Source organism: Oerskovia enterophila (assembly GCF_044748475.1).
In the GTDB taxonomy this organism is placed as follows: Bacteria; Actinomycetota; Actinomycetes; order Actinomycetales; family Cellulomonadaceae; genus Oerskovia; species Oerskovia enterophila.
Genome location: NZ_JBIVFZ010000004.1, coordinates 57672 through 99296, shown reverse-complemented (window position 1 = coordinate 99296; position 41625 = coordinate 57672). Strand labels below are relative to the sequence as shown.

General features: G+C 71.8%; 42 protein-coding genes and 1 tRNA gene (1 of these 43 cut by a window edge). 22 read left to right on the top strand and 21 right to left on the bottom strand.

Going from position 1 to position 41625, the window contains the following annotated elements:
- Positions 1-136: 136 nt before the first annotated feature.
- The 4 genes from ACIPWA_RS13485 to ACIPWA_RS13470 all read right to left on the bottom strand — a co-directional run bounded on the left by ACIPWA_RS13485 (position 137) and on the right by ACIPWA_RS13470 (position 4259).
- Positions 137-874 (bottom strand): glycerophosphodiester phosphodiesterase, encoded by a 738-nt coding sequence (locus ACIPWA_RS13485; protein ID WP_400290901.1) that lies wholly within the window; start codon positions 872-874, stop codon positions 137-139.
- A complete protein-coding gene (locus ACIPWA_RS13480) occupies positions 871-2238 on the bottom strand; it encodes an ABC transporter substrate-binding protein (protein WP_400290899.1) in 1368 nt (455 codons plus the stop codon). The genes ACIPWA_RS13485 and ACIPWA_RS13480 overlap by 4 nt, the downstream gene beginning before the upstream one ends.
- Positions 2239-2304: 66 nt before the next feature.
- Positions 2305-3300 (bottom strand): carbohydrate ABC transporter permease, encoded by a 996-nt coding sequence (locus ACIPWA_RS13475; RefSeq protein ID WP_400290897.1) that lies wholly within the window; start codon positions 3298-3300, stop codon positions 2305-2307.
- Entirely contained in the window at positions 3297-4259 is a 963-nt protein-coding gene (locus tag ACIPWA_RS13470; RefSeq protein ID WP_400290895.1) for a carbohydrate ABC transporter permease, read from the bottom strand. Before ACIPWA_RS13470 ends, ACIPWA_RS13475 begins: the two co-directional genes overlap by 4 nt.
- Positions 4260-4855: 596 nt before the next feature.
- Here ACIPWA_RS13470 and ACIPWA_RS13465 point away from each other — a divergent pair.
- Entirely contained in the window at positions 4856-5620 is a 765-nt protein-coding gene (locus ACIPWA_RS13465; RefSeq protein ID WP_400290893.1) for a hypothetical protein, read from the top strand.
- A 153-nt stretch (positions 5621-5773) separates the two neighbouring features.
- Positions 5774-7147, top strand: coding sequence for an FAD-dependent oxidoreductase (locus ACIPWA_RS13460; protein ID WP_400290891.1), 1374 nt, complete (start codon positions 5774-5776; stop codon positions 7145-7147).
- A 7-nt stretch (positions 7148-7154) separates the two neighbouring features.
- On the opposite strand, the gene ACIPWA_RS13455 is transcribed toward ACIPWA_RS13460, so the two are convergent.
- Together ACIPWA_RS13455 and ACIPWA_RS13450 are read right to left on the bottom strand one after the other, a co-directional pair.
- On the bottom strand, positions 7155-7742 hold the full coding sequence (locus tag ACIPWA_RS13455; protein ID WP_068627225.1) for a TIGR03086 family metal-binding protein: 588 nt from the start codon (positions 7740-7742) through the stop codon (positions 7155-7157).
- Positions 7739-8173: a VOC family protein gene (locus tag ACIPWA_RS13450; RefSeq protein WP_322788309.1), complete on the bottom strand. Its 435-nt coding sequence runs from the start codon at positions 8171-8173 to the stop codon at positions 7739-7741. The genes ACIPWA_RS13455 and ACIPWA_RS13450 overlap by 4 nt, the downstream gene beginning before the upstream one ends.
- A 101-nt stretch (positions 8174-8274) precedes the next feature.
- Between ACIPWA_RS13450 and ACIPWA_RS13445 the strand changes: the two genes are divergently transcribed.
- The 3 genes from ACIPWA_RS13445 to ACIPWA_RS13435 all read left to right on the top strand — a co-directional run bounded on the left by ACIPWA_RS13445 (position 8275) and on the right by ACIPWA_RS13435 (position 13033).
- On the top strand, positions 8275-9870 hold the full coding sequence (locus tag ACIPWA_RS13445) for a class I SAM-dependent methyltransferase (RefSeq protein WP_400290888.1): 1596 nt from the start codon (positions 8275-8277) through the stop codon (positions 9868-9870).
- A 62-nt stretch (positions 9871-9932) separates the two neighbouring features.
- On the top strand, positions 9933-11219 hold the full coding sequence (locus ACIPWA_RS13440; RefSeq protein ID WP_400291602.1) for an MFS transporter: 1287 nt from the start codon (positions 9933-9935) through the stop codon (positions 11217-11219).
- The gene (locus tag ACIPWA_RS13435) at positions 11216-13033 is read left to right on the top strand and encodes a glycoside hydrolase family 2 protein (RefSeq protein ID WP_400290886.1); all 1818 of its coding nucleotides are present in this window, start codon (positions 11216-11218) and stop codon (positions 13031-13033) included. Before ACIPWA_RS13440 ends, ACIPWA_RS13435 begins: the two co-directional genes overlap by 4 nt.
- A gap of 104 nt (positions 13034-13137) precedes the next feature.
- Here ACIPWA_RS13435 and ACIPWA_RS13430 read toward each other — a convergent pair whose 3' ends face one another.
- Complete coding sequence (locus ACIPWA_RS13430) at positions 13138-13836, bottom strand: M15 family metallopeptidase (RefSeq protein WP_400290883.1); 699 nt, start codon at positions 13834-13836, stop codon at positions 13138-13140.
- 135 nt (positions 13837-13971) lie between these two features.
- Between ACIPWA_RS13430 and ACIPWA_RS13425 the strand changes: the two genes are divergently transcribed.
- From ACIPWA_RS13425 to ACIPWA_RS13410, 4 genes are all read left to right on the top strand, one after another.
- Entirely contained in the window at positions 13972-14646 is a 675-nt protein-coding gene (locus tag ACIPWA_RS13425; protein WP_400290880.1) for a response regulator transcription factor, read from the top strand.
- Positions 14643-15791 (top strand): sensor histidine kinase, encoded by a 1149-nt coding sequence (locus ACIPWA_RS13420; protein WP_400290878.1) that lies wholly within the window; start codon positions 14643-14645, stop codon positions 15789-15791. Before ACIPWA_RS13425 ends, ACIPWA_RS13420 begins: the two co-directional genes overlap by 4 nt.
- 68 nt (positions 15792-15859) lie before the next feature.
- Entirely contained in the window at positions 15860-16444 is a 585-nt protein-coding gene (locus ACIPWA_RS13415; protein ID WP_400290876.1) for an ASCH domain-containing protein, read from the top strand.
- A gap of 151 nt (positions 16445-16595) precedes the next feature.
- Positions 16596-17213 carry an NAD(P)-dependent oxidoreductase gene (locus ACIPWA_RS13410; protein WP_400290874.1) on the top strand — a complete coding sequence of 206 codons (618 nt, stop codon included), beginning with the start codon at positions 16596-16598 and terminating at the stop codon, positions 17211-17213.
- 50 nt (positions 17214-17263) lie between these two features.
- On the opposite strand, the gene ACIPWA_RS13405 is transcribed toward ACIPWA_RS13410, so the two are convergent.
- Both ACIPWA_RS13405 and ACIPWA_RS13400 read right to left on the bottom strand, forming a co-directional pair.
- Positions 17264-17830, bottom strand: a complete 567-nt coding sequence (locus ACIPWA_RS13405; RefSeq protein WP_400290872.1) for a pyridoxamine 5'-phosphate oxidase family protein — start codon at positions 17828-17830, stop codon at positions 17264-17266.
- Between the two features lie 73 nt (positions 17831-17903).
- Entirely contained in the window at positions 17904-18887 is a 984-nt protein-coding gene (locus ACIPWA_RS13400; RefSeq protein WP_400290870.1) for a DUF2804 domain-containing protein, read from the bottom strand.
- Between the two features lie 157 nt (positions 18888-19044).
- Between ACIPWA_RS13400 and ACIPWA_RS13395 the strand changes: the two genes are divergently transcribed.
- Positions 19045-19278: a hypothetical protein gene (locus ACIPWA_RS13395; RefSeq protein ID WP_056649136.1), complete on the top strand. Its 234-nt coding sequence runs from the start codon at positions 19045-19047 to the stop codon at positions 19276-19278.
- 112 nt (positions 19279-19390) lie between these two features.
- Here ACIPWA_RS13395 and ACIPWA_RS13390 read toward each other — a convergent pair whose 3' ends face one another.
- Together ACIPWA_RS13390 and ACIPWA_RS13385 are read right to left on the bottom strand one after the other, a co-directional pair.
- Positions 19391-20152: a class I SAM-dependent methyltransferase gene (locus ACIPWA_RS13390; protein ID WP_400290868.1), complete on the bottom strand. Its 762-nt coding sequence runs from the start codon at positions 20150-20152 to the stop codon at positions 19391-19393.
- Between the two features lie 41 nt (positions 20153-20193).
- Positions 20194-20394, bottom strand: a complete 201-nt coding sequence (locus tag ACIPWA_RS13385; protein ID WP_400290865.1) for a hypothetical protein — start codon at positions 20392-20394, stop codon at positions 20194-20196.
- Between the two features lie 595 nt (positions 20395-20989).
- Between ACIPWA_RS13385 and ACIPWA_RS13380 the strand changes: the two genes are divergently transcribed.
- Entirely contained in the window at positions 20990-21667 is a 678-nt protein-coding gene (locus ACIPWA_RS13380) for a PAS and ANTAR domain-containing protein (RefSeq protein WP_400290863.1), read from the top strand.
- A gap of 10 nt (positions 21668-21677) precedes the next feature.
- On the opposite strand, the gene ACIPWA_RS13375 is transcribed toward ACIPWA_RS13380, so the two are convergent.
- Both ACIPWA_RS13375 and ACIPWA_RS13370 read right to left on the bottom strand, forming a co-directional pair.
- Positions 21678-21749, bottom strand: a tRNA-Lys gene (locus ACIPWA_RS13375).
- Positions 21750-21892: 143 nt separating this feature from the next.
- Positions 21893-22498 (bottom strand): class I SAM-dependent methyltransferase, encoded by a 606-nt coding sequence (locus ACIPWA_RS13370; protein ID WP_400290861.1) that lies wholly within the window; start codon positions 22496-22498, stop codon positions 21893-21895.
- A gap of 300 nt (positions 22499-22798) precedes the next feature.
- Between ACIPWA_RS13370 and ACIPWA_RS13365 the strand changes: the two genes are divergently transcribed.
- From ACIPWA_RS13365 to ACIPWA_RS13340, 6 genes are all read left to right on the top strand, one after another.
- Positions 22799-23083: a Fe-S cluster assembly protein HesB gene (locus tag ACIPWA_RS13365; protein WP_056649148.1), complete on the top strand. Its 285-nt coding sequence runs from the start codon at positions 22799-22801 to the stop codon at positions 23081-23083.
- A 288-nt stretch (positions 23084-23371) separates the two neighbouring features.
- Entirely contained in the window at positions 23372-24253 is an 882-nt protein-coding gene (locus ACIPWA_RS13360) for a hypothetical protein (protein WP_400290858.1), read from the top strand.
- Positions 24254-24301: 48 nt separating this feature from the next.
- On the top strand, positions 24302-25504 hold the full coding sequence (locus ACIPWA_RS13355) for a peptidoglycan-binding protein (RefSeq protein WP_400290856.1): 1203 nt from the start codon (positions 24302-24304) through the stop codon (positions 25502-25504).
- 4 nt (positions 25505-25508) lie between these two features.
- Positions 25509-27446 (top strand): ABC transporter ATP-binding protein/permease, encoded by a 1938-nt coding sequence (locus ACIPWA_RS13350; RefSeq protein ID WP_400290854.1) that lies wholly within the window; start codon positions 25509-25511, stop codon positions 27444-27446.
- A gap of 1 nt (position 27447) precedes the next feature.
- On the top strand, positions 27448-28071 hold the full coding sequence (locus ACIPWA_RS13345; protein WP_400290852.1) for an RNA polymerase sigma factor: 624 nt from the start codon (positions 27448-27450) through the stop codon (positions 28069-28071).
- Entirely contained in the window at positions 28068-29036 is a 969-nt protein-coding gene (locus ACIPWA_RS13340; protein WP_400290849.1) for a CU044_5270 family protein, read from the top strand. The genes ACIPWA_RS13345 and ACIPWA_RS13340 overlap by 4 nt, the downstream gene beginning before the upstream one ends.
- Before the next feature lie 31 nt (positions 29037-29067).
- Here the strand turns inward: ACIPWA_RS13340 and ACIPWA_RS13335 are convergent, their stop codons facing one another.
- On the bottom strand, positions 29068-29814 hold the full coding sequence (locus ACIPWA_RS13335) for a M50 family metallopeptidase (RefSeq protein ID WP_056649170.1): 747 nt from the start codon (positions 29812-29814) through the stop codon (positions 29068-29070).
- Between the two features lie 538 nt (positions 29815-30352).
- Here ACIPWA_RS13335 and ACIPWA_RS13330 point away from each other — a divergent pair.
- Together ACIPWA_RS13330 and msrB are read left to right on the top strand one after the other, a co-directional pair.
- Positions 30353-31789: a DEAD/DEAH box helicase gene (locus ACIPWA_RS13330; protein WP_400291601.1), complete on the top strand. Its 1437-nt coding sequence runs from the start codon at positions 30353-30355 to the stop codon at positions 31787-31789.
- 240 nt (positions 31790-32029) lie between these two features.
- The gene (msrB, locus tag ACIPWA_RS13325; protein WP_068627186.1) at positions 32030-32479 is read left to right on the top strand and encodes a peptide-methionine (R)-S-oxide reductase MsrB; all 450 of its coding nucleotides are present in this window, start codon (positions 32030-32032) and stop codon (positions 32477-32479) included.
- Positions 32480-32499: 20 nt separating this feature from the next.
- On the opposite strand, the gene ACIPWA_RS13320 is transcribed toward msrB, so the two are convergent.
- The 4 genes from ACIPWA_RS13320 to ACIPWA_RS13305 all read right to left on the bottom strand — a co-directional run bounded on the left by ACIPWA_RS13320 (position 32500) and on the right by ACIPWA_RS13305 (position 35815).
- Entirely contained in the window at positions 32500-32958 is a 459-nt protein-coding gene (locus ACIPWA_RS13320; RefSeq protein WP_056649175.1) for a DUF2809 domain-containing protein, read from the bottom strand.
- Position 32959: 1 nt separating this feature from the next.
- On the bottom strand, positions 32960-33436 hold the full coding sequence (locus ACIPWA_RS13315) for a MarR family winged helix-turn-helix transcriptional regulator (RefSeq protein WP_056649879.1): 477 nt from the start codon (positions 33434-33436) through the stop codon (positions 32960-32962).
- A gap of 119 nt (positions 33437-33555) precedes the next feature.
- Positions 33556-35208 (bottom strand): MDR family MFS transporter, encoded by a 1653-nt coding sequence (locus ACIPWA_RS13310; protein WP_082608759.1) that lies wholly within the window; start codon positions 35206-35208, stop codon positions 33556-33558.
- Between the two features lie 100 nt (positions 35209-35308).
- Entirely contained in the window at positions 35309-35815 is a 507-nt protein-coding gene (locus tag ACIPWA_RS13305; protein ID WP_056649178.1) for a MarR family winged helix-turn-helix transcriptional regulator, read from the bottom strand.
- 205 nt (positions 35816-36020) lie between these two features.
- Between ACIPWA_RS13305 and ACIPWA_RS13300 the strand changes: the two genes are divergently transcribed.
- From ACIPWA_RS13300 to ACIPWA_RS13290, 3 genes are all read left to right on the top strand, one after another.
- Positions 36021-36620, top strand: a complete 600-nt coding sequence (locus ACIPWA_RS13300) for a hypothetical protein (protein ID WP_056649184.1) — start codon at positions 36021-36023, stop codon at positions 36618-36620.
- A gap of 521 nt (positions 36621-37141) precedes the next feature.
- Positions 37142-37762 (top strand): DUF47 domain-containing protein, encoded by a 621-nt coding sequence (locus tag ACIPWA_RS13295; RefSeq protein WP_056649187.1) that lies wholly within the window; start codon positions 37142-37144, stop codon positions 37760-37762.
- A gap of 5 nt (positions 37763-37767) precedes the next feature.
- Positions 37768-38772, top strand: coding sequence for an inorganic phosphate transporter (locus ACIPWA_RS13290; RefSeq protein WP_056649191.1), 1005 nt, complete (start codon positions 37768-37770; stop codon positions 38770-38772).
- 210 nt (positions 38773-38982) lie between these two features.
- On the opposite strand, the gene ACIPWA_RS13285 is transcribed toward ACIPWA_RS13290, so the two are convergent.
- From ACIPWA_RS13285 to ACIPWA_RS13275, 3 genes are all read right to left on the bottom strand, one after another.
- Complete coding sequence (locus tag ACIPWA_RS13285; protein ID WP_400290845.1) at positions 38983-39936, bottom strand: hypothetical protein; 954 nt, start codon at positions 39934-39936, stop codon at positions 38983-38985.
- Positions 39937-40416: 480 nt separating this feature from the next.
- Positions 40417-41442 carry an NUDIX hydrolase gene (locus ACIPWA_RS13280; RefSeq protein ID WP_082618328.1) on the bottom strand — a complete coding sequence of 342 codons (1026 nt, stop codon included), beginning with the start codon at positions 41440-41442 and terminating at the stop codon, positions 40417-40419.
- Positions 41439-41625, bottom strand: partial view of an RNA degradosome polyphosphate kinase gene (locus tag ACIPWA_RS13275; RefSeq protein WP_400290842.1) — the 3' portion only. Its footprint extends 2147 nt past the window's final position; the window shows 187 of its 2334 coding nt (coding positions 2148-2334); its start codon lies beyond the right edge, outside the window; its stop codon occupies positions 41439-41441. Before ACIPWA_RS13275 ends, ACIPWA_RS13280 begins: the two co-directional genes overlap by 4 nt.

Below are 41625 nucleotides of genomic sequence, written 5' to 3'. Positions count from 1 at the left end.
GCGGGGGGGTGCGTTTTCCCCCCCCCCCAAAAACTTGCCCGCGTTTTTGTCCGCACTGCCCCCCATTCCGCTGATCCAGGGGCATCTGCTCACTTCTCGGCGGGGCCCCGGCGCAGCGCGTCGGAGCGGCAGCTCGTCAATTCCCGGAGAGCCACCCGCGGAGCCGGTCGGGGCGGTCGGTGATGACCGCGTCGACGCCGACCTCGAGGGCCAGCGCCCACTGCTCGGGCTCGTTCAGGGTCCAGACCATGACCTCGAGCCCCGCGTCGTGCAGCGCGGCGACGAGCCCGGGTTGCTCGAGCAGCACCGTGCCCGCGGGGTTGCAGGTCATGACGCCCAGCTCGGCGCACGTCGCGAGCAGGTCGTCGGAGGATCGCTCGACCAGCAGTCCCCGGCGCAGGTCCGGGGCCACCTTCTGCAGAGAGGCGACGGTCGAGGGCCAGAAGCTCTGACCGATCACGCGGTCGGCGAGACCGGCGCGCAGGAGGGGCTCGGTGACCTTGCGGACGTCGTCGGGCCCCCAGTCGCCCTTGACCTCCAGGAGGAGGTCGATGCCCGGGTGCGTCACGAGGAAGTCCACGACCTCCGCGAAGGTCGGGACCCGCTGCCCCGCGTACGCCGGGGCGAACCACGAGCCCGCGTCGACCGCCCGGACGTCCGCGAGCGGCAGCCCGTCGACGCGCCCGCTCCCGTCGGTCGTGGCGTCGAGCGTGTCGTCGTGGATCACGACGACCTCGCCGTCGGCGGTGAGCTGCACGTCGAGCTCGATGCTGTCGGCTCCCGCACGCCATGCGGCCTCGAACGCCGCGAGCGTGTTCTGCGGGGCGACCGACGAGTTCCCCCGGTGCGCGACGACCTGGAACGCGCCCGTCACAGGTAGGGCTCCACGTTCTCCTGGTACGCCTTCTCGAGGCGCGGCGTGATCGACGCGAACGCCTCGGCCGCGGGCGTGCCCTTGAGCACGATCTGCTCGATCCCGTCCGTGAGGATCTGGTCGCCCGAGGGCACGAACACCCGGACCCAGTCCTGCGAGCGCGACTTCTCGGCGAGCTGGTCGACCGCCGTGCGGAACTGCGGCGTGGCCGCGTAGATGCTGCTCATGGTCTCTCCCTCGACCGCGGACGTGCGCACCGGCATGTACCCGGTGTTCTGGGAGAAGTATGCGGTGTTCTCCGGGTCGGTGAGGAAGGCCAGGAACATCGCTGCGGCCAGCTGCTGCTCGGGTGAGCGGGAGGCCGGGATGGCCAGACCCGTGCCGCCTGTGGGCGTCCCGGAGCCGTTCGGGCCGTCGGGCAGGTAGGCCGTGCCGAGCTCGAACGGCGCGGCCTCGAGGAGGCCCGTGAGGCTGCCCGTGGACCCGATGGTCGACGCGAAGATGCCCGCGGCGAAGTCGGCCCCGGCGTCGGTCCCGACGCCCGCGACCTTCGAGCCGTGGAACAGGTCGTGCAGGAAGTCGCCCGCGGCCAGTGCCTGCGGGGTGTCGAGCGCGACGGTGAACTTGTCGCTGTACTGGCCGCCCTGGCCCCACAGCATGTTCTCGAACCACCACGCGGCCCACGACGTGCCGGTCGCGAGGCCCAGCGGGGCGCCGTCGGCCGGGACCTGGCCGCGCAGGGCGGGGGCCCACTCGGCGAGCTCGGCCCAGGTCTCGGGGCCGCGGTCGGGCAGGCCGGCCTGGGCCCACATGGCCTTGTTGTAGTAGAAGAGCGGGGTCGAGCGCGCGTAGGGCACGGCCCAGTGCGACGACCCGTACTCGTAGTCGCCGTACAGCGTCGGGTTGTAGTCGGCGACGTCGACGTCGAGGTGGGCGAACACGTCGTCGAGCGGCATGACCTGCCCGTTGAGGTAGTAGCGGAACCACCACACGTCGCTCGCGATGACGAGGTCGGGCAGGTTGTTCGACGACGACGCGGCCTGGAAGCGCTGTGCGACCTCGTCGTACCCGGCGCCCGCGGTCACGAGCTTGACCGCGATGTCGGGGTGCTTGGCGTTGAAGCGGCGGATGAGCTCCTCCTCGATCGCCTTGGAGGCGCCGGGGTGGTTGCTCCACCACGTGATCTGCGAGGCGGGCTTGATCTTGGACCAGTCGGTGCCCGCCGAGGCGGACGGTGCGGACGAGCCGCCACCGACGGTCGGTCCCGCGCACGCGGCGAGGGAGAGGGCGAGGGCTCCGAGGCCGCCGAGGCGCAGCACGTCGCGACGCGACGGGGTCCACAGGGCGGGCAGGGGCTGGTTCACGGTGATGCTCCTTGGGGTGGGGAACAGCGACCCGGCAGGTGCCGGGGGGACAGGGGGACCGGCGCGTCAGCCGGTCACGGCTCCGGCGGTGAGCCCGGCGACGAGCCGGCGCTGGAGGAAGAGGAAGACGACCAGGACCGGCAGCGTCACGAGCACGGTCGCGGCCATGAGGACGCCCCAGTTGTTCATGCCGTCGACGCTCTGCAGGAGCGTGAGGCCCACGGGGAGCGTCATCTTCTCGGCGTCGTCGGTCACGAGGAACGGCCAGAGGTAGTCGTTCCACTCCGCGACCACGGACACGAGCGCGACGGCCGCGATCGTGGGGTAGGACAGCGGCACGACGAAGCGCCACAGCTTGCGCCAGTGGCCCGCGCCGTCGAGCTCGGCGGCCTCGAGGATCGAGATCGGCAGCGACAGGAAGTGCTGACGGAACAGGAAGGTCCCGAACGCGCTCGCCAGGCCCGGCACGAGGATGCCCTGGTAGGTGTTGAGCCACCCGAGCTGGGCGACGAGCGTGTAGTTGGGGATGATCGTGATCTGCTGCGGGATGAGCAGCGTGAACAGGACCAGGACGAACACCGCGCGCTTGAACGGGAAGTCCAGGAATACGAGCGCGTACGCGCAGCACAGGCCCAGCAGCAGCTTGAGGGTCGAGCCCACGACCGTCAGGCCCACGCTGTTGAGGAAGAGCTGCCCGACGGGGATGCTCTGCGTCGTCTGGACGTAGTTGGCGAGGTCGAGGTTCTGCGGGAGCCACTGGAGCGGGATCGAGTACAGCTCGTCGGGGCGCTTGAAGCTCGCGAGCACCATCCACACGAGCGGCAGGGCCATGACGACGGTCGCGACCAGGAGGGTCGCGTACGCGCCCAGGTGCAGGGGCCGACGACGGCGCGTGCGCTGCGGAGGTCGGCCTCCGCCTGGGCGGTGGCCCGCACCGACGGGGGCCGGTGGTGCGTCGACGGGGGACCCGGGGGGCTGCGCGCTGGACGCGCCCGAGGCTGCGGTCGAGTGCTGGGCGGGCGCGGGGGCCGGGGACTCTCGCACGGGGTTCTGGACGCTCATGCGTAGTGCACCTTCTTCTCGACGAAGCGCAGCTGGACGACCGTGACGACCAGCAGCAGGAGGAAGAGGATCGTGGCGACGGCCGACGCGTAGCCGGCCCGGCCGGTCACGAAGCCCTCCTCGTAGATCTGGTACATGAGGGTCGTGGTCGAGCCGAGCGGCCCGCCCTTCGTCATGGCCTGGATGATGTCGAACGACTGCAGCGAGCTGAGCAGCGTCGTGACCGTGAGGAAGAAGGTCGTGGGAGCCAGGAGAGGCAGCACGATCGAGCGGAACGTCCTGGCAGAGGACGCGCCGTCGAGGGCCGCGGCCTGCTTGAGCTCGAGCGGGACGGCCTGGAGACCGGCCAGGTAGATGAGGGCGACGTACCCGACGTTCTTCCACAGGTAGACGACGATGATCATGACCAGGGCCCACGGCGAGGTCGTGTACCAGTCGGGGGACTCGAGGCCGATCACTCGCAGCCCGGCCGACAGCAGGCCGTAGCGCGGGTCGAAGATGAACAGCCACAGCATGCCGACCGCGACGCCCGACAGGACGTAGGGAGCGAACGCCACGGTCCGGGCGAACCCGCGCCCCTTGAGGCGCCGGTTCAGCAGGAGGGCGAGGCCCAGGCCCAGGACGAGCGAACCGCCCACGGTCGCGACCGTGAAGACGCCCGTCGTGACCATGACGTCGGCCGTCGTCGGGTCCTGGAACCACTCGACGTAGTTGCCGAGGCCGACCGAGCGGGCCGTCGGGGAGCCCATGTTCCACTGCAGGGTCGAGTAGTAGAAGCTCTGCAGGAGCGGGCGGTAGACGAACACGAGCAGCAGGGCCACGTTGGGCCCCGCGAGCAGCAGGAACGCGAGCCAGGTGCGGACGGCCCGCGGGGTCGGGCGGGAAGGTCGGCGCCGTCCGGGGATCGACGGACGGCGGTCCGGTGGCGCGAGGCGCGCAGGGGCTGACACGGAGGTCATGGGGTGGGGCTCCAGTCACGAGCGGGTGAACGCCCGTCACCCTAGGAGGGCGAAGTGTCCGAGAAGTGGCCTCAGCGGCTCCGTTCCCCGAACGTTCCCGAGGCGTTCATCGACGCCTCGACGCGAGGTCATCGAGGATGCCGTGCGGCCATCTGCGAGCCGTCCGAGGGCGGGTCTCGTGGCTCGTGACCCGTGGCCTGTGGCTCGTGCGCTGCGCGAGGACGCTCCCGCGCGGCCGGACGGGGAACTCTTGTCGGAGTGTGTTCGCTGAGCGGGAACTGGTCCCGTTTGGCGAACGTGGATCCCGCTCAGCCGAGCCTGCTCCGCAGCTGTACCTGTTCCCGCAGCCGACCTGCTCCCCACCGGCACGGCGTCGACATGCCGCACGCCACCGCACCTCGGTGGGAGAGCGCGCCGAGCGCGCTGCGGCCACCTAGCATGGGCGGTCCGACGGGACTGGCGGGCCCAGCAGTACCGGCAGGAACAGCAGTACTGGCAGGACCGGCAGGAACAGCAGGACCGGCAGGAACAGCAGGACCGGCAAGAACAGCAGGACCGGCACGGACAGACAAGCCGGCCCGACGACGAGGTGAGCGATGACCCACGAAACACAGGACCTGCGGAACATCAGCGTGACGCGCGGTATCGGCTTCACGGTCGCGCTGTTCGTCCGTGACCGTCTCGCGCTCCCTGTCGCGGACGACGTCCCGGCCCTCGTTCCCCGCGTCACGGTCGAGGCCTTGCCGCGCGACGAGGCCGCGGCGCTCGCGGCCGAGTGGCGCGGATGGTGGGAGCGGCTGGCCGAAGCGCCCACGGGCCGTGCCGTCCGTCCGGCCTCGGAGCGGCTGGCCATGGTGTTCGACGCCGTCGTGGACGAGGCACGGGCGTGGGAGGAGCAGATGGCGCGACCGAGCTTCTTCCTCTCGGAGGCCGATCTTCCCCCTGGCTACGTCCCGGAGCCGATCGGCGACCCGGACGTCCCGGTGGTCTACGACGTCGAGCTCGTTCCCGTGGGTGGTGCGTGGCACCGGGACCTCGGCCCGCACCGGCTGCTCGTGAGCGTCGGCACTTGGGAGGACCCAGCGGCGATGGACGCGCTCCTGAGACCGCGGATCGAGCGACTGCAGAGCCGGGCGCTCCCGATCCCCCACGTGGCGCCACAGACCTGGCACATGACGGTCGACGGGCAGGTGTTCACGGTCGAGGACCGACCCCACGAGCCCGGGAGGTACGACTTCCACTGGGAGAACGGGCCGATCGAGGGCTACGGGTTCTCGATCGGGACCTCGACGCGCGAGCCGCTGAGCGAGGACGCCCTGCGCCGAGAGATCCAGGGCTTCGTCGAGGACTACGAACCCTGACGGTCCGCCGTCGCGCCCACCCGAGACCTCCCCGCCGCCTCCACCGTGCACCTTGACCTCAACCCTGGTTGAGGACGTACCGTCGAACGGTGCGGCCGCCGACCCCGGCGCGGACCGCCCCTCTCCCTCCTCGATCGGAAGGCGTTCTTTCCTGTGAGCAGCTCCCGTCCTTTGCGCGTCGCTATCGTCGGCGCTGGTCCTGCTGGTATCTATGCGGCGGACATTCTGTCGAAGACGGATGTCGAGGTGAGTATCGATCTGTTCGAGCGTCTGCCCGTGCCTTTTGGGTTGGTGCGGTATGGGGTGGCTCCGGATCATCCGCGGATCAAGCAGATCATCGTGGCGTTGCACAAGGTGTTGGCGCGTGGTGATGTGCGGTTGTTGGCGAACGTGGATTATGGGGTGGATCTGAAGCTGGACGATCTGCGGCAGTTCTACGACGCGGTGATCTTCTCGACGGGGTCGATCCGGGATGCGGCGTTGCCTATCGAGGGGATCGATCTGCCGGGGTCGTTCGGTGCTGCTGATTTCGTGTCGTGGTACGACGGGCATCCGGACGTGCCGCGGACGTGGCCGTTGGAGGCGCGTGAGGTCGCGGTGCTGGGGGCGGGGAACGTGGCGTTGGACGTGGCGCGGATCTTGGCCAAGCATGCGGATGATCTGCTGCCCACGGAGATCCCGGACAACGTGTATGCGGGGTTGAAGGCGTCGCCGGTCACGGATGTGCACGTGTTCGCGCGTCGTGGTCCGGCGCAGGCGAAGTTCTCGCCGTTGGAGCTGCGTGAGCTGGGTCATGTGCCGGACGTGGACGTGATCGTGTATCCGGAGGACTTCGAGTTCGACGAGGGGTCGATGGCGGCGATCAATTCGTCGAACCAGACGAAGCAGGTCGTCAAGACGTTGACGGACTGGACGCTGAAGGACCCGAGCGGGTTCACGGCCTCGCGCCGGTTGCACCTGCACTTCTTGAAGGCGCCGGTCGCGGTGCTGGGGCAGGAGCGGGTCGAGGGGTTGCGCACCGAGCGCACGGTGCTCAACGGTGACGGGACGGTCAGTGGGACGGGGGAGTTCCAGGACTGGCCGGTGCAGGCGGTCTATCGTGCGGTGGGGTATTTCGGGTCGCCGTTGCCCGAGGTGCCGTTCGACGAGCTCAAGGGTGTCATTCCCAACCGTGAGGGTCGGGTGATCGACATCGATGGTGAGCAGGTCCCGGGGGTCTATGCCACGGGCTGGATCAAGCGCGGCCCGGTCGGGTTGATCGGGCACACCAAGTCCGACGCCTCGGAGACCGTCCGCCACCTCGTCGAGGACCTCGCCGACTCGCGCACGGCCACCCAGCCGGACCCGGACGCGGTCGTCGAGTTCCTGACCGAGCGGGGCGTGCACCTGGTCCAGTGGTCCGACTGGGAGGTCCTGGACGCCTACGAGCGCGCGCAGGGCGAGCCGCACGGCCGTGAGCGCATCAAGGTCGTGCCGCGCGAGGACATGATCCGCATCGCACGCCGCGAGGACGACGCCACGGCCTGAGGCCGGCTCAGCCCCGGCGACCCGCGAGTGCGAGCAGCCTCGTGAGCTCGGGCGCGTCGTCGGGCACGGGGACGGGGCCCGCGAACAGGCGGCTCGCCGCGAACATGCCCTTGCGGCGCTGGGCGTAGCCCAGCACGAACGACACGAGCTGGGGGCCCAGGTCCGCGTCGACGCCCAGTCCCTGGGCCAGGTCCCATGCGTGGACCGTGAGGTCGAACGTCATCTGGTGCGCGTACTCGGTCGCCGGGGCGTCGCCGTACGACAGGTGCACCACGCGGTCCAGGGCGCCGGGGGCGAGGAACGCCTCGCGCGACTGCGTCGAGGCGTCGATCCACGCGTCGATCGGGTCGTCGCCCAGGACGTCGCCGTCGAAGACCGGGCCCACGTCCGCGACCGTCCGGCCCGCGAGCAGCTCGGGCGCCCAGAGCTGCTCCGAGACCAGGTGGTTGACGAGGTCGCGGACGGTCCAGTCGTCGTCGGGCGTGGGCAGCTCCCACTGGTCGTCCTGGACCCGCCGGACCAGGTGGTCGAACGCCCCGATCGCGTCGCCGTGCGCCGCCAGGAGGTGCTCGTGCGACGCCACCGCGGTGCTCACGGGTTGCTCAGGATCGCCAGGACGTTGCGCGCCGGGTCCTTGAACCAGGCGATCGCCGGGCCCTCCGGACCACGCGCGATGCCCTTGGCGTCCTGGTCGAACCCCACGTAGCGCTCGAACTCCACGCCCTTGGCGACGAGCTCGTCGACCGCGGCGTCGACGTCGTCGACCCCGAAGTTCAGGACCGTGAACGACGCCGCGACGTGGTTCGTCTTGGGATAGACGAACACGTGCCCGCCCGAGCCCAGGTGCAGGTCCAGGCCCATGGGCGTCTGGTCGACCTCGACCCCCACGACGTCCGCGTAGAACGCCCGCGCGGCGTCCAGGTCGTTCACCGAGAAGCTGCTGAATGCGTTCGTCGTCGAGACCATCGGGTGCTCCTTGTCCAGGTCGTGCGCAGCGGGGGAGGCGTCGTCGGCGCCTCTTTCCACGATGGCACGGAACGGGGACGCTGACGAGGGGAGCGGGTGGTCGGGTCCGGCGGGGCACGCTCCGCTTGCCCCGCACCCCCCTCTCGCGCGAAGGTACCCGGGTGCCCCACGACCAGCTGATCCGTCATGTCCTGTTCCCGGGGCGCCACCACCTCGTGACCCGCTTCCAGGTGGACTACCTCCGGGCGTTGCGGGCGGGTCTCGTCAGCGACCTCGACGGCGAGCGCGTCCGGTGCTCGCCCGACGCCGTGGTCGTGTGGGCCGTGACGTCCGCGAACCACGCGGGCACGCGCCGCAACCCGGTGCCGGGTCACCGGCGTGAGGCGCTCATCGAGCACGTCACGGCGGTCGAGCACCTGCCGAGCCTCGTCGTGCCGGTCCCGGACGTGGCCCCGCACGCGCGCTTCGCGCACCTCGTCACGACCACGGTCCAGACCGCGACGGGGCACACCGTGACGCTCGACCCTCGCGAGACGGTCGTGGCCTGCTCGACCCCCGCGGTCATCGCGGCCTACCAGGAGCTCGGCTACCGGGTCGTGGGCGTCGAGCTCGACGCGACCGACGCGCTGGGTGACGTGCCTGCCCGCCCGTGGGACGCCGTCGGGCGCCTCGCCGCGGGTGACCCGACGTGGACCGACGTCGCCCACCCGGCCGTGCCGGGCTTCTTCCGGCGCTACGGCCTCGAGGCGCAGATCGTCCAGGTCTTCGCCGACCCCGTCGTCTCGGGCGACGGCGACCTGACCGCGACCCGCGACTACCGGACGTACGCCGCGGCGTTCGAGGACGCCTCGCGCCGCAAGTGGGAGCAGGTGCGCCCGTACGTGCTCCCGGGGCGGATCGTCGACATCGGGTGCGCGACGGGCGGCCTGCTCGAGCTGGTCGCGGCCGAGCCGCGCCTGCACGAGTCGGACCTGTTCGGCGTCGACGTCGCGCGCCACCTCGTGGCCGAGGCCGAGCACAAGAAGACGCAGGGCGTGTTCGCGAACCCGAACGTGTGGTTCGTGCAGGCCAACATCCTGCGCGGTGAGGTCATGCCCGAGCGCAGCGTCGACACGACCGTCACGATCGCGCTCACGCACGAGATCTCCTCGTACGGCGACGGCGTGCCCGACGTCGAGCGGTTCGCTCGCCGCGTGCTTGCCCACACCCGCCCGGGCGGGGTGTGGATCAACAGCGACGTGTGCGGTCCCGCGGACGGCGACCGCCCGGTGCACCTCACGCTCCGCGACGACGACGGCACGCGCCCGGGCGTCGTGACGGACCTCGACGCGTGGGCGCGGCCCGACGTCGCCGCGCACGTCCGCGGGCTGTCGACGGCCTCGCGGATGCGCCAGTTCGCGCACGACTTCCCCCGCCTGTCGGGTGCGTCGTTCACGGTCGAGGAGGTCCTGCCCGGGACGTTCCGCCTCACGCTGCGCGACGCCATGGAGTTCCTCACGACCAAGGACTACGCCGACAACTGGCTGTCCGAGTGCCACGAGCGGTTCTGCGACCTGGACGGCGACGCGTGGACCGGGCTGCTGACGGGCGCGGGCTTCGAGCTGGGGCCCGAGAGCGGGGCGTGGCGCAACGAGTGGCTCGTCGAGCACTCGTTCGCGCCCGTGGCGTCGTTGACCGACGCCACGACGGGCGAGCACGTCGAGTGGCCCGACACTCACGTGCTGACGGTCGCGCGCCGACCGGTGCTCGGGGCGTAGGGACGCTCGACCCGTCGATCGGCATGCGGCCCCGCGAGGAGGACTACGATCCGTGCGTGGCAATGACGCGCACCGGGGCCCTGGGGGCCCGCACCTGGACGTCCCTCGTCCTCCTCGGCTTCGTCGGGCAGCTCGCCTGGACCGTCGAGAACATGTACCTCAACGTGTTCGTCTACGACACCATCACGGACGACCCGAACGTCATCGCGACCATGGTCGCCGTGAGTGCGGTCGCCGCGACCCTCGCGACGCTCCTGGTCGGCGCGCTCTCCGACAGGGTCGGACGCCGCCGCGTGTTCATCGCGGCCGGATACGTCCTGTGGGGCATCACGACGGCCGCGTTCGGGTTCCTGAGCCCCGACACGGTCTCGGGGCTGGTCCCGGCGGCGAACGCCGTGGTCGTGGCGGCGGTCGCGGTCGTCGCGCTCGACGCGGTCATGTCGTTGTTCGGCTCGGGGGCCAACGACGCGGCGTTCCAGGCCTGGGTGACCGACTCGACCGAGCCGGCGAACCGGGGCCGAGTCGAGTCGGTGCTCGCGGTCATGCCGCTGCTGTCGATGCTCGTAGTGTTCGGGGCGTTCGACGGCATGACGCGAGCCGGGCAGTGGCGAGGGTTCTTCGTCCTCGTGGGGGCGATCATCGTGGTCGTGGGGGTCGTGTCGTGGTTCCTCGTCCGGGACCGCGAGCTCACGGTCCGCCAGGAGGACGGGTACCTGCGCTCGGTGGTCCACGGCCTGCGGCCCTCGGCGGTCCGCGAGAACCCGGGCCTGTACCTCGCGCTGTCGGCGTGGACGATCTGGGGGATCTCGACCCAGGTGTTCCTGCCGTACCTGATCATCTACCTCCAGCGGTACCTGCGGATCGACGGGTACGCGATCGTCCTGGCCGTGGTGCTGCTCGGCGCCTCGGTCGTGAGCGTGATCGGCGGGCGGATCGTCGACCGGGTCGGCAAGGTCCGCTTCCTCCTGCCTGCGGTCGCGGTCTACGGGACGGGACTGGTCCTCATGGCGTTCGCGCGAGGCATGGTGCCCGCGATCCTGGCCGGGCTCGTCATGATGTCGGGGTTCATGCTCGTCCTCACCCCGGTCGGGGCGCTGGTCCGCGACTACTCGCCCCCGGACCGGGCGGGCCACGTCCAGGGGCTGCGCATGGTCTTCGCGATCCTCGTCCCCATGCTGGTCGGGCCCTTCATCGGAGCGGCCGTGATCCGAGGGGCCGCCGAGACCTACTCCGAGCTCGGGGTCGTCAAGCAGGTCCCGAGCCCCCTGATCTTCGTCGCGGCCGCCGTCGTGCTACTCCTGATCCTCGTCCCCGTCACGCTTCTCCGTCGCAAGGAACCCGCTGCATGAGCATCCTCCGGCCCACTCGGTGGGCCGCCGCCCTCGATCGGCACGCCCCCCTGCCCGAGTACCCCCGTCCTCAGCTCGTGCGCGACAGCTACCTCAACCTCAACGGGGTGTGGGACTACGCGTTCACCGGGCAGGCGGCCGGCCCCGAGGGGTCGCTGGGCGGTGCGGCCCCCCAGGTGTTCGACGGCGAGATCGTCGTGCCGTTCTCGCCCGAGTCGGTGCTGTCGGGCGTGGGGCGCCAGCTCCAGCCGTACGAGGCGCTCTGGTACCGGCGCACGGTCGCGCTCCCCGAGGGCTTCGTCCCGTGCGACGGGCGGGTCCTCCTGCACTTCGGGGCGGTCGACCAGTCGTGCCGCGTCCTGGTCGACGGCGTCGAGGTGGGCCGTCACACGGGCGGGTTCCTGCCGTTCGCGTGCGACGTCACGGAGGCGTTCGCCGGATCCCTCGGCGAGCCGCACGAGCTGCTCGTCGAGGTCACCGACGTGAGCGACATGGGCTACCACGCGCGCGGCAAGCAGAAGCTCGACCGCGGCGGCATCTGGTACACCGCGCAGTCGGGCATCTGGCAGACCGTTTGGGTCGAGGCCGTCCCGGCGCTGCACGTCGACCGGCTCGTGCTCGTCCCGGACCTCCCGGGCGGCTGCCTCGAGGTGACCGTGCACGCGGGCGGGATGCCCGCGGGGGCGAGCGGCGCCGTCGGGCCGGACGCGCCCGTGGCGCGCATCCAGGTGCACGACGGCGGAGCGCTCGTCGCGCAGGTCGACGCACCCGTGGGGACCCTCGCCCGCGTGCCGATCCCGGACGCCCGCCCGTGGACCCCCGAGGACCCGCACCTGTACGACGTGCGCGTGACGCTCGGCGACGACCAGGTGCGCAGCTACGCCGGCATGCGGTCGTTCGGAGTCGGGCGGGACGAGCGGGCCGTGCCGCGCCTGCTGCTCAACGGCGAGCCCTACTTCCACGCGGGCGTCCTGGACCAGGGGTACTGGTCGGACGGGCTGCTCACGGCACCGTCGGACGAGGCCATGGTCCACGACATCGCGACCATGAAGGACCTCGGGTTCACGATGCTGCGCAAGCACATCAAGATCGAGCCGCTGCGCTGGTACTACCACTGCGACCGGCTCGGGATCCTCGTGTGGCAGGACATGGTCAACGGGGGCGAGCGGTACCGGTCGACGGTCATCACGGCGCCGGTGGCCGTGCCTCTCCGGATCAGCGACCGGTTCTACGGTCTGTTCGGACGGGCCGACGTGGAGGGGCGCGGGGAGTTCCTCCGCGAGGTCGACGCGACGGTCGAGCACCTGCGCAGCGTCGTGAGCCTGGCGGTCTGGGTGCCGTTCAACGAGGGCTGGGGACAGTTCGACGCCGCACGCGTCGCTGCCCGCGTCCGTGCGCTCGACCCGACACGGACGGTCGACCACGCGAGCGGCTGGCACGACCAGCGTGCCGGCGACCTCCGGAGCCTCCACGTGTACTTCAAGCCGTTCCGGGTCCCGCGGCGGCGTGACCGGCGGGTGCTCGTGCTCTCGGAGTACGGGGGCTACAACCTGCGCCTCGAGGGCCGCGACTTCAGCGAGAAGGACTTCGGCTACAAGAAGCTCGACGACGCCGCGGCGCTCGGGGAGGCGTTCGAGGCGCTGCACCGCGACCAGATCGTGCCCGCGATCTCGCGAGGGCTCTCCGCGACGGTCTACACCCAGCTCTCGGACGTCGAGGACGAGCTCAACGGGTTGCTGACCTACGACCGCGAGGTCGCGAAGCTCCCGGCCGACCTGGTGCGGTCGGTCAACGCCGAGCTGCGGCTGGGCTGAACCCGGTCAGCCGAGCCACACGACGACGGCGTAGCCCGTCGGCGGCCGCGTAGGGCACGGTGGGTCGCCGTGCGCGCACGTCCCGGGGCGAGCACTGCTGACGGTCAGCCGGCGGCATCCGGGAGCGGCTGCGTGCAGGTGCCGCCCGGCGTCGTGGCCAGCTCGAAGTGCCACATCTCGTTGGCGTACGTCTGGCACAGCCCGTACCGCGCGCCCTTGCGGATCGTCCAGTCCGCGCCGTCGGTCGGTCCGATGTCGACCGCCCGTCCCTGCACGTGCTCGGACGCCTCAGGGGTACTGACGAACTTGCGGGCCTCGGCGAGCGAGCCGTACCGGTCGACCGCACGGTCGAGGAGACTCTGCTGGTAGGCGGTGCTGCGCCACCCGGACGTGACCCAGAAGTCGACGCCCGCCGCCTGCGCGTCGCGTGCCGCGGACTGGAGTGCCGCGCGCAGGTCGTCGTCGAGTCCCGCGATCGCGGGGTGCTGGTCGTCGAACGGGTCGATCGTGTCGTCCTCCTGGCGCGGGTCGTCCTCGGCGGGGAGGTCCGGCGCGACGCCTGCCCCGGGGCCGGCGTCCTCGGTGCCGAGCGTGTCGGCGACGAGCGAGCGCAGGCCGCGGTCGGCGTCGGGCAGGGAGGCCCACGCGAGCGCCGCCACCACGGCGAGGACCGCGACGGCCGTGGCGAGGACGGCGGTGCGGCGCCTGCGGGCGCTCGGGCGGGGAGGTCGGCGCGGACCGTCCGGTGCCGGCGCGGGGGCGGGCACCGGGGCGAACGAGGGCGGTGGGGTACGCGTGTCCATGACCACCACTGCACCCGTCGGCATGTTGTCCCGGCGTCTCGCTTTTCGCAGACGTTCTCGATACACCCCGCTTCCTAGACTGGCGGGGGAGGCCCGCCGTCGGAGGGGTCGGGCCGACGAGCGGGTGGAGGATCGATGCGGGTGCTGGTCGTCGAGGACGAGCCGTTCCTGGCCGAGGCCGTGCAGACCGGGCTGCGGCGCGAGGCCGTCGCTGCCGACGTCGCGCTCGACGGGGAGGTGGCCCTCGAGAGGCTCAGCCACACCGCGTACGACGTCGTGGTGCTCGACCGTGACCTGCCTGGGGTGCACGGCGACGACGTCTGCCGGTCGATCGTGGCCCGAGGCCTGGCGCCCCGGGTCCTCATGCTCACCGCGGCGGGCACGCTCGACGACAAGACCCGAGGCTTCGGGATCGGCGCCGACGACTACCTGACCAAGCCGTTCCTGCTGCCCGAGCTGATCCTGCGCGTACGGGCCCTGGGACGCCGCCCGGCCCCGCTCCCACCCGTGCTGGAGGCCGCCGGGGTGCGGCTCGACCCGTTCCGCCGGGAGGTCTACCGGGACGGCGAGCACGTGCGCCTGAGCCGCAAGCAGTTCGCGGTGCTGGAGGTCCTGCTGGCAGCCGACGGCGGCGTGGTGAGCGCCGAGGACCTGCTCGAACGTGCGTGGGACGCGAACGCCGACCCGTTCACCAACGCCGTCCGGGTGACCGTCTCGACGCTCCGCAAGCGCCTGGGCGATCCCTGGGTCGTGCACACGGTGCCGGGCGTGGGCTACCGCGTCGGTGCGCCGAGCGGCGAGGCGTCGTGAGGGTCCTGCGCCAGACGGCCCGGCTCCGCCTGACGCTGAGCTATGTGGCCTTCCTGCTCGCCGCGGGGCTCGTGATGTCCGTCATCGTCTACGCCGTCATGCGGTTCGTCCCGAACTACCCGCTCACGGCGGCGAACCCGTCGGACGCCCACCTCTTCATCGCGTCGCGGGGCCAGATCCTCGACTCGCTGATCCAGGCCTGCGCCGTGGCCATGGGCGTGCTCGCCGTCGTCGGGACGGTGGGTGGGTGGCTCGTGGCCGGGCGGGTGCTGCGTCCGCTCGCGGACCTCAACACCGCCGCGCGGGCCGCGGCGTCGGGCGACCTGTCGCACCGCATCTCGGCCCGGGACACCCGGCGCGGACGGGACGAGTTCACGGACCTGGCCGACACGTTCGACACCATGCTCGAACGCCTCGAACGGTCCTTCGCCGCGCAGCAGCGGTTCGCGGCCAACGCGTCGCACGAGCTGCGGACACCGCTCGCGGTGACCCAGACCATGCTCGACGTCGCGCGCAAGGAGCCTGACGCCGTCGACCTGCCGCGCCTGCTCGAACGCCTCGACGTGACCAACCGACGAGCCACGGACCTCGTCGCGGCCCTCTTGCAGCTCGCGGCCCTCGACAGGTCGCCGATCGTCCGAGCGCCGTTCGACCTCGACGTCGTCGTCGAGGACGCGGTCGACGACGTCGCGCGCGAGGCCACCGAGCGGGGCGTGCGCGTCGAGGTGGACGTCTCGCCCGCCGTCGTGCCGGGCGACGAGATCCTCCTCGCTCGCGTGGTCGACAACCTGCTGCGCAACGCGGTCCGGCACAACCTGCCCCAGGACGGGTGGGCCCGCATCACGCTCGTCGACGCGGGGCTCGTCGTCCTGACCGTCGAGAACAGCGGCCGCGTCCTGACCGACGACGACCTCAGGATCGCCCTGGAGCCGTTCGCCCGCCAGGTCGGTTCCGTCGCGAGGACCCGCGACGACGTGGTGACCGACCGCAGCAGCAACGGCCTGGGGCTCGCGATCATCTCCCGCATCGTCGAGCTGCACGGCGGGAGCCTGAGCCTGACGCCTCGTCCCGGCGGGGGAGTCAGCGCGCGGGTCGTGATCCCTCGCGGGACGCGGCCGGTCGCCGCGGTCCGCACCGCCTCCTGAGGCGGCATACGGGCGGCCCGGTGGACCTGTGCCCTGCACGCCGCGGCCCGTCTTCGTACCCTGGAGGCATGCTGCTGACCCGGCAGACGCTCAGCGGGCTCGAGGACGGCACGGTGTCCCTCGCGTACCGCCGCTGGCTCGCGCCGCGCGTGCGCGCGGGCGGGCGGATGAGGACGCGGATCGGGGTCGTGGAGGTCACGTCGATCGACCGGGTCCCGGAGGTGGGCGGGATCCCCGTCCTGCCCGACGACGACGCGCGCGCCGCCGGGTTCCGCTCGGCCGAGGCGGCGCTCGCCTGGGTCGCCGCGAAGGGCGAGGGCGACCTGTACCGGATCGGTCTGCGGCGCGTGGGGGAGGACCCGCGCATCGCGCTGCGCCAGGAGGCCGACCTGTCGGCCGAGGAGGTCGAGGGGCTGCGCACACGGCTCGCGCGCATGGACCGTGCGGCGCCCGAGCCGTGGACCCGGTCCTACCTGGAGCTGATCGTCGCGCAGCCCGAGGTCGTGGCGCGCGAGCTCGCGGCGTCGATCGGCGTCGAGCGCGACTACTTCAAGGTCCGGGTCCGGCGCCTCAAGGAGCTCGGGCTCACCGAGAGCCTGCCCGTGGGGTACCGCATCTCGCCGCGCGGGCGGGCGTACCTCGACGCGACGTGACGGTGCGCCCCGATGCTCTCGTCCCTGCGGGGCGCGTCCACCGGGCGGTCGCACCAGGCCGGGACGAGTGCCCGAGCACCCGCCGGGCTCCACCTGCACGGAGATACACTTCCGCGGACAGCAGGGTGCACCGCGACGAGATGAGAAGTCCATGAAGATCGTCATCGTCGGTGGATCGAGGGGCACGGGGGCCCGCCTGGCTTTGCTCGCACAGGGAGAAGGACACGAGGTCACGGTCCTGTCGCGGAGCGGCAGCACCGTTGCCTCGGGGGTCGAGACCCTGACGGGGGACGCCACCGATCCAGAGGTGGCAGCCCGAGCGGTCGCCGGGGCGGACGCCGTCGTGGTGACCGTGGGCGGCGCCAAGGGGACCTCTCGTCAACGGTCTGCGGTCACGCGGGTCGTCGTGGCGGCGATGCAGGAAGCGGGAGTGCGCCGGCTCGTCGTGCAGTCCTCCTTGGGGGCAGGTGGCTCGGCAGCGCAGATGCCCGCACTCGTCCGGGTCCTGACGCGGGTCGTCCTTGCCTCGGCGCTGGCCGACCACGACGAGCAGGAGTCGGTCGTCGTGCGTTCGGATCTCGACTGGACGATCGTCAGACCGGCCGGCCTGACGAACGGCCGGACAACCGGTGACTGGACGGCGCGGGAGCTGACCGAGGGCGCCAAGGGATTCGGGTCCATCCCCCGCGGCGACCTCGCCGCCTGCCTGCTCCGCGTCCTGGAGGACGACTCGACCGTCGGCAGGGCGCTCGGGGTCAGCAACCGCTGAACCCTGGACCCGGGGACGTGCGTCACCGGGCGCTCCAGCGTCCGGTGTGCTCAGGACACGGGCGAGATGTCCACCCCGGGCAGCCCGTCGATGCTCGTCGCGTTCTTCTTGTGCCAGTACGCGTCGAAGTACTCCGGGTCTCGCCGGTCGTGGGCGCGGTCCAGGAGGTCGCGGTCGCCGACGAAGTCCATGAACGGCACCGAGTACCCGCACGAGTCCGAGACCCGGTCCACCTCGACCACGACGATGCCGCGCTGCCCGGACTCGCGCTCCTTGGCGAACAGCGGGCGCAGCTCGTCGAACTCGGGCGTCCGGGCGAGGACGTAGCGGCCCCGCCCGTGGAAGCGCACGATGTTCGGCGGTCCCTCGAACGCGCAGAACATGACGACGATGCGTCCGTTCTCCTGCAGGTGCGCCGCGGCCTCGGCGCCCGAGCCCGTGTAGTCGAGGTATGCGACCCGGTGCGGGTCGAGCACCACGAACGTGCCCCCCATGCCCTTGGGCGAGACGTTGACGTGCCCGTCACCCGCAAGAGGGGCCGTGCCCACGAAGAACACGGGCTGGGACAGCACGAAGCGGGAGAGCCGGGGAGTGATCTCGTCGTGGACGGTCGCCATGACGAGAGTCTGGCACCCGGGTGCGCGACGCCCGGGTGACGTCCACGCCTCGAGGTGAGCGGCGCCGTCGGGCCTACCAGCGCTGCTGGGCCTCCTCCGCCCAGCCGACCAGACCCCCCAGGTCCACCCACACGCCCTCGTCGGTGCGCGCGTGGCCCGACCACGTACCGAAGCACTGGTGCGTCTCGGTGCCCACGACGACCATCTCCGTGCGCGCGACCTTCTCGTGGAAGGGGGTGAACACGGCCTCGACCCCGTCGCCCGAGATGTGCCACGGGGCGAGCCAGTCCTCGCGGTCGTACTGCCAGTCGAGCTTCTGGCCGATCTTGTGGAGCCGACCGTCCACGAGCAGGGCGTTCTCGGTCGAGCCCGTGCCGTCCGTCCACTTGTCGCCGAGCTGGATGCCGCGTCCGTGCGCGCTGCCGGCTGCCCAGTTCCAGGTCATCGCGTAGGGCCAGCGGCCGCGGCCGTGGTCGAGCACCGCGAACGAGTCGTCGGCACTGACCTCGTGCCGGGTGCCGTGGACCGTGAGCGAGCCGGAGACGGGCCGGGCCACGTCCTTGACCGTGTACTGGAACAGGCGGTCGCTCCACGGGACGACGACCCCCAACGACTCGTGCCCCGGCGGGAGCGGGATCGACAGGTCGAGGCTCACGTCGTGGGACGCGGCACGGATCCGCGTGCCGCCCGGATCCTGGTCGATCACGATCGCGAGCCTCTTCGCGCGGGCCTCGGCGCGGCCCGCGCCGCTGGTCTCCGGCATCACGACGCCACGGGCCAGGGGCACGACGACGTCCGTCGCGGTCTCCTGGCCCGTCGCCCGGTCGAGGACGTACAGGCCGTGGACCCCCGCGTAGTCGATCGACGACGCGACGACGCCGATCACGTGCGTGGGCGTCACGACGCCCCAGTACTCCCACCGCTTGGTCCGTCCCCAGCCGCGCAGGTTCGCGCGGTGCAGCGGGGTGCGCGTCCACCCGACCGCGTCGGGGTTCAGGCGCCCGTCCGGCAGGCACAGGTCGACCGGGGCGGTGATCTCGCGCTCGTGCGTCGTCATGTCAGGAGGCTACTGGTCGGTAGGGGGTCGGTGTGCCGCGGGTTCCTGCGGACGACACTGCAACGTTCGGTGTTCGCAACACGGACGAAACGAGGGAGTCCGAGCATAGGGGAGCAAGGCCCCGGCGACGGGGCTGCGACGACTGGAGGACGAACCCGTGACCACACAACGCCCCTACTTCCTCGCCCCGACCAGCCCGCACCGGAGCAACCGCGCGACGCGCTCGGCCGGAGCCAACGGACGGATGCCCCGCGTCGTCGAGTCAGCGGAGGCCGGCGGGAAGCCCGTCCGTCGCGCCAACCCCGGTGACGAGCGCACGATCGACCCTGCGGACCGCAAGCGGCGTGCACGTGCTGCGCTCGGCGACCTGACGCGCGGCCTGGGGATCTGACCTCGCCCAGCTGGTGACGGCAGGTGTCAACGGGGACACCGCTGCGCGTCCGGGCTCCTGCTCGGTGCGCGGTGTGTTGAGACTGCGGTGGGTCTGGTGGCCCGGCCCGGCCTCAGGCGGGCTTGCGGGCCTCGATGAGGAACCGCGTCGTCGTCGCGACGAACGGCCCCTCGGCCTGGATCTGCTCGTGCAGGGCCTCGAGCCGGGGACGGTACTGCTCGACCGTGAACCCCGGGACCATCCAGATCACCTTGCGCAGGAAGTAGACGACCGCACCGACGTCGAAGAACTCGGTCCGCAGCTCCTCGAAGCGCAGGTCCACGACCTCCAGACCTGCCGCCCGGGCGGCTGCGCGACCGTCGTCGGGGTGGCGACCGTTGCGGACCTCCTCGGGCTGCGGGCCCAGGAAGAGCTCCACGAGCTCGAACACGCTGTACGGGCCGACGTGCTGCGCGAAGTACGTCCCGCCTGGCGCGAGCACCCGGGCGATCTCGTCCCACCAGGGCCGGACCGGGTGCCGGCTCACGACGAGGTCGAACGCCTCGTCCGCGAACGGGAGGGGCGGTTCGTCGGCGTCCGCGACGACCGCGACCCCCAACGGGTGCAGGAGGCGGGTCGCTCTCGCGACGTTGGGCGGCCATCCCTCGGTCGCGACGGTCAGCCGGGGAAGGTGCGGGACGCTCGCGAGGACCTCACCGCCGCCCGTCTGCAGGTCGAGCGCGGCGCTCGCGGTGCGCATGCGCTCGCCCATCGAGCGGGCGTAACCCCACGACGGGCGCTGCTCGGTCGCCCGTCCGTCGAGCCAGGAGAAGTCCCATCCGTCGACCGGGACGGATGCCGCCTCGGAGACGAGGTCGTCGAAGGTGCGGGTCATGTGGCGAGTCTGGCAGGCGGGCGGCGGGGGCGTCAGTCTTTTCACGCCCGGTCAGCGAGCAGGGCGATGATCGCGACGACGGATCCCCAGAAGGCCAGGCCCGCGCCCAGCGCGATCCCCATGCCGTGCGCGCCGTTGCTCGCGCGCCCGCGCTGCTCACCCGAGCGGACGGACCACGCGGCGCGCGCGGCGAGCGAGACGCCGAGCACCACGAGGACCAGCCCGACAGAAACCCATACCATCGCACCACTCTGCACACAGGTCAGGGGTGCCCGCAATCGGGAGAAGAATCCGATATCGAGGGATTTGTGACAGGTCTATGAGGCCCCGCACGAACCTTAACCGGGGGGGCGAGAACCGTGCGGGCGGTGGCCACGGGGCGGGACGCCGCTCGGTCGATGGCGAGACCGGCGGGCCGGGTGGGGAGCGCGCTCGGCGCGGCCGATCGGTCGCGCGAGACGGTGGCGCCGAGACGTCGAGCGAGGTCGCGCAGGGTGTGCGGACTGGTTGAAATCGGAAGGACTGTCTCCCTTCGCCCGCCAGGCGAGAGGGATTCGTCAACCCCCGCAGGGAGGGGGTAATGTCTTCCTCGGTGGCGCGAAGTACCCCCTGCATCGCGCCACCACCTAACGTTCCATGAAGCCCCCGCTCGGCCCCTGGCCGGCGGGGGCTTCGTCGTGCGTGGGGTCCTGCGGCACGGATCGGCACGTCGAGGCGCCGGTGTGCTGACCGAGCACCTTGAGCGACCGTCCTCGCAGGTGAGAGGTCGGAACCGGGCTAGGATCACCGAGGAGTCTGGAAGTAGGCCCGCTCCTTTCCCATGCCTTGGGGGCCTACTTGACCACTTCGTACAACCCGGCTCGACGATTCGATCCCACGCTCGCCGAGGCACTGCTGCGCGGCGCACCACAGCCCGTCGGCCAGTTCGTCCTCGACCTGTCGGACCAGTCCTGGTGGTGGTCGGACGAGCTGTACGCGATGCACGGCTTCCGCCCTGGCGACGTCATGCCCACCACGGCCCTGATGCTCGCGCACAAGCACCCAGAGGATCGCGCACGTGTCGAGGAGGTGCTGCTCGTCGCCGCGGCGACCGGCGAGCCCTTCAGCTCCGTGCACCGCATCGTCGACGCGCACGGGCGGACGCGGACCCTCGGCGTGGTCGGGCGCGGGCGGGTCGACCGCCGGACGGGCGAGACGACGCACGTCTCGGGCTACTTCCTCGACCTCACGACGACGCAGCGCGAGCTCGCCCAGCGTGACGCGACGGCCGCGATCCGGGCGTCGTCCGCGAGCCGCTCGACGATCGAGCAGGCCAAGGGGGCGGTCATGGCGATCTACGGGCTCCCGGCCGACGAGGCGTTCGACCTCATGTGCCACCACTCGAGCGTCACGAACGAGCCGTTGCGCGAGATGTCGCGGCGGCTCGTCGTCGAGCTGACGGCCGGGGGGAGCGAGGGAGTGCTGCGGCGCGAGGACCTGGACCGGTTCTTCGAGGGGAAGCGGCCGGTGCGGTAGCGCGAGACGGTGGGCCCCGTGGGACTCGAACCCACAACCTACGGATTAAAAGTCCGCAGCTCTGCCATTGAGCTAGAGGCCCGGGCACCGTGCGTCGCCTCGCAGGAGGCGGCGCCAAGGCCCGCGGAGAGTCTACGCGCCGAGCCCCCGCACGCGGTGACGTGCCCGCGTGCGGTGAGCGGCGCCGTCGGGCACCCCGGGCGGTTGGTCACCCGGCGCACGAGGTCAGCGCGGCGCGCGGGCGATCACGTCGAAGACGTGCCAGTGCTTGGGGCCGCTGAACGACGGGCCGTCCTCGTCCTCCTCGCGGAAGGCGAGGACGTCGAGCCCGTCGAGGAGAGCCTCGGCCTCCTCGCGCGTCAGGAACGTCCCCTCGATCGTCCCCGCGAACGAGTCGTTCACGCCGAACAGGTTCACGGCCAACCACGCGCCCGGCCGCAGGGAGCGGCGGATCGCGGCCCAGACGCGCGGGAAGTCCCCCGGCGACGCGTAGGGGAGCGCGTACCCGGAGTAGAGGAGGTCGGCGGGCGGCAGGTCGGGCAGCTCCGCGAAAGGCACGACGGCGACGCTCAGCCCCGCTCCTTCCTCGCCTCCCGTGGTGGTGCGGACGAGGTGCGGAGCGGTCGGTTCGCCGTCGAGCGCGTGGACGCGCCACCCGGCGCCCAGCAGTGCGGCGGTCTCGACGCCCGCGCCGCAGCCCAGGTCGACCGCCGACCGGCCCGCGCCCGGCCCCGCGAGGGACACGACCTCCTGGCAGAGCTCACGCGCGGCGCGGCCTGGCTGGGCAGCGTTGTAGACGGCCCAGTGGTCGGGGGAGTGGAGAGCGGTCACGGGGCCATGCTCCCACCGACGCCACCGCTGAGTGCGGAGCAGTTGTCGCGAGACGACGCGATCCACGACAACTGCTCCGCACTCAGCAGAAGCCCACTCACGCCCCTGCGTGCGCGGACCCTACGTGCCTCGCGTGCGCCTGTCGCGCCCGATCCCACTGGGTGAGAGACACGCCGTGGATCGGCCTGCGACCTTGCGATCGCGGCCGATCCTTGTTTGGTTGGAGGCAACCGAAAGGCGCACGCCGAGGGATCGCCGCAAGGCGTCCCGTGCGTCCCCAGGCAACCGAGAGGAACTCTCATGCTCACCCTGACCGACAACGCCCGCGATGCAGTCCAGGACCTCACCACGCGGGCCGGAGTGCCCGACGGTGGCGGCCTCCGGATCGCCGAGTCGGCGCCGCAGTCCGGCGACTTCGAGCTGGCCCTCGTCCCGAGCCCGCTGCCCGACGACACGGTCGTCGAGAGCGGTGACGCACGCGTCTTCGTCGAGCCGACCACCTCGATCGCGCTCGCGAACCTCACCCTGGACACCGACCCTCGTGCGACCGAGGGGCCCGGGTTCGTCCTCACGCCGCAGGCCTGACCGGCCCGGCACCACCTGCGGGGCCTGACCGCCCGCACCAGCACTCGACCGGCTGCGCGGCCCGCCCGTCCCGGGAGCCGACCCTCCTCCTCCTCGGAAGGTTCCCGGCCCGGCAGGGCTACGCACCCGATCACCTCGACGGGCCGTCCGCACGCAGCGGGCGGCCCGTCGTCGTGCGCCCGCCCGGGCCTCCCGGCGTCCCGTCACCCGTCGCGGCCGACCGCCCCGTCCGGCTCGTCCAGAAAACCCGGGTGTTGCACCTCGCGCCCCGCGAGCCATGAGCAGGGTATGAGAACCACTGCTCGCCTCGTGCGACCTCGTGCACTGATCGCCGGGCTCCTCGTGACCGCTGCCCTCGCGGGCTGTTCCGCTGCCGGCGCGGCCGACGGGCCGGGGCCGGGAGGGGACACCTCGCGCTACGGCTACGACGAGTCGACGGCGACGCTCACCCCCGTGTACGAGCTGGTCCCCCAGTTCAACGACCCGCGGGACGGGTACGCCCGCGACCTCCTCGCCCAGGAGTGCCTGCAGGGCGTCGTCGAGTACCGCCCGGCGGAACCCGGGGGCGAGCCCACCCTGTTCGACGCGCGCACGGGCCAGGCGCGCTTCGACGAGCAGATCGCCCAGCAGTGGGGGTACCCGCACCTGCGGTCCGAGCCGGCACGGGGCAGCGGGGTGCCGGACGGCGTCGAGGTCACCTCCGCGATGCAGGACGCGATGATCGCGTGCGGGCAGAGGACCGACGAACGGCTGGGGGCCGTCCCGGCCCGCTACCTGAGCACGGTCGAGGCAGCGGGCTGGGAGGCGGTCGACGGGGACGCGCGGGTCCAGGAGGCGATCCAGGCGTGGCGCACGTGCATGGAACCGGCAGGGGTCGTCGACCTGCCGGAGCGCCCGGTCGAGATGCCGTCGGAGTCGGTGACCGGTCCGATCGGCAACGCCGACGGGATGGTCGTGGACACGGAGGTCCCGTTGTCGGACCGTGAGCGCGAGGTGGCCGTCATCGATGCGCGCTGCCGGGCGGAGGGGTACGACAAGGCGGTGTTCCACGCCCGGGTCGAGGGCGAGCTCGCCGCGATCGGACGAGACGTCGAGGGGTTCGAGGCGACCCGGGACGACTACCTCGAGTACCAGAAGCGCATCGACGCCGTCATCAACGAGCTGGGCTGATCGGGCGATGGGACAGACGGTGCCCTCGGGCAGAACGGTGAGAGAAGCATGAAGCGTCTCGTGCTCGCCGTCGCGGCGATCGTCGTCGTCGGGGTCGGGGCGTGGCTGCTCGCGGTCAGGATGGAGTCGCCTCAGCAGGCGGCGGCCCGCGCCGAGCCCCCGGCCCCCGAGCCCGTGGTCGTCGCGCTGGACCGTGGGTACCTGAACGGTCCGGTGTCGATGACCGTCGAGGCCCAGAACCAGCAGAGTGTCGTGGTGACGCCTCCGGCTGCGCTGACCGGCGTGGTGACGTCCGTCGACCGGTCTGCCGGCGACACGCTGTCGCCGGGGTCGGTCCCGTTCCGCGTGAACGGGCGACCGGTCTTCGTCCTCGAAGGGGCTTTCGCGCTCTACCGCGACATTCGCCCCGGGGACGAGGGCGACGACGTCCTGGCCCTGCAGAAGGGGCTGCTGGCCGCAGGGTATGCATTAGGCCGGCCCGACGGGAAGTACGGCCCGCGGACCCAGGCGGCCGTGCGGTCGATGTACCGGGCGGCCGGCTACGCGGCGCCCGAGGTCGCCGTCGGGGCGCCCGATGCCGCCGCTGCGCCCTCGCCCGGAGCGAGCGCTCCGGAGACGACGGCCACGGGCGCGGGTGCCGCGGCGCCGTCGGACGGGACAGCGGTCCCGGCAGCCGGCGGGGGTGCTGCGGCCACCGTGAAGGGACCTGGTGTCCTGCAGTCCGAGGTGCTGACGGTGCCTCGGCTGCCCGCCGCCGTCGAGGGGATCACGACGGTCGGCACCGGCATCGCCGCTGACACGGGCCTCCTCACCCTCGGGACGGGGCAGGTCGTGCTCACGTCGACGCTGCCCCAGGGATCGGTCGGAGCGCTCACGGTGGACGCCGCCGCTCGGTTCACGGACGACTCGGGCACGGAGGCCACGGCACGCGTGACGGCGCTGGCGCCGACGGAGACGGGTGAGGTCACGGTCAGCCTGCTCACCGAGGGCGCCGTCCGCGCAGGCTCCTCGTACGTCCTGACGATCGACAACCCGGCAGCGGAGGACGGGGAGAGGCTGCTCGCGCCCGTGGCGGCGGTCGTGACCCGTGCCGGGCGGACGTACGTGTACGTGCGGGAGGGGACGGCGTTTCGCGAGGTGGCGGTCGAGGTCGAGGCGACCGTGGGCGGGGTCGCGGCGATCGTCGCGGCCGACGGCGATGCCGGTGACGGTGTCACGCTGGGTGAGGGGACGGAGGTGCGGGTTGGTTGACGTCGTGCTCGAGAAGGATCTGCTCGGTCCGACCGAATCGGTGGGGCGCCCGCTGATCGAGCTGAGGGGGATCACCCGCAGGTATGCGAACGGGACCATTGCGCTGGCCGGTGTCGACCTCGTCATCGGCCCCGGGGAGCGCGTGGCCGTCGTCGGACGCTCCGGCAGCGGGAAGAGCACGTTGCTGAACGTGCTGGGGCTGCTCGACGGCCCCGACGAGGGTGAGGTGCTCATCGACGGGCACCCCGTCGAGTCCGCGCAGGACCGGGTGCGGGCGGAGTGGCGTTCCTCGGAGCTGGGGTTCGTCTTCCAGCGGTCGCACCTGATCCCCGCCCTGAGCGTGCGCGAGAACGTCCTGCTCGGTCTGCGCTACTCGACCGCGTCGCTCGACGACGCCGACCAGGTCGTCACCGACTCGCTGCGCGCGGTGGGGCTCGAGCACAAGGAGCAGGCGCGGGCACGGACACTGTCGGGCGGGGAGATGCAGAGGGTCGCGATCGCACGGACCCTCGCCCGACCGGCTCGCCTGTGGCTGGCCGACGAGCCGACCGGGAACCTCGACTCGGCCCAGTCGCTCGAGATCATCGAGGAGCTCAAGCGTCGCGCCGCGGAGCGTGGAGCGGCGCTCGTCGTGGTCACGCACGAGCCCGACGTCGCTGCGCGGCTCGACCGCGTCGTCACCCTGCGCGACGGCCTCGTCGTGGCCGACAGCGCGGACGTCACGACCTCGCCCCACGGGCCGGACGAGGACCGGGGAGACCTGCCGATGCGTGGTCGCGGGCCGCGGACCCGGCTCACCGCGCGCCTGGCGCGCACCCTGCGGTTCGTGGCGCAGGGCATCACGTCCAACGCCGGGCGGACCGCGAGCGGCACCCTCGCGTCCGCGGTCGCGGTCGCCCTGGCCGTGACGGCGCTGGGGCTCGCGCAGAGCGCGTCAGGACAGGTGACCGAGCTCTTCGACGCACAACGGGCGACGCAGGTCACCGCGGCGCTGGCCGCGGACGGGACCTCGGACACTCGATGGCCCGTCCGGGTCGACGCCGTCGCCGAGTTCCCCGGCGTGACCGGAGTCGAGCACTGGCGGTACCGCACGGGGATCCCCGTCGCGAACGGGGCGCTCGCGGCCCTGACGGTCGACCTCGTCGAGGTCGACGAGGCCCCGGGGCCGATCACCGACACCGTCGTGACGTGGGCTCCCGGCGACGACCGCGTCCTCGCCGAGGGCGAGGTGCTGCTGGGTGCGGACCTCGCCCGACGGCTCGGTGTCGCACAGCTGGACGTGAGCCCCGAGATCACGGTCCAGGGCGACCCGTTCCGGGTCGTCGGACTGGTCACCGCGTCGAGGTCCGGCACGGCGACCGGATCGGCCTTCGTCGGCCCGGGGGCGACCGGCGACCTGGCGGCGTCGCTCTCGAGCGAGCTGTTCGTCGAGACGGTCCCGGGTGCCGCGCGGAACGTCGCGGACCGCCTCCACGACCTTGCCGACCCGTTCCAGACCACCCGGATGACCATCCACCCGGTGCTCGAGCCGAACGCGTTCCGCGGAGAGCTCCAGGACAGCGTCTCGGCCTCCCTGCAGGTGCTCGCCGTCGTGGCCGCGCTCGCGGGGCTGGTCGGTGTCGTCTTCGTCAACCTCCTGAGCGTGAGCTCCCGCACGGCCGAGCTCGGCGTGCGACGGGCGTTCGGCGCACGACGGAGCGAGCTCGTCACGCTCGTCGTGGGGGAGTGCACCGCGCTCGCCGTCCTCGGCGCGGTCGTCGGTCTCGCAGTCGGTTTCGTGGCGATCATGGTGGTGACCGCGGCCGCCCGGTGGCAGCCGATGTTCGACGAGCGCCTCCTGCTCGTCCCCCTCGCCGGCGCGCTCGTCTTCGGGCTCCTCGGCGGGCTCCCACCCGCGATCGCCGCCGGCAGGATCGAGCCCGCCGATGCCGTACGGTCGTGACGTGAGCCGCGACAGCGCCGTCGAAGCGGCCTTCGCCGGCATGTACCGAGAGACCTACCCGCACGTCCTGGCCTACCTCCGCCGGCGGGTCGACGACGACGCGGAGGACCTCGCGTCGGAGGTCTACGCCGTGGCGTGGCGCAGCTGGGGCCGCGTCCCGGCCGAGGAGATGCGGCCGTGGCTGTTCGGGGTGGCCCGCAACATCCTGGCGAACGGTCACCGTGCCAGGGACCGGCGACGGCGCCTCGAGCTCCGGGTGAGCGGAGAACGTGGGCCGGTGGCCGACGACGGGGCGCTCGCGGACATGTCGATCGACCTCCGCCGCGCCTGGGCGCTCCTCGACGACACGGACCGGGAGGTGCTCTCGCTCGTCTCCTGGGACGGGCTCACCTCGGCCGAGGCCGCTCGGGTCCTGGGTTGCTCGCGCGCCGCCTTTTCGATGCGCCTCACCCGAGCACGCCGACGCCTGCGACGGTCGCTCGACGCGGTCGAGCACGAGCCCGCCTCGAGCGCGCGGTCCGTCCCCGAGCCTCGGCCGGACCCGGGCGCACGCTCGGGCCCCCCGCCGCAGCCCCGCCCGGACGACCGCTCGACGCCCACGCTCACCGAAGGGAGACCGTCATGAAAGACCCCTTGGACGACCCGGTCCTGCAGCGGCTCGCGGCCGCGAACCCGGTCCACGTCGTCCCCCTGACCCCGGAGGAGTCGGCTCGGTCGGAAGCGGCCCTGCACAGGATCGTCACGACCCCGCTCCAGGACCGGCGACGCCGGCCCGCGTCGATGCTGCGCCGATGGGCGACCGTCGTCGCGGCGCTGCTCACGTCCGTCGCGGTGGCCCTGGTCGCCACGACACCGGCCTCTGCGGAACAGGTGCTGCTGCAGGCGGCGGAGAACGCCGCCAAGCAGCCACCCCCCAGCGGGGAGTACCTGTACGTCCGCTCCCAGGCCGAGGACCCGTACTCGTTCCCCTACGAACGCGAGATCTGGTCGTCGAGGGACGACGCGGTGCTGCGTGACGAGGGGGGCGTCTCCTTCATGGCCTTCTCCGACGGCAAGGACACCTTCGACCCGAGCCTCGCGCGGGTCATGGACCTCAACGAGGACGGCGAGACGTCCACGTTCGGGAACGGTGAGTCGATCACGTGGGACGAGCTGGCCGAGCTGCCCACCGAGCCCCGGGCGCTCGAGCGGCGCCTCTCCGAGGGGCTTGCGCCCTCGGGGCACGGAGACGAGTGGGACCTGTGGAAGCAGGTGGTGGGACTCCTGCTGGAGAGCCCGGCCTCTCCTGATCTCCGCCGCGCGCTCTGGCAGGTCCTCGCTGCCGCCCCGGGCACCGAGCTGCTCGGGGCGATGACGGACTCCGCCGGTCGTCCGGCGACGGGCATCGAAGCGGACTTCACGCAGGAGGTCGGAGAGCGGGAGGTGCTGCTCCTCGACCCGAGCGACGGCACGCTCCTGGAATCACGGACATACGCCGACGGCACGCTCGCCCACCGCATGACCGTGCTCGAGAGCGGCTACCGGGACGTCGCCCCGGACGTCGAGCCCTACCACTGCGGGCCCGGTGCGGTCCCGTACGTCTCGTGCTGACGACGGCCTGGGGCGGTGCTTGCCCGACCGATCACGCCCCCACGGGCGACACGATCCAGTAGCCGCCCAGCGCCGCTGCGCCGACCGTCACGAGCAGGAACACGCCGACCCACACGATCCCCGGGATACCCGTGAGGCGCGCGAGCATGTCGGCGTCGGACTGGCGGGCCTTGCCGCGGCTGCGCGAGACCTGCAGCTCGAGGACGGGGCGCACGGCCCCCAGCAGCAGGAACCACGTGACGGCGTACGCGACCGCGCTCTGCACGGGCGGGGTCGCGGCCCAGGACACGAGCACGAGCGCGACGCCGCTCACGAGCACGGACCACAGCCCGAACCAGTTGCGGATCTGCAGGAGCATGAGGGTCAGCAGCAGCACGAGGAGCCACAGCAGCCCGACGGCGTAGCCCGCCCTGAGCAGCGCGGCCGCCCCGAGGCCCACGAGGCCCGGGCCGACGTACCCCATGAAGGCCGTGAGGACCATGCCGAACCCGCGCGGCTTGCCGTACGAGACCGTGAGGCCCGACGTGTCGGAGTGCAGGCGGATGCCGCTCAGGCGCCGGCCCGTGAGGAGTGCCGCCAGGGCGTGCGCACCCTCGTGCGCGATCGTCACGACGTGCCGCGCGACGCGCCACACGGGCGTGAAGACCACGACGATCAGGGCCGCGAGCGACATCGAGAGCACGATCGCGGAGGCCGGCGCGGGCACCGGCGTGGTGGCGGCCGACCAGATCTGACCGATGACGTCGCCCACTGAGCTCATGAAGTCCACGGGCGACATTCCACCACGGTCACGTGTGCGACGGGTGAGAGGTTCGGACGGGCATCGGGGGAGGTGAGAGTCCGGTGAGGGATGTGGAGACGTCGATCACCATCGATGCACGGACGCTCCAGTCATGAGAGAGTGGGGACCGTGGCTGCGCATCTCTGCGCGCCCAGCGTCGTGGAGTTCCCTGGATTTCTTGCGGCGAACCCCGACCCTACGCCCGAGAGGCAAACCCTTGAACAACCCCATTCGTGCTGCCGTGCGCCCGAACGCCGCAGCCCCCCGCACCAACCAGTCGCAGGGACAGCAGTCCCGCGACACCAACCGCCCGGCTCGCGACGACCGGGCCCGCCCGGCCCGCGACGAGCGTGACAGCCGTGACTCTCGTCCCGCCAAGGTGACCCGCGACGGTCGCCCCGTCCGTGAGCGCGACTCGCGCGACGGCCGCGGCGCCGGCCAGGGCCGCCCCGCCGGCGGCAACCGGGAGCAGCGCGCTCCTCGTGAGCAGCGCGAGCAGCGTCCCGCCCCCGTCCGCTCGTCGGTCCCGACCGTCGTGCCCGAGGGCCTGACGTTCGCCGACTTCGCGATCCCCACCACGGTGATCCGCGAGCTCAGCAGCCAGGGCATCGAGTCGCCGTTCCCCATCCAGGTCGCCTCGCTCCCGGACACGCTCAAGGGCCGCGACGTCCTGGGCCGTGGCCGCACGGGCTCGGGCAAGACCCTCGCGTTCTCGCTGCCGGTCGTCACGCGCCTGTCCCAGTCGGACACGCGCCGCGCAGCCCGTCGCCCCCGCGCCCTGGTCCTGTGCCCGACGCGTGAGCTCGCGAACCAGATCAACGCCACGATGGAGCCGCTCGCGAAGGCCCTGGGCCTGAACACGACGACCATCTTCGGTGGCGTCGCGCAGAGCCGCCAGGTCAGTGCGCTCAACGCGGGCGTCGACATCGTCATCGCCTGCCCGGGGCGCCTCGAGGACCTGCTCAACCAGCGCGTCCTGTCGCTCGACGGCATCGAGATCACGGTCCTCGACGAGGCCGACCACATGGCCGACCTGGGCTTCCTGCCCGGCGTCAAGCGCATCATGGACAAGACCCCGACGCGCGGCCAGCGCCTGCTGTTCTCCGCGACGCTCGACAACGGCGTGGACCAGCTCGTCAAGCGGTACCTGAGCAACCCGGTGAGCCACTCGGTGGACTCGGCCGAGTCGCCCGTCTCCAACATGACGCACCACATCTTCGCGGTTCGTGATGCGGACGCGAAGAAGGACGTCGTGCAGCAGCTCGCGTCGGGCACGGGCCGTCGTGTCCTGTTCACGCGTACCAAGCACCAGGCCAAGAAGCTCGCGAAGCAGCTCACGGCCCAGGGCATCCCGTCGGTCGACCTGCACGGCAACCTGGGTCAGGGCGCGCGCGAGCGCAACCTCGAGGCGTTCTCGAACGGTTCGGTCCGCGTGCTCGTCGCGACCGACATCGCGGCGCGCGGCATCCACGTCGACGAGATCGAGCTGGTCGTGCACGTCGACCCGCCGGCCGAGCACAAGGCGTACCTCCACCGCTCGGGCCGTACGGCTCGTGCCGGTTCCGAGGGCGTCGTCGTGACCGTCATGCTCCCCGAGCAGCGCAGCGACGTGAAGGACCTGACCCGCAAGGCGAAGATCACGGCGCAGCCGCAGTCGGTGGCCCCGGGTGACGCGGCGATCACGTCGCTCGTCGGCGACGTCGCCGAGTACGTGCGCCCCGCGGACATCACGCCGCCGCAGACGCAGGCCCGTCGTGGCACGCCGTCGCGCAACGGTGGGACGCGTGCGACGCGGACGTCGGCCCCGGCCAAGTCCGCGGGCCCGACGGCGCAGCGCGCCCAGGGTGGTCGCGGCCAGTCGGCTCAGGGCGGCGAGGGCGGCGCCGGTGCGCAGGCTCGTCGTCGTGGCGGCCGCGGTCGCGCGCAGCGCGGTGGCGGCTCGGCGACGGTGTACTCGTCGTCGTCGTACTGACCCTTCGCTGAACGGCCTGGTCCTTCGCTGACCGGCCGGCGGGAGCTTCTCGCCGGCCGTGCTGAACGACCGAGCAGGGCCCCGGCGGTGATCCTCGGATCGCCGCCGGGGCCTTCTGCGTCCCCTCGTGGACGACGTCACGACGGGCCCGGTCGCCCTCGGCCGTCCCCGTGGTCGGGCTCGTCGCACCACCGGGAACACCCGGACGGCCGTCATGGTTGTCGCCGTCGGAGGTGGAGCATGACCAACGAGACCCACGACACGACCGGCAACCTGTTCTCGCAGAAGGTGTACCCGGTCGCCAAGCCCGAGGCCCAGTGGCGCGAGGAGCTGGCACCCGACGAGTACGCGGTGCTGCGGCAGGCCGGCACCGAGCGCCCCTGGACGGGCGAGCTCCTGGACGAGAAGCGCGAGGGCATCTACCGGTGCCGGGCGTGCGGCCACGAGCTGTTCCGTTCGGAGACCAAGTTCGACTCGCACTGCGGGTGGCCGAGCTTCTACGCGCCCAAGGAGTCGGACGCGGTCGAGCTCATCCAGGACCGCAGCCACGGCATGGTCCGTACCGAGGTGCGGTGCGCGAACTGTGGCTCGCACCTGGGGCACGTGTTCGACGACGCGCCCCAGACCCCGACGGGCGACCGGTTCTGCATGAACAGCCTCAGCTTGACGTTCGAGGACGCCGAGGCCTGAGCCGTCCCGGCCACCGCGTGTCAGAGCGGGCGTGACCCTCGGGCCACGCCCGCTCTGGCGTCCGCGAGCACGTCGAACCCGACCGCGAGCAGTACGCCCAGCAGGTAGAGCAGCAGGTCGCGCGCGCTGAACGTGCTCCCGAGCACCCACGCGGCCGCAGGCACGACGTCCAGCACGGCACCCACCACGGGCGTCGCCTGGAGGGCCTCGACGAGCCAGCACCACGTGAGCACAACTGCCCCCGCGACCCACGGTCGCACCCGAGGAGCCACGAGCACGAGCGCCGCGTAGACCGCGACCGCGTACAGCAGGTCCCCGACCACGTCACCGACGGGGTCGGGGACCTGCGTCGTCACCACGAGGCCCAGGGCGACCACGGCCGTGAGGACGGCCAGGACGCGAGGGCGGCTGCGCCGTCGGGCAGCACGCGGCGCGGACCCCCGCCGCGCTGCCGGTGACGCGTCCGACGGACCCGTCATCTCAGCGCGTCGCCTGCCAGCGCACGACGTCCTCCGAATAGCGGTGCAGCAGGCCCGCGAGGGCCGCGACGTCGTCGGGGGACCAGTCGCTCAGCGCCTGCGAGATCGAGTCGACGCGGCGCTCGTGCGTCGTCCGCAGCAGCGTCGCGCCCTCCTCGGTGAGGGTGATGATCTGGCCGCGGGAGTCGTCGGGGTCCACCTCGCGGCACACCATCCCCACGGACTCGAGCCGGGCGAGCTGGCGCGAGATGGTCGCGCGCCCCACGCCGAACTGCTGCGCGAGGTCCGACCCCCGGACGCCCGGGTTCACGGCGATGTGCGCGAGCAGCGGGTACGCGCTCGCGTCGAGGTCGGGGTGGATGCGCTTGGCCATCGCGTTCGCGGACGACCCCGCGCGGCGGGTCAGGACGCGCAGCTCGCGCTCGAGCGCGAACAGGGGCGACTCGTCGCTGGGAGAGGGGGTGGGCGTTGAGGACACAGTCGGCTCCGGCTGGTCGGTCGGCGAGGGCGAGGTCACGGCCCCATCATGGCGTGCAGCGGGGCCGCCGTGGAACAAGCATCCACGACGGCCCCGGGTGAGTTCCGGCAGGTGGGCGGTCAGCGCGAGGCGCTGCCCCCGGCCGTGGCGCCGTCGCGGGCCCCCGCGAGGACCGCCTGCTCGGCGTCGAAGTCGCCCTCGTGCTCCTGCTCGATCTCGTCGGTCAGGTCCGGCAGACCGGCCGCGAGCTCACGCTCGAGGCGCTCGTCGAGCCCCGACTTGGTGCCGAGAGGCACCTCCTTGAGGAACAGCACGCAGACCAGACCGATGACCGCGAGCGGCACTGCCACGAGGAAGATGTCCGCGATCCCGTCGCCGTACGAACGCTCGACGAGGTCACGCATGGGGGCGGGCAGGGTGCTGACGTCGGGCACGGTGCCGCCCGTCGCGTCGGTCGGCACGCCCATCTTGGCCAGGCCGTCCTGGATCGAGGTCGTGACCTTGCTCGCGAGGACCGCGCCCAGGACCGAGACGCCGATCGCGCCGCCCAGGGTGCGGAAGAACGCGACGGTCGAGGTGCCCGCGCCCATCTCGGAGACGTCCAGGGTGTTCTGGACCGCGAGCACGAGGTTCTGCATGAGCATGCCCATGCTCGCGCCAAGGAAGAACAGGTACACGCTGATGAGCACGAAGCTCGTGTGGTAGTCGATCGTCGACAGCGCGAACAGCGACGCGACGAGGAACACGCCGCCCGCGACCATGAACGACTTGTAGCGTCCGGTGCGCGTGATGAGCTGGCCGATGAGCGTCGAGGCGACGAAGGTCCCGACGATCATCGGGATGGTCAGCAGCCCGGACTCGGTCGCGGTCTTGCCGCGCGCGACCTGCATGTACTGGCTGAGGAAGACCGCGGTGCCGAACATCGCGACGCCGACCGCGACGCTCGCGAGGACCGCGAGGACGAACGTGCGGTTCTTGAACAGGTGCAGCGGGATGATGGGCTCGACCGCGCTCTTCTCGACCAGGACGGCCGCGACCAGCGCGAGGACCGAGCCGACGACCATGACGGCGCTCTGCCACGAGACCCACTCGAAGTTGTTGCCCGCGAACGTGACCCACAGCAGCAGGGTCGAGACCCCCACGCTGATGAGCAGCGCGCCCCAGTAGTCGATCGTGACGATGCGGCGGGGGATGGGCGGCAGGTGCAGCGTGCGCTGGAGCACGACGATCGCGGCGATCGCGAACGGCAGGCCCACGAAGAAGTTGAGGCGCCAGCTCACGGTGTCCGTGAGGACACCGCCGAGGAGAGGCCCGCCGATCTGGCTCACGGCCATGATCGCGCCCATGAGGCCCATGTACTTGCCGCGCTCGCGCGGCGAGATGATGTCCGAGATGAGGACCATGGCCAGGGCCATGAGGCCACCGGCGCCGATGCCCTGGAGGGCGCGGAACGCGATGAGCGTGCCGACGTTCTGCGACAGCCCCGCGAGGGCGGCCGCGACCACGGAGATGATCAGCGCGACCTGGATGAGGACCTTGCGGTTCGTCAGGTCGGCGAGCTTGCCCCAGATGGGCGTGGAGATGGTGGTCGTCAGCAGGGTCGCGGTGACGACCCAGGTGAACGACGACTGCGACCCCTCGAGGTCGCTGATGATCTTGGGGAGCGAGCTCGAGACCACGGAGGTCGCGAGGATCGAGACGAACATCCCGAGCAGGATGCCGGACAACGACTCCAGCACCTGCTTCCGGGTCATGGTGGTGGTTGCGCTCATACAGGTCTCACATTCATAGGTCGTGCTTCTTCGTCGAAACGTCGTGGCAAGGCCCGACGGCGGAGGTCGGGCCGGGTGGGCAGGTCGCCCGGGGGAGTGGTCAGGTGCGCGAGAGCGCGTCGGTGAGGCGCTCCAGGTGACGGATCGCCTCCCGGAGGTCCTCGGGCGTCCAGCCCACGAAGGTCTCGGCCGTGCGCCTCATGAGCAGGTCGAACGTCTCCTCGACCTTGGCGTGGCCCGCGGGCGTGAGGGTCACGCTGCGGGCGCGGCGGTCGTCGTCGCAGGCGGTGCGCTCGACGAGGCCCGCCTCGACGAGGTGCGTCACCTGGCGGCTCGCGACCGACAGGTCGACCCGCAGGTGGTGCGCGAGCTCGGTGACCTGGAGCGGGCCGCAGCGCTGGAGCAGCCGGAGCGCTCCGAGCGAGGCCCGGGGGAAGTCGAGCTCGCGCGACAGGCGGGCCGAGACCTCGCGCTGGGCGCGGTTGAGCTCCTCGAGCGCGACCGTGAGCTCCATGACGGGGACGTCGAGGGGCGAGGTCGGGGAGGTGGTGGGGGGTGCTGCGTCGTCGAGGGGGGCGTCGAGCGACGGGCTGGTGGAGAGGGACACGCGAGAGGGCTCCTTAGTTGCTGCAAGCAACGATACTCCGTGGTGGTTGCTGAGGGCAATAGTTGCAGGGGGCATCTTTTGGGGGCGTGGTGGGCGCCGTCGTGGCGACGTGCGCACGTGCGCGAGCCCCGCCGTCGGGCCCCGTGCGTACGATCGAGAGGTGAGCGAACAACCGACCCCCACCCACCGCCCGCGCCGCCCCGCGATGCTCGACCCGCGCGACGCCGAGGAGCTGCCCGGGGAGATCGATCCCGCGCTGCGCGACCAGATCGCCCACACGACCGCCGCCGCGATCGTGCACGGCGCCCGCGCGTCCGAGGACCCCGAGGTCGTCGACCGGCTCATCCGCCTCGTCGAGACCGAAGGGCTGGACGTCGTCTCGGGTCTCTGGGCCGACTCGGCCCCCGCGACCCTGCCCGGCGCGCTCTGGCGCCTGTACGTCCTGCGCGAGTGGGTGCGTCGCGACCCCGAGACGGTGACCCTGCGCTACCGGCTCGGCGTCGACGCGGCCCCCGTCCAGGAGGTCGTCGCCGGCGTCGCGAGCCCGCCCGGGCCTCAGGACGTGCGCGAGCTCGCCGACGCCGTGCTCTCGGGCGTGTTCGCGGGCGACCTCGCCGTGGCCCTCGAACGAGCCGCCGCGTTCTGCCGCATCCTCGCCACGGGCGCCGCGTTCGACGCCGACACGCGTGAGGTCGCCGACCCGGGCTCCGCGCTGCGCATGACGCGCGGCGCCTCGTCGCTGCTGCGCACGGCCGAGGAGCTCGAGCATGCCGCCGCGCTCTGGCGGGCCGACAGGCTCGACTGACGCTGCGACGTCGGGCGCGCGGGCGGTGCGGCGGGGCGACCGTCGCGCGTGCTCGCGAGGCCGCCGAGGCTTCGCCCGGACGCTCCGCGGGCGGTGCGACGGGGCTCGCGCGGTGCCGTCACCAGCCGGTTGGGAGGCTTCGGCCGAGCGGGCGTAGGATGAACGACGACGTCGGGTCGCGGTAGCCCCGGGCTCCAACATCAGCCGCTTCGAGCGGCCTTCGCGCCGACAGGCGCTCCCGGCCCGGCGTCGCCCCCCACCACGACGTGAGCACCCTCTCGCCCTGCCTTGACAGGGCTCCTGGGGGCTGCCGTCAGGCCGCCCGAGCGATTGAACGTTCAGGCGACAGTTCGGTTACATTTGACGGGCGTTAGGGATGCGTTAACGCGCACCTCGAGCGCTCCTCACCACAGCGTCACCTTCCAACAGAACACCTGTGACATCCGGGTGGCGATCGCTCTGAGCGGTCGTCATCTCGCCTGTGAAAACCCCACCAGCGTCCAGCCCTTCCGGAGCCTCCCGTGCGCTTGCGCCTCACCCCGCGCGATACCTCGTTCTTCGACCTTCTCGCTGACTCCGCGCAGCACCTGGTCACCGGGGCAAACCTTCTCGCCGAGCTGCTCGGCGCAGACCGGCCCACCCGCAAGGAGCTCGCCAAGAAGCTGGCAGAGACCGAGCACCTGGCTGACGACGCGACGCACACGATCATGCGACGCCTCAACCAGACGTTCGTCACGCCGTTCGACCGCGACGACATCTACGGCCTCGCCTCGGCGCTCGACGACTGCATGGACTACATGGAGGAGGCCGCGGACCTCATCGTCCTGTACAAGATCGACGAGCTGCCCGCGCGCGTCTCCGAGCAGGTCCAGGTCCTCCAGCGCGCCGCCGAGCTGACCGCAGAGGCCATGCCGCGCCTGCGCTCGCTCAACGACCTCGCCGAGTACTGGGTCGAGGTCAACCGCCTCGAGAACCAGGCCGACAAGATCCACCGCAAGCTCCTCGCCGAGCTCTTCGACAACGTCGCCGACCCGATCCTCCTCATCAAGCTCAAGGAGGTCGTCGAGATCCTCGAGCAGGCCGCCGACGCGTTCGAGAAGGTCGCGAACACCGTCGAGACCATCGCGCTCAAGGAGTCCTGAGCTCCGTGGAATTCGCTCTTGTCGTCCTCGTCGTCGCGCTCGCGCTGAGCTTCGACTACACGAACGGATTCCACGACGCGGCCAACGCGATCGCGACATCCGTCTCGACGCGCGCGCTCACCCCGCGCGCTGCTCTGCTCATGGCCGCGGTCATGAACTTCACCGGAGCCCTGCTCGGGACCGAGGTCGCAGAGACCATCGCGACCTCGATCGTCGACCTCCAGGACGTGCCGTCGCACACCGCCCTGGTCGTGGTGCTGTGCGCCCTGGTCGGGGCCATCGTCTGGAACCTCATCACGTGGTGGTTCGGGCTGCCGTCGTCCTCGACGCACGCGCTGATCGGTGGCCTCGTGGGCGCCGGCCTCGCGGGCGGTCTCGCGATCTACGGCGCCTCGATCGTCGACAAGGTCGTCCTGCCGATGATCTTCTCCCCGATCGTCGGCTTCGGCCTCGCGTTCATCGTCATGGTCGGTCTGCTGTGGGCGTTCCGCCGCGCGGCCCCCTCCAAGACGACGCGCCGCTTCCGCCTCGCGCAGACCGTCTCGGCCGCGGCCATGGCCCTGGGCCACGGCCTGCAGGACGCGCAGAAGACCATGGGTGTCATCTTCATGGCTCTCCTGACCGTCGGCTGGGCCAGCCCCGACGAGGGCATCCCGCTGTGGGTCAAGCTCGCCGCCGCGGCCGCGATCTCGGCCGGGACGTACTCGGGTGGCTGGCGCATCATGCGGACCCTGGGTCGCAAGATCATCGAGCTCGACCCGGCGCGCGGTTTCGTCGCCGAGTCAGTCTCCGCGATCGTGCTCTACGTCAACGCGTTCGCGCTGCACGCGCCGGTCTCCACGACGCACACCATCACGTCCGCGATCATGGGCGTCGGCGCGACCAAGCGCCTGTCCGCGGTGCGCTGGGGCGTCGCCAAGAACATCGGCATCGCGTGGGTCCTGACCATCCCGGCAGCCGCGCTCGTGGCCGCGATCATGTACTGGATCCTGTCGCCGATCCTGCTCTGAGGCTCCGCCTCGCCCGTGCGCGTCGCCAGGACCAGCGTGACCGTGAGGTCACGCTGGTCCTGCTCTATCCGGGGGGATCAGTTGTCAGAACTGAGCCGGGGGATACCCGGGTGTGCTTCTGACAGCTTTGTTGGTGATGGGGCCTGACCGACGTTGCACTGCTTGGTTGTCAGAACTGAGCCGGGGGATACCCCGGTGAGCTTCTGACAACTACGCGGAAGTCTCCTGCGCTGCCGGCCCGAGATGGTGCCGGAGGATGTCGTAGACCCGGTCCGGCTCCAGCCGGACGGCGCCAGCGGGGACCCGGACGACGATGTCCCGCCTGCTCGCGTCGAGCTCGGCCGTGCGCAGCAGGTCCTCGTACCAACGGTCCGGGTCGCTGTGGCCGATCCCGTCGACCTCGACGACCAACCGACGCCCGTCGCGGAGCCGCCACTCGGCGTCGAGGTAGCGCTGGCGTCCCTGCGAGTCCTTGCGTAGTGCCTGTCGTTCAGGGGCGGGCAGGTCGCGTTCGCGGCAGAACCTGATGAAGTCGATCTCGGCCAAGGACTGCGAGCCGCCGGCGATGTCGACGAGCGAGGTGCGCATGATGCTCCGGAAGCGGACGGCACCCACCCGATCGAGCTGTTCGAAGAGCTCGTCGGTCGTGGCCAGCCCTTGCTGCACCGTGGCGGCGAGCAGTCCGACAGCGGTGCGTGGGTGGCGCTGCCACGCGGCTGCGTCGACCGCAGCACGCTGTGCTGTGTGGACGGGGAGGCCGAGGAACGGGCGGATGTCCTCGGGCGCCGGACGGCGAGACTCGTGGACGACGACGGCGGGGACGCGTGGGGGCCGCGCCCCACGAGCGACGACGATGTGGATCCCCGGCCGAGTCCAGCCCGTCAGCCCGCGCATCGACAGTGCGGACCACGAGCCGATGGCGACCGTCCCCTGTGCGCTCAGCACCGCGATCCACCGCCGGGCCGGCTCGGTGACCGGCCCGTTGTGAAGCAGGACGACGTCGCGGGTTGCGAGCGTCCATCGTCTCGCCGCCAGCTGTGCGCTCACGTGCTCCCAGGAGACGCCCAGCCCTCGCAGCTGCGTCCGGGTCACCACTCCTTCCTGGTAGTGGTTGATCCGGTGCAGGCCCGGGACTGACTCCAACGCGTCCGACGTTCCGCTCATGCCGGGGATTCTTGGCGTCCGCGACGTCGGGCGTCGGAGGGCCACCGTCGTCTGTGGACAGAGGACGCTGGGAGTGGGCGGTGCACGCCGTCGGATGGTGCGCTGTCGCCGCTACCGGTTGTCAGAACTCGCCCGGGGTATGGCCCGGCTCAGTTCTGACCACGGGAGCGGGTGAGCCAGGGGTGTTTGGTTGCTCTGCCCCTCGGCGAGAGTTGTCAGAGTTTCCCCGGGGTATAGCGCGGCTCAGTTCTGACAACAAAGCGGTGGCTGTCACAGGTGCTTGGGTCTCGACCCCAGCCTCCGAGTCCAGCCAGCCCAGCCCACTGAGCCCCCGAGCGCCTGCGCCTTCGAATCGATGAGCCCCCGATCCCCCGATCCCCCGGGTCCCCGAGCCCCAAGTCCCGAGGCGTCAGAGCGAGCCCACGCCCCAGGTCCTCCAGGCTTCGACACGGAGACCGAGCTCACCACCACCGGCCCGCCTCAGTGCAGCGGCGGCGCGACCTTCTCCGCCGCGAGGACCCTCGGACCCTTGGGCGTGTCCGCGACGTGCGCCACGAGCATCTCGCCCGGCTCCAGGAACGGGTCCCGGGTCGGCAGGGCGTTCGCCACGGGGCGGCGCGAGTGCTGTCCCAGGACGTCGAGCACCGTGGGTAGCACGGGCCTGTGCGTGCAGAGCACGGTCGACCGCTCGGACTCGAGCAGCTCCCGCACCGTGCGGGCGACGCGCGAGGGAGACCGCTCGTGCTGGGCCTCGGACAGGTGGTCGATCGAGATCGTCTCGAGCCCCGCCGCCTGCGCGTAGGGCGCGATCGTCTGCGCGCACCGGTCCCACCGGCTCGTGACCACGGTGTTGACCCCGTAGGCGGCCAGCACCGGGACCAGCGCGACGGACTGCGCGTGGCCCGCGGGCGTGAGCGGCCGGTCCTGCTCGGCCCCGTGCCACGCGGCCCGGGTCACGGCCTTGCCGTGCCGGGCGATCACGACCACGCGGGTCGAGAGGCGACCGTGCGTGTACTCCTCGACGAGGGCGGCGAGCGGCCCGCGGTCGGCCTTGCGCGTCACGCGGCGCGCAGCCTCCTCGACACCGAGCCACTCGGTCGCGTCGATCTCGTCGGGCGACACGGGAGGCACGGGGGCGCGCGCGGCGAGCGGTCCGGCGTCGCGCACACGCTTGGCCTGCTGCGCGGCCCAGTAGTGCACGCGCTTCACCCGGCCCTCGGGGGTCAGGTACTGCAGGCCGGGCAGCGGGACACCGAGGATCACGGGCTTGCCGGTCTCCTCGGCCACCTCGCGCACGGCTGCGGTCTGGAACGTCTCGCCCGGGTCGAGCTTGCCCTTGGGCCATGACCAGTCGTCGTAGCGGGGCCGGTGCACGAGCCGCACCTGCAGCTCGCCGTCGCGCACGCGCCACACGAGCCCGCCGGCCGACTCGATCACGGGGGCGTGCGGGACGTGGGTGGGACCGAGGGTGTCCACGAGCGGAGCGAACGAGGACGGAGAGCTCATTGACCCATGCCCAGACGACGGCGTTGTCGGGTGATGAGGGTGGACTGGATGTCGGTCAACGGGCCCTCGGGTCCGGTCGCGTGCCGCACCCAGGTCCCGTCCGCCTGCAGGTGCCACGACGCGGTGCCGCTGTCCATCGAGATGTCGATGAGGTCGAGCAGGTTCGTGATCTGGTCGGGGTCG

What these genes read in the sequence shown, in the direction of transcription:
- ACIPWA_RS13475 (WP_400290897.1), bottom strand. Translation starts at nt 3,300, where the DNA reads ATGAGCGTCCAGAACCCCGTGCGAGAGTCCCCGGCCCCCGCGCCCGCC.
- ACIPWA_RS13470 (WP_400290895.1), bottom strand. Translation starts at nt 4,259, where the DNA reads ATGACCTCCGTGTCAGCCCCTGCGCGCCTCGCGCCACCGGACCGCCGT.
- ACIPWA_RS13465 (WP_400290893.1), top strand. Translation starts at nt 4,856, where the DNA reads ATGACCCACGAAACACAGGACCTGCGGAACATCAGCGTGACGCGCGGT.
- ACIPWA_RS13440 (WP_400291602.1), top strand. Translation starts at nt 9,933, where the DNA reads ATGACGCGCACCGGGGCCCTGGGGGCCCGCACCTGGACGTCCCTCGTC.
- ACIPWA_RS13435 (WP_400290886.1), top strand. Translation starts at nt 11,216, where the DNA reads ATGAGCATCCTCCGGCCCACTCGGTGGGCCGCCGCCCTCGATCGGCAC.
- ACIPWA_RS13430 (WP_400290883.1), bottom strand. Translation starts at nt 13,836, where the DNA reads ATGGACACGCGTACCCCACCGCCCTCGTTCGCCCCGGTGCCCGCCCCC.
- ACIPWA_RS13425 (WP_400290880.1), top strand. Translation starts at nt 13,972, where the DNA reads ATGCGGGTGCTGGTCGTCGAGGACGAGCCGTTCCTGGCCGAGGCCGTG.
- ACIPWA_RS13415 (WP_400290876.1), top strand. Translation starts at nt 15,860, where the DNA reads ATGCTGCTGACCCGGCAGACGCTCAGCGGGCTCGAGGACGGCACGGTG.
- ACIPWA_RS13410 (WP_400290874.1), top strand. Translation starts at nt 16,596, where the DNA reads ATGAAGATCGTCATCGTCGGTGGATCGAGGGGCACGGGGGCCCGCCTG.
- ACIPWA_RS13405 (WP_400290872.1), bottom strand. Translation starts at nt 17,830, where the DNA reads ATGGCGACCGTCCACGACGAGATCACTCCCCGGCTCTCCCGCTTCGTG.
- ACIPWA_RS13400 (WP_400290870.1), bottom strand. Translation starts at nt 18,887, where the DNA reads ATGACGACGCACGAGCGCGAGATCACCGCCCCGGTCGACCTGTGCCTG.
- ACIPWA_RS13390 (WP_400290868.1), bottom strand. Translation starts at nt 20,152, where the DNA reads ATGACCCGCACCTTCGACGACCTCGTCTCCGAGGCGGCATCCGTCCCG.
- ACIPWA_RS13385 (WP_400290865.1), bottom strand. Translation starts at nt 20,394, where the DNA reads ATGGTATGGGTTTCTGTCGGGCTGGTCCTCGTGGTGCTCGGCGTCTCG.
- ACIPWA_RS13365 (WP_056649148.1), top strand. Translation starts at nt 22,799, where the DNA reads ATGCTCACCCTGACCGACAACGCCCGCGATGCAGTCCAGGACCTCACC.
- ACIPWA_RS13360 (WP_400290858.1), top strand. Translation starts at nt 23,372, where the DNA reads ATGAGAACCACTGCTCGCCTCGTGCGACCTCGTGCACTGATCGCCGGG.
- ACIPWA_RS13355 (WP_400290856.1), top strand. Translation starts at nt 24,302, where the DNA reads ATGAAGCGTCTCGTGCTCGCCGTCGCGGCGATCGTCGTCGTCGGGGTC.
- ACIPWA_RS13340 (WP_400290849.1), top strand. Translation starts at nt 28,068, where the DNA reads ATGAAAGACCCCTTGGACGACCCGGTCCTGCAGCGGCTCGCGGCCGCG.
- ACIPWA_RS13335 (WP_056649170.1), bottom strand. Translation starts at nt 29,814, where the DNA reads ATGTCGCCCGTGGACTTCATGAGCTCAGTGGGCGACGTCATCGGTCAG.
- msrB (WP_068627186.1), top strand. Translation starts at nt 32,030, where the DNA reads ATGACCAACGAGACCCACGACACGACCGGCAACCTGTTCTCGCAGAAG.
- ACIPWA_RS13320 (WP_056649175.1), bottom strand. Translation starts at nt 32,958, where the DNA reads ATGACGGGTCCGTCGGACGCGTCACCGGCAGCGCGGCGGGGGTCCGCG.
- ACIPWA_RS13310 (WP_082608759.1), bottom strand. Translation starts at nt 35,208, where the DNA reads ATGAGCGCAACCACCACCATGACCCGGAAGCAGGTGCTGGAGTCGTTG.
- ACIPWA_RS13300 (WP_056649184.1), top strand. Translation starts at nt 36,021, where the DNA reads ATGCTCGACCCGCGCGACGCCGAGGAGCTGCCCGGGGAGATCGATCCC.
- ACIPWA_RS13285 (WP_400290845.1), bottom strand. Translation starts at nt 39,936, where the DNA reads ATGAGCGGAACGTCGGACGCGTTGGAGTCAGTCCCGGGCCTGCACCGG.
- ACIPWA_RS13280 (WP_082618328.1), bottom strand. Translation starts at nt 41,442, where the DNA reads ATGAGCTCTCCGTCCTCGTTCGCTCCGCTCGTGGACACCCTCGGTCCC.